A 57,671-nucleotide genomic window follows, 5' to 3' on the forward strand; every position below is an offset into this window, starting at 1 on the left:
TCGCGCATCACTTGCTCCAGGAAGGCTTCATCGTTGCGGTAGCGGTTGTAACGCTCCTGCAGCTCAGAGAGCATGCCGGATACCGCATCCGCCACGGCGCCTTTCAGGTGGCCATACATCTTGCCTTCGAACTCCGCTTCCAGCTCGGCAATAGTTTTGCCGGTCACGCCCGACAAGATATCCAGCAGGTTCGACACCCCGGCCTTCTCCTTGACGTCGTAACGCACCACTGGCGGCTCTTCGGAGTCGGTAACGGCGCGTTTGATCTTCTTCACCACCGACTTCGGATCTTCCAGCAGGCCGATAACGTTATTGCGGTTATCGTCCGATTTGGACATCTTACGGGTCGGCTCAAGCAGCGACATTACGCGCGCGCCAGATTTCGGGATAAACGGCTCAGGCACGCGGAAAATATCGCCGTAGATGGCGTTAAAGCGCTGTGCGATATCGCGGCTCAGCTCAAGGTGTTGTTTCTGGTCTTCGCCTACCGGCACCTGATTGGTCTGATAAAGCAGGATATCCGCCGCCATCAGCACTGGGTAATCAAACAGACCCGCGTTAATGTTCTCTTCGTAGCGAGCCGATTTGTCCTTGAACTGGGTCATGCGGCTCAGCTCGCCGAAATAGGCGTAACAGTTCAGCACCCAGCTCAGCTGAGCGTGTTCCGGTACGTGCGACTGCACGAAAATCGTGCTCTTGCTGGGATCGATGCCGCAGGCGAGATAGAGCGCCAGCGTATCCAGCGTCGCCTTGCGCAGCGCCGTCGGATCCTGGCGAACGGTGATAGCGTGCAGATCGACGATGCAGTAAATGCAGTGGAAATCGTCCTGCATCTGCACCCACTGACGCAGCGCACCCATATAGTTGCCAATGGTAAGTTCGCCGGACGGCTGTGCGCCGCTGAAAACAATGGGTTTGCTCATACTTGTGTCCTGATTAGTGCAGCCCGAGAAGGGGCAAAAGTTCATCAAAAGAGTCGAGAGTCAAGTCAGGGTTGCTGCCGGAAATCGGCTCGCCGTAGTTATAGCCATAGGTCATGGCGACGTTCGGCACCCCAGCGGCCTGAGCCGCCTGAATATCGTTGCGTGAATCGCCGACGAACAAAAGCTGATTCGGCAGCACGCCGAAGCGGCCCAGCACCAGGAAAATAGCGGCAGGGTGCGGTTTCTTTACGATCACATCATCGCCGCCGATGATCAGCGTAAAAGCTTCGGCGATGCCCAGCGACGCCAGCAGCGGCGCGACGAAAGGCGTCGGCTTATTGGTGACGATCGCCATCGGCAAGCCTTTGGCATGCAGCGCCAGCAGCGTCTCTCTTACCTGCGGAAAGAGCGTGCTGCCCGCCTCCACCGTACTGGCGTAATGTTTGTCGAACAGCGCGCGCGCGTCGCGCTGCTCATCGGGCTGCGGCGCGCGGCCCAGCGCCCAGGTCAGCGCGCGCGACATCATCACATCCGCGCCGTTGCCGATCCAGGTAGAGGCGCGCTCTACGCCCGCGGGCGGCAGCTGTAAATCCGCCAGCGCGTGGTCGATAGCCTGCGCCAGCCCTGGCGCGCTGTGCACCAGCGTACCGTCAAGATCGAACGCCAGCGCGCGGATATCAGTGAAATGAGCCATTAACCTTCTCCAGTTCGTGCCGCATTTCATCAATCACTTTCTTGTAGTCGGGATGGCCGAAAATCGCCGAACCGGCAACGAACATATCCGCCCCTGCCGCGGCGATCTGCGCGATGTTGTCAATTTTTACGCCGCCGTCCACTTCCAGGCGAATATTGTAGCCGCCGTGATCGATGCGCCTGCGCGCTTCACGCAGCTTATCCAGCGTACCGGGAATAAAGGACTGGCCGCCGAAGCCAGGATTGACTGACATAATCAGGATCACGTCGAGCTTATCCATCACGTAATCGAGATAGCTCAGCGGCGTCGCGGGGTTAAATACCATGCCCGCTTTGCAGCCGTGTTCTTTAATCAGCTGCAGCGTGCGGTCAACGTGCTCGCTCGCTTCGGGATGAAAAGTGATATAGCTGGCGCCTGCTTTGGCGAACTCCGGGATCAGCGCATCGACCGGCTTAACCATCAGATGCACGTCTATCGGCGCGGTAATGCCGTAGTCGCGCAGCGCTTTCAGCACCATCGGCCCCATCGTCAGATTGGGAACATAGTGGTTGTCCATCACGTCGAAATGCACCACGTCGCCGCCAGCGGCTAACGCTTTTGCGGTATCTTCACCAAGGCGGGCAAAATCCGCCGAGAGGATTGAAGGGGCCAGCAAATATTGTTTCATCCGATTCTCCCAATGTTGTGCGCCAGCCTTGCGGCTGACGTAATGCCTGGTCGCGGACGAAACAGACTAGCAGTAAAGTGCCAGCAGTTCGTCGACCTGTGTGCGACCCGTTATGCTCCGACTGATAGAACGCCGAGCTTTAACCACATGTAAGACTGCATCCTGATACCAGAGACGCGTCAGCGCGGTATCGTGATTAGAGATCAGAACCGGTATGCGGCTCTCCAGCGCCAGCCGCGACGCCAGCTCCGCAAGATGCTGCTGCTCCCGCAGGCTAAAGCTGTTGGTGTGGTAGGCCGTAAAATTGGCCGTTGCCGACAGCGGCGCATAGGGCGGATCGCAATAGACCACCGAACCCGCCTGCGCGTTAGTCAGGGTAACATCGTACGATTCGCAGACAAAGGTCGCCTTTTGCGCCCGCTCAGCAAACCATAGCAGTTCAGCCTCAGGAAAATAGGGCTTGCGGTAGCGGCCGAAGGGCACGTTGAACTCGCCGCGCAGATTATAGCGACATAAGCCGTTGTAACCGTGGCGATTAAGATAAAGAAACAGCAGCGCGCGCTCATAGGCGTCGCGGCTGGCGTTAAAGGCGGTGCGGCGCAGGTAATAGCACTCCGACGTATTGCCTTCCGGCGAGAAGAGCCGACGCGCATCCTCGATAAACGCCGCGCTGCGGTCTTTAACGATGTTATAGAGGTTAATCAGGTCGCTGTTGATATCCGCCAAATGGTAGCGCTCATAGTCGGTGTTGAGAAACACCGAACCCGCGCCGACAAATGGCTCAATCAGGCAGTCGCCTTGCGGCAGATGGCGACGGATATCCTCCATCAGAGGGTATTTGCCTCCTGCCCATTTCAGGAAAGCGCGATTTTTCTTCATGCTGTCGTGGTTATACATCTTATTGTGGAGCTGTGGCGGACCGACAGCAGAACGGCGCTTATCAACGGGGCCGGATTAACCGGCCCCACATGGTTTACTGGCTGGCTTCTTTTTTAACCTGGCTCACGGGCTTCACCCAGGGATTTTGCGCGCGTACTTCAGCGGGCAGCGAGGCGACGGCGCGTCGGGCGTCCGCCGAGGTCGCGTAAGATCCGCTCACCAGCACGTACCACGGCTGGCCGTTGCGGGTGGTTTTGTAGACGTGATAGCCGCTGAGATTTTGTTTCTTCGCCCAGGCGTTCAGGCTTTCTGCGCGCGAGGCACCGCTCAGCTGTAGCGTATAGTTGCCGCCCGGCACCGACTTGCCTGCTGCGCTGCTGCTGGCTGTTGCGCTGCTGCTGGATGCCGCGCCGTTGCCGCTTGTCGTGCCGCTAAGGGCAGGACGCGCTGGCGTGGTATGGGTGCGGCTTTCGCTAACCGCTGGGCGGCTGGCAGCGGCGGATTTATGCGCCGGTTCGCGTGAGACATGCGGCTGCGCTGCAGGGCGCGGCGTGGTCGGACGCGTCGCCGCAGGCGCGCTAATGCTGTTGCCAGCGCTACCGCTGACGGTCGCCGGTGCAGTCGGCAGCGAGCTGCCGCCCTGTACGGCGTTATCAACCTGCTGCTGCTGGTTGCTCAGCGCGCTGTTGAGATCGCCAGGCAAGGTGACGCGCTGCTGACTGGCGGGCGCCTCCACTGGCGCTGCCTGAGTCGGTGTAGAGGAGACCGGCGGCATAGAGATGTCGCGCGGCGCGCTGCTACTGGCTGGCGCGCTGCCATCGGTTGGCGCGTTGCCTGTGGCTGCGCCTTCCGTCGGCGCCGTCTGGCCGCCGCTCATGGTGGTCGAGCCGGAAAGATCGATACTCTTTTCGCCGCCGTTGCTGCCGGAGGACGCCGGTGCGTTATTCGCGCCGTTGCCTGCCGCCGGTTTGCTCTCATCGGGGCCTTTCAGCGCCGATCCAATGCCAAGCACCAGCAGCAGCAACACCAGAATGCCGATGCCCATCATCATATGCTGGCGCGAAACCGGCACTTTAGGTGCAGAAGCCGTCTTACGCGGGCGCGAGGGACGGCGGTCGCTGGCGTCAGGTTTTAACTCGTCTTCCGGTTTAAACTCATCCATTTTGCCTCCTCCGTAAAGCGGCATTCGGCCATACGCACCCCGCGCGCCGCGTCACCACTTAACTGCTTATATTCAGGGTTTCTGACAGTCGTTAATCGCAGCCAGCACCATATCATGCGCCACGCCGCCGCGCACTTCGGAGCGGCCTAACGCCAGCGGCAGCACCAGCCGCAGCTCGCCGCCCAGCACCTTTTTGTCGCGCAGCATATGCGGCAGATAATCTTCCGCCTTCATGCTCTCCGGGCCGTGTACCGGCAGGCCCGCGCGCTGCAACAGCGTGATGATGCGCTGCGTGTCGGCCTCACTGAACTGACCCAGACGCTGCGCCGTACGCGCCGCCATGACCATGCCCGCCGCGACGGCTTCGCCGTGTAGCCAGTTGCCGTAGCCCATGTGCGCCTCGATGGCGTGGCCGAAGGTGTGCCCCAGATTCAGCAGCGCGCGCTGGCCATGTTCATGCTCATCCGCCGCGACGACCTCTGCCTTAAGCTCGCAGCAGCGGCGAATGCACCAGGCTGTCGCCTGTTCATCGAGCGCCAGCAGCGCATCGAGATTTTGCTCCAGCCAGCTAAAGAAATCGCCGTCCAGAATAATGCCGTACTTGATCACTTCCGCCAGGCCTGAAGCCAGCTCGCGCGGCGGCAGCGTACGCAGGCAGTCAGTATCGATCACTACCGATGCGGGCTGGTAGAAGGCGCCGATCATGTTTTTGCCTAACGGGTGGTTAACGGCCGTTTTGCCGCCGACCGATGAATCGACCTGCGACAGCAGCGTGGTGGGCACCTGAATAAAGCGCACGCCGCGCTGATAGCTGGCGGCCGCAAAGCCGGTAAGATCGCCGATCACGCCGCCCCCCAGCGCAATAAGCGTGGTGTCGCGGCCGTGCGGCTTTTGTAGTAACGCGGTAAAGACCTCATCCATCACAGCCAGCGTTTTGTACTGCTCGCCGTCGGGTAGAATCACCTGATCCACTTTGACGCCCGCAGCCGTCAGCAGCACCGAGAGCTTTTCAAGATAGAGCGGCTCCAGCGTCTGGTTGGTGACCAGCATCGCGTTATCACCCGCTTTCAGCGGCCAAAAAGAAGCCGGATCCTTGAACAGTCCGGCGGCAATGGTGATGGGATAGCTACGCTCTCCCAGTGAGACGGTGATCTTCTCCATGATGCTCGATACCTGTTACTGAGCCTTTCGGCATTAGATCAGTTTTTTTCCAACATGTGGATAATCTGGTTGGCCACCACTTTCGCACTTTGATCGTCAGTACGAATGGTGACATCCGCGATCTCTTCATAGAGCGGGTTGCGCTCGCCCGCCAGCGCTTCAAGCACTTCACGCGGCGGCGAATCAACCTGCAGCAGCGGGCGCTTTTTATCGCGCTGCGTGCGTGCCAGCTGTTTCTCAATGGTGGTTTCAAGATACACCACGACACCGCGGGCGGAGAGACGATTGCGTGTTTCCCGAGATTTGACGGAACCGCCGCCGGTCGCCAGGACAATGCCCTGCTTCTCGGTCAGCTCGTTAATGATTTTTTCTTCGCGGTCACGAAATCCAGCTTCGCCCTCGACGTCAAATACCCAGCCCACATCCGCTCCGGTACGTCGCTCAATTTCCTGATCGGAATCGAAAAATTCCATATTGAGTTGCTGAGCTAACTGACGACCAATAGTGCTTTTGCCGGCACCCATCGGCCCAACCAGAAAGATATTGCGTTTCTCTGCCATTTTGTCGGTATTACTAAGAATTCGTTGATGATACCCCGCGTTCAGCGATATCGCTGGCGGGACAGGAACTGAGACCTCATGAGCGTTAGCAAGAGTCAGACGAAAAATTATCTCAACACTCAAGGGCGTTTGGCAACCGAATAAATCGCGCCCGGCATTCCCCTTGCGGGACCGGTGTGCGATATGCGAAACGATGCGCATTAGCGCTGCGCTTTTTACGCGCCGCCTTCAGGAGAGATATCTGACCCTGACGGATACGCGCCGTCGGGACGGTTACAGCGTTCTAAAAATCGCTAAACCTTGTATGCTAATTCCAGTCCTGCGTCAACGCAGTTGGCACTACGGAGCGCATTTTCCGGTTTATCCGGCCGTAAGCGCTGCTTCCCTGACCAATCGAGGCGTAATGAAGATTACCAGCTCGCGTTTTTTATTTTCCGCGGTCTGATGACGAAACAGCGCCCCCAGCAGCGGGATATTGCCCAGCACCGGCACGCGATTTTCGCCATGGCTTCGCTGCTGCTGAAAAATACCGCCCAGCGCCAGGGTTTCACCATCTTTCAGCGTGACCTGCGTTTCGATCTCCTGCTTATCAATGGAGAGTATGCTGCTGTCGCCGTTCTGAATCGCTCGGCCCGGCACGTTCTGGCTGATGCGGACTTTCAGGTGGATGCGCCCGTTGCCCAGCACGTCAGGCGTCACTTCCATACCCAGCACCGCCTCTTTAAATTCAATAGTAGTCGCGCCGCTGTTGCCCGCCGAAACTTCATAGGGAATTTCGCTGCCCTGCTTGATCGTCGCCTTCTGCTGGTGCGAGGTGAACAGACGCGGGCTGGCGATAATTTCGACCTGATTTTCCTGCTCCAGCGCGCTTAGCTCCAGATCGAGCAGCCGACCGCCGACCCGCGCCAGCGTGACGCCCGCCGTTATTCCCGGCGAGCCAGCCGCCAGCGGAATCGCCAGTCGTGGATTACGCAACGCGTCGGTCACCGCGTCCGCGCTGGCAGGGAGATTCCAGTTAACGCCGAGTTCGCGCAGCGTCTCCTCGCTGATGGTGACGATATGCGCCGCCAGCTCAACCTGCTCAAGCGGCACATCAAGCGCCTGCAGCCAGCGTTCGGCATCCCTGAGCGCCGAGGGCGTATCGCGCAGCAGCAAGGCATTAGCGCGCGCATCCAGCGTCACGCTGCCGCGCGGCGTCAGCAGCGTCTGCCGCTCCCCCTGCAGGCTGCGATAGACCTCTGCCGCGTTAGCGTAGTGCAGCGTCACGGCGCGCAGTTCTAGCGGCGGCGGCGTGCTGGCCGCCAGCTCTTGCTCTTGCTGCTGTTGCCAGCTGTCGGGATAGACCAGCAGCACGTTCTCCTCTTCCACTACCGTGAGCGCCGCCAGCCGCGTCACCAGCGAGAGCGCCTGCTTCCAGGGCACGTCATCAAGCCGCAGCGAGAGCTTTCCCTCCACGCCAGGAGCGATTAACAGATTAAGGTGCTGATAATCCGCCAGCGCCTGCAGAATCCGGGCTACCGGCGCGTCATCGAAATTAAGGCTGAGCCGCTGGCCGTTATCGTCGTCATTCGCCAGCGTCGGCGTCAGCCAGAGGCTCGCCAGCAGAAAAAGTGTCATCCTGAGCATAAGCGCTTCCTTTCAGGGAGAGAGTAATCATCTGCGGCGAGCAGCCGCTGCCTGTCGTTAGCGTCAGGCTGCGAGGCGCGATGGCGCTCAGCCGCCAGCCCGACAGTGGAAGGGGGGCCGCCGGGGCGATCTTAACGGTGGTGCCCTGGGGAGAAACCAGCCAGGCACGCAGGGCAGGCGCTCGTCCCAGCACGCCCTGCAGCCGCCAGCCGGTCAGGGCGGTCGGCGCGACGCACAGGCTGCTCGCCAGCGGCTGAAACGGATCGCGCGGCGCGGCATACAGACTGGCTGTGCTCAGCCAGAGGAGCAGGCATTTAGCGCGCATCGTCGCTCTCCAGCCAGAGCCTCGCCCGTACTTTTCCCTGGTGCGCCTCAAGCAAGAAGCGCGCGGGGAAAGGAACCGTCGTGCGCGCCAGATCGCCGAACAGCGGCTGAAACTGCTCCCACGCCATCAGCAGCGTTAAGCTGCGCGGCTCTGACTCAGGCTGCCACGCCTCCAGCTGGCTGCCGCGCGCCGCCAGCAGCGCTTCAAGCGGCGCGGCGTGAAGTGCGGCAGAGTGGTCTGCAATATCCGCCAACTGCGCTCGCAGCAGCGCCTCCGCAGGCAGCGCGTTAAGCTGCGCCAGCTGCTGCTGGTATGACTGTTCAAGCCTGGCGATGTCAACGCGCAGCTCCTGCTGCGCCAGCCGCTGCGGCCGCACAAGCAGCAGCCACAACGCCAGCGTCGCCAGGGCAAAGCACGCCGTCGCCATAGCGATCTGCGCGCGCAGCGGCAGGCGCAGCCAGGGCTCCAGTACCCTATTCATCGCCGGACTCCTCCAGCCGGGCGCGCAGCGCAAAGCGATAGTAACCGTCCGGCTGACGCGCTATATCGCCCTGCTTTACCGCCGCAAACAGCGTCTGTTCGCCGAGCCGTCGACGCAGCTCGCCTATCGCCCCCATATCCAGCGAGCGCCCTTCTACGCTCAGCCGCGCCGGCTCTTTTTCCACGCGCTCCAGCCAGATCTGATCGGGCAGCAGCGCGGGCAGCGCTTGCCAGAACTGATGCCATCGCATCAGCTCATCAGCGTGGCGCTGCGCATGCCGCCACTGCGCCTGCTGCGTAGCCAGCTGCTGCTGCAGATCGCGACGCTGGCTGAGTTGCCCGGCGATGGTCGTCAGCGCGTCGTGCGCGTCGCTCTGCGTGCTCCTTAGCTGCTGGCTGGTGCGGTCGAGATACCACAGCTGTAGGGCTATGCCCAGCATCAGTGCCAGCAACAGCGTCGCGGCAACGCCCAGGGCGGCGCGGCGCTGACGTCGCAGACGCGCATGCCGCCACGGCAGTAAATTCACCGCGATCATCAGCAGTCCTCCGGGCGCAGCGCCAGACCAGCGGCGATACAGAACGCCGCTTCCTGCTGCGGCAGCGGCGGCTGCTGATAAGTAAACAGCCTGAACGGCGAGAAAGGAAAAAATGCGGCGGGCAGAACGACATCGGAGGGCGCGCAGCCGTATAGCGTGCTGGCCTGAGGAAAAGAGCGCTGCGCGATTTCTTCTGCGGTTGTTTCCAGGCTGGCGCTGCCGACGACGCTCTCGCTGGCGCGGCTATACCAGAGCCACTGCGCGTCGTGACAGAGCAGCAGCGCGGTATCGTCGGCCAGCCCAGCGGCCTGCGCCGTCAGGGCCAGAGCATGCGTCGTCAGTTCAAAAACCCTGGGGCGAAGCGCGCTCTGCTGCAGCGGCGCCAGCCACTGCGCGATCACCGCCTGCCGCGCGGCCGTTACGTAAAGCTGGCGATCCACGTCGCTGGCGCGATAATCCAGCGCCAGCGCTTCCGGCTCGACAGGAAAGAGACGCTGCGCCGCCGACGTCACGTAACGTTCCAGCGCAGGCTCCTGCAGACGCTGCGTCGGCAGAGCCAGCGACCGTTGCAGTACCAGCTGCGTCGGTAATCCGACGCGTAGCGAATAGCGCTGCGGCAGCTGCTGTTGCAGCATGCGCAGCGCCGCCTGCAATTCAGGCGAAGATTGCAGCACGCCGTTTCTTAACGTATCTTGCGGCAGCCCTTGCTGCCACCAGCGGCACAGTTGCCAGCCGCCGCGTCGGCGCTGTATAGCGAGAGCGCAGAGCTGCGTATTCTGAATATCCAGTCCGACTTGCCATGTCTGAAAAGCCATGCGCGCGATCTCCTTATCTACAGGGGTAAAAGGACATATCAAAGCGTCTGGCTTGCCTTTATACTACCGCGCGGTTGTTTATAAACTGCCCAAACGACAACAGATGGGAAACTCCAGGTGAAGTTCGTAAAGTATTTATTAATCCTTGCAGTGTGTTGCATCTTGCTGGGAGCTGGCTCGATTTATGGTCTGTACAAATATATAGAGCCGCAGTTACCCGACGTTAACACGCTGAAAGATGTGCGCCTGCAGACGCCCATGCAGGTGTACAGCGCGGATGGCGAACTGATCGCCCAGTACGGCGAAAAACGCCGTATTCCGCTGACGCTGCAGCAGATGCCGCCAGAGCTGATCAAAGCGTTTATCGCGACAGAAGACAGCCGTTTCTATGAACATCACGGCGTAGATCCGGTCGGCATTTTCCGGGCGGCCAGCATCGCGCTGGTGTCCGGCCATGCGTCGCAGGGCGCGAGTACCATTACGCAGCAGCTGGCGCGTAACTTCTTCCTCAGCCCTGAACGCACGCTGATGCGTAAAATCAAGGAAGCGTTTCTCGCCATTCGCATTGAGCAGCTGCTGAATAAAGATGAGATCCTTGAGCTCTATCTGAACAAGATTTATCTCGGATACCGCGCCTATGGCGTCGGCGCTGCAGCGCAGGTCTATTTCGGCAAGCCGGTGGATCAGCTCTCGCTGAGCGAAATGGCGATGATCGCGGGCCTGCCGAAGGCGCCTTCGACCTTTAACCCGCTCTACTCCCACAGCCGCGCGCTGGCGCGTCGCAACGTGGTGCTCTCGCGTATGCTGGATCAGCGCTATATCACCCAGCAGCAGTACGATGAAGCGCGCAATACGCCGCTGGAAGCGAGCTATCACGGACCGGAAATCGCCTTTTCTTCGCCCTACCTGAGCGAAATGGTGCGTCAGGAGATGGTGAAACGCTACGGCGACGGCGCTTACAACGACGGCTATAAGGTCTATACCACCGTGACCCGTCGCCTGCAGCAGGCGGCGCAGGAGGCGGTGCGCAATAACGTGCTGGCCTATGATATGCGCCACGGCTACCGTGGGCCGACCAGCGTATTGTGGAAAGTAGGCGAACCCGCCTGGAGCCAGGAGCAGATCCTGAAAGCGCTGAAGCCGCTGCCGGTTTACGGCCCGCTGTTGCCTGCCGTAGTAACCCAGGCCAGCAGTGACGAAGCGACCGCGATGCTGAAAGATGGCACCAGCGTCTCGCTGGGCCTCGCTGGCGTGCGCTGGGCGCGTGCGTTTAAGTCCGATACCGTACAAGGTCCAACGCCGCGAAGCGTGACCCAGGTCGTACAGACGGGCCAGCAGATTTGGGTGCGTAAAGTGGATAACGACTGGTGGCTGGCGCAGGTGCCGGACGTCAACTCGGCGCTGGTGTCGCTCGATCCGCAAACCGGTGCGGTACGCGCGCTGGTCGGCGGATTCGACTTTAATCAGAGCATGTTTAACCGCGCTACCCAGGCGCTGCGTCAGGTCGGCTCCAACATCAAGCCGTTCCTCTATACCGCAGCGATGGATCGCGGCCTGACGCTCGCTTCCATTCTGAACGACGTACCGATTTCGCGCTGGGATGCCGGCGCGGGCGCCGACTGGCGACCCAAAAACTCGCCGCCTACCTATGATGGCCCGATTCGTCTGCGTCAGGGGTTAGGTCAGTCGAAAAACGTTGTGATGGTACGCGCTATGCGCGCGATGGGCGTCGATTACGCGGCAGAATATCTGCAGCGCTTCGGTTTCCCGGCGCAGAATATCGTTCATACCGAATCGCTGGCGCTGGGCGCGGCTTCCTTTACGCCGATGCAGGTGGCTCGCGGCTACTCGGTGATGGCGAACGGTGGTTTCCTGGTCGACCCTTACTTCATCAATAAGATTGAGAACGAGCAAGGCGAAACGGTTTTCGAAGCGAAACCGCGCATCGCCTGCCCGCAGTGCAATTTACCGGTGATTTACGGCGAAACGCGCAAGGCGCTGGCGCTTAACGAGGAGAGCGTCGAAAACGTCGCGACGTCCGATCAAAACCAGAATCAGACTGCGCCGCAGCCCGCGCTGGAGCAGGTTCCCGCTCAGCCGCAACCGGGCGAGCAGCAGTATGCGCCGCATGTGATCAACACGCCGCTGTCGTTCCTGATCAAAAGCGCGCTTAACTCCAATATCTTTGGCGAACCGGGCTGGATGGGCACCGGCTGGCGCGCGTCGCGCGACCTGAAACGCAACGATATTGGCGGCAAAACCGGTACCACTAATAGCTCGAAGGATGCCTGGTTCTCTGGTTACGGCCCTGGCGTAGTGACTTCGGTATGGATCGGCTTTGACGACGCGCGCCGCGACTTAGGCCGCAGCACGCTCTCAGGCGCGATTCCAAACCAGATTTCCGGTTACGAAGGCGGCGCGAAAAGCGCGCAGCCTGCCTGGGATGACTATATGAAGAGCGCGCTGGACGGCGTGCCGGAGCAGCCTCTGACGCCGCCGGACGGCATCGTTACGGTCACTATCGACCGCAGCACCGGCAAGCTGGCCAACGGCGGCGGCAATACGCGTCAGGAATATTTCATCAACGGCACCCAGCCGACGGAATATTCGGTGCATGACGTCGGCACCACCATTATGGATAACGGTGAGAGCCACGAACTGTTCTAAATACTGATAAACCCAGCAAAAAGGCCGACAGCGATGTCGGCCTTTTTTTACTAGCAATGTGCTAGTGCGGGTGAACGTTATGAGCTGTCTGTAATGCTAAAAGCCGGCCGTCTTATTCAGTCGCTACCATAATCGTTAGTAGCGCAGCCGTTCCTGCTGCACCAGCCATTCGCGCACCAGGAACAGCGCGCTGACGTTGCGCGCCTCGCGGAAATCTGGCTCCTGCAGCAGCGCCAGCAGGTTATCCAGCGGCCAGCGATGTTCAATCAGCGGCTCAGGCTCATCGCCCTCCAGCCGTTCAGGATAGAGCCCTTCCGCCACAACGATATTCATCTTGCTGGAGAAGTAAGAGGGCGCCATCGTCAGCTTGCTGAGAAACTCCAGCTTCTCTGCGCCGAAGCCCACTTCCTCTTTCAGCTCGCGGTTGGCCGCCTCAAACACCGTTTCGCCCGGATCGATCAATCCCTTGGGAAAACCCAGCTCATAGGTTTCCAGCCCAACCGCGTACTCCTGAATCAGTACGACCTGATTATCGATAATCGGAACAATCATTACCGCCTCGCGCTCGGACGGCTTCATTCGCTCATACACGCGTCGCGCGCCGTTGCTAAAAGCGAGATCGACCGACTCAACGGTGAAGAGCCGCGAACGCGCCACGGTTTCCACATTGAGAATGTCGGGTTTTTTTAACGGATTCTTCATATCAGCCTCAGACTTTCAACGCCGTGCGATGCCGGGAAAAAATTAGCTTACCTGACCACAGGCGATTGTGCGACAGCGAGTTTAGCCACTCAGCCCAACGCTACGCCGTATCAGAGGCTTACGGGCGTTGTTGCGCCAGTTAACGCTTTTGCAATAAGTCAACGTCAGAGGGTAAAATTCAGAAAAGACCGATATTTAATTCAGATTCTGACGGTTAACATTCGGACAAGGCATGCTGCATTAACTTCTAATTTAATGATTTTGCGCGTTATTTCCTCTGGCATTTAGCTTGTCAGAATAGTTTATTCCCGCCAAAATTGTCTTAAATAACAGTTCTATCTGGGAGCATTAGTCCAAAGTGAAGGCAGGATTTTGGCTGAATTGAGCAACACATGAGCACAATCCTTATTGTCCTGGTAATAGTGCTGGTCTGCTCAGGTTTGGCAGGTATCGGCTTTTGGTACGCTATGCGGCATCGTCCGCCGTTGGCGAAACCACTGCCATTTATCAGTCCGCCCTGCCGCAAACTCACCGACGATGAACGTCGTGCGGTCGAAAAATACGTCGCCTCGCTTGCGAAGCAGTCGCGCCCCGCCGTACCCGGTGAAAAACATCCTCTCTTCGACAACCTGACGCTCACCGCCCAGAGCAACAATGTCTACCCTGTTACGCGCGCCATCACTCGCTATGGCCTCTCAACCGACGACCCGCACAAGTGGCGCTACTATCTTGATGAAGTGGAAGTGCATCTGCCGCCGCACTGGGAACAATATATTACCGATGAGAACTACGTTGAGCTGATCCGCACCCAGACCATCCCGCTGGTCATCTCGCTTAACGGGCACTCGCTGGTGAATTACGGCAGCGACCAGCCTTCGCTGCCGGCGCTGGTGCGTCCGGGCTCTACCAACGCCTCTATACGCAAAGAAGAGAGCGAAAACGTCGAGCTGCTGCAGGTGCGCAAAGAGACGCTGGAAGAGTATCAGCTGACGCGCCCGGACGGCACGCGCGAAGCGGTGACCATTACCTTCGCCTTTTTACTCTTTTTTATCAGCCTGCTGGTGCCTGCGGCTCTGATGGGCTGGCTGGTGCTGCTGGGATGCGCCATGATCGGTGCCAGCGTCTGGTCGCTGTTCCACATTCCCGCCCAAAAGCGCATGCGCGATATTCACTGCCTGCGCGGCGCGCCCAAGCGCTGGGGGCTGTTCGGCGAGTCGAATCAGGAGCAGAGCAATATCACGCTGGGCATTATCGATCTCGCCTATCCGCCGCACTGGCTGCCCTATGTCGCGCACGATCTGGGCCAGACCACCGATGTCGAAATTTATCTGAATCGCCATGTGGTGCGTCAGGGGCGCTTTTTATCGCTTCAGGATGAAGTGCGTAACTTCCCTATCCAGCGCTGGCGTAAAAACGTGGTGCTGGCCTGCGGTTCGCTGCTGGTAATGGCGATGCTGATCAGCTGGATCCCGCTCAGTATGCCAATCAAACTCAGCCTGGCCTGGATAAAGGGCACTGAGAGTCTGGAAGTAAACAACGTTGATAAGCTGGCGGCGCAGTCGCTGCACGTTGGCGATATTTTAAAAGTTAACGGCACCGGCATGTGTTCCGTCCCCGATAACTATCAGAGCAACCGCAGTTACGCTTATATGCCGTTTGACTGTTCGGCAGTCTACTGGAACAACGCCTCGCCGCTGCCGCAACCCCAGTCCGACATCATCGATAAAGCCTCGGCGCTGCTGGACGCCACCACGCGGCAGCTTCATCCGGAAACCAATACCGATCCCAAACTTAACCCGCAGCTCGCGTCGGCGATTCAAAAGTCGGGCATGATCCTGCTGGACGATTTTGCCGACCTGGTGCTGAAAACGCAGGATCTCTGTAGCCAGCAGCAGGATTGCGTGCGGCTGAAGAACGCGCTGGTGAACCTCGGCAACGCCAAAGACTGGGATACGCTGGTGCGTCGCGCCGACTCCGGGCAGCTGAACGGCATGAACGTGCTGCTGCGCCCGGTGAGCGCCGAAGCGCTGGAAAACCTGGTTAATACCGCCACCTCCAGCTTCTTTTTCCGCGAGACGCGCCGCGCGGCCGAAAACCTCAACAGCCCGCCGCCGGGCGGATTCCTGATCGTCAGCGACGAGGGCCGCCAGCTGGTGAATCAGCCGCAGCCTACGGTGTCGCTGTTCGATCTGGACGCGCCGTCGCAGTGGCGCGAGCTGCAGCGTCTTTCCGGCATGCTGCTGCATACTTCGTTCAGCGCCAGCGGCATTATTACCAGCCTGTCGGTAGACGCCAACGGCACGCGTCATATCGCGCTGCACAACGAACCGGATGCGATGGCGATGTGGCGCTATCTCGGCACGACGCTGCTGCTGGTGGTATTGCTGGCCTGCGCGCTGATTAACGCGCTGCTCTCTCTACGCCGCATCCACCGCAACCGCCAGCGCATGGCGAATATCCAGCAATATTACGACAAGTGCTTTAATCACAATCTCACAACCATGCAGAGCGTGCGCTCAATGTTCTGATGCCCGCGGCGCGGCTGCTGTCCCGCGCGCCGCCCTGCCCTCTCCTGCCCCATTCTGTGCTACCCTGTCGCCCTCTTTTGACCGGAGAACCTGCCTGATGACGCTGAACTGGGCGCAAATCGATACCGTACTGCTCGATATGGACGGCACGCTGCTGGACCTGGCGTTTGACCGTCATTTTTGGCTGGAGCATGTGCCGCTAACGCTGAGCGAAACGCGCGGCATTACACTTGCGGAAGCGGAGGCGCTGATCGCCGGAAAATACCAGGCGGTGGCGCATACGCTAAACTGGTATTGTCTGGACTACTGGGCAGCAGAGCTGGCGCTGGATATTCGCGCCATGACGTTTGCCAAACGTAGCCTGGCGACGATGCGGGAAGATACCGTACCGTTTTTGCAGGCGCTACGTCGGGCAGGAAAACGCACCATCCTGCTGACCAACGCCCATCCGTACAATCTGGATATCAAACTGGCGCAGACCGGCCTTGCGCCGCACCTTGATTTATTACTTTCCACCCATACCTTTGGGTATCCGAAAGAGGACCCGCGCTTGTGGCAGGCGGTGGAGCAGCATACCGGATTTGATCGTCCGCGAACGCTGTTTATTGATGACAACGAGACCATTCTCGACGCGGCGAAAAGCTGGGGCATCGGCTGGTGTTTAGGCGTCAGCAACCCCGACTCCGGGCGTCCCGATCAGGTCTTCCAGCGTCACGCGGCGGTCCGCGATTATCGCACCCTGTGCAGCGCGCTGGCGTAAACGGGAGCAGCAATGAAAGAGAAAAACAGCGAAGGCGTGCGCCTCGACAAATGGCTCTGGGCGGCGCGCTTCTACAAAACGCGCTCGCTGGCGCGCGATATGATCGAAGGCGGCAAAGTTCACTATAACGGTCAGCGCAGCAAGCCGAGCAAGCTGGTCGAGCTGGAAGCGGAGCTGACGCTGCGCCAGGGCAACGACGAGCGCACCGTGATCGTTACCGCGCTGAGCGATAAGCGCGGCCCGGCGGAAGTGGCGCAGCAGCTCTACAGCGAAACCGCAGCCAGCATTGAAAAACGGGAAAAGGTGGCGCTGGCGCGCAAGATGAACGCGCTCACCATGCCGCATCCCGATCGCCGCCCCGATAAAAAAGAGCGCCGCGATTTGATGAAATTTAAATTAACGGGCGACGACCAGGCTTAGCCCCAACGAGAGAAAATTTATGTCTGTACAAGATCAACTGCATCGTTACCTGTTTGAGAATGTGGCCGTACGCGGCGAGCTGGTGAATGTCAGCCACACCTGGCAGGAAATCATCAAAAACCATGACTATCCGGCCCCGGTGCAGACGCTGCTGGGCGAACTGCTGGTGGCGACCAGCCTGCTGACCGCCACGCTGAAATTTGACGGCGACATTACGGTGCAGCTGCAGGGCGATGGTCCGCTGTCGCTGGCGGTCATCAACGGCAATAACCGCCAGGAACTGCGCGGCGTTGCGCGCGTGAAGGGCGATATCCCGGCGGACAGCACCCTGAAAAGCATGGTCGGTACCGGCTATCTGGCAATCACCATTTCGCCTGAGAAAGGCGAGCGTTATCAGGGCGTCGTCGGCCTCGAAGGGGATACGCTGGCGGCCTGTCTGGAAGACTATTTCATGCGTTCTGAACAGCTGCCAACCCGCCTGTTTATTCGCACCAATGAAAAAGGGGCGGCAGGCATTCTGCTGCAGGTTCTGCCAGCGCAGGATACCCAGACCGAAGACTTCAACCACCTGGCGACGCTGACCGAAACCGTGAAGAGCGAAGAGCTGATCGATCTGCCGGCGACCGACGTCCTGTGGCGTCTCTATCATCAGGAAGAAGCGACCGTCTTCGATCCGCAGCCGGTGAGCTTTAAGTGCACCTGTTCGCGCGAACGCTGCGGCGAAGTGCTGAAAACCCTGCCTCAGCATGAAGTTGATGAGATTATCGAAGAGGATGGTCAGGTCGATATGCACTGCGACTACTGCGGCACGCACTACGTCTACGACGCGGTCGATATCGCGGCGATCCGCAAAGGCGGCGCGGAAGGCGAAAACAGCGACAGCATCCACTGATTTATCCCTGGGCGGCTTTGCCGCCCTTTTTCCTCCCCGCTATATCCCCTTAATTTACAAAGTAAAATAAGCTTTTCACGCTAACTTTAGTTTCAAAAGCGGTTGTTTTTGCTGCTTAACGCGCCCTGGTTCGCATTTCTGATGGACAACGCTTTTCCCACAGGCTCAGAAGAGTACACTGCGCGCGATCGTGCATCCGCCCAGCAACACGCGGAGAGGATGGCGCGACACCAATAATTATTCGCCTGTGCAGTACCAAAACGATTTAAGGAGCAGTCACATGCGCGTTACCGGCCTGACCTCGCAAGATCTTGCCGCTTTGGGCATCGAGGGCACCACCGAAGTGGTCCACAACCCCGATTTCGATACGCTGTTTACCGAAGAACTCCGTCCCGAGCTGGAAGGTTATGCGCGCGGCACTCTGACGCAAAGCGGCGCAGTGGCGGTCGATACCGGCATTTTTACCGGCCGCTCGCCAAAGGATAAATATATCGTCCGCGACGACACCACCCGCGACACGCTGTGGTGGAACGATCAAGGAACAGGCAAAAACGACAACCAGCCGCTGTCGCAGGAAACCTGGCAGCAGCTGAAAGCCTGCGTAACCGAACAGCTCTCTGGTAAACGTCTGTTCGTTATCGACGCCTTCTGCGGCGCCAACCCCGATTCGCGCCTCAGCGTGCGCTTCGTGACCGAAGTGGCCTGGCAGGCGCACTTCGTCAAAAACATGTTTATTCAGCCGAGCGAAAGCGAGCTGGCAGACTTTAAACCCGATTTTGTGGTGCTGAACGGGGCGAAGTGCACTAACCCCAACTGGCAGGCGCAGGGACTGCACTCAGAAAACTTCGTGGCGTTCAACCTTACCGAAGGGATGCAGCTGATCGGCGGCACCTGGTACGGCGGCGAGATGAAGAAAGGGCTGTTTGCGGTGATGAACTACCTGCTGCCGCTGCGCGGCATCGCCTCTATGCACTGCTCGGCTAACGTCGGCAAAGCGGGCGACGTGGCGGTGTTCTTCGGCCTCTCCGGCACCGGCAAGACCACCCTTTCCACCGATCCGGAACGTCAGCTGATTGGCGACGACGAGCATGGCTGGGATGACGACGGCGTGTTCAACTTCGAAGGCGGCTGCTACGCCAAGACCATTAAGCTCTCTGAGCAGGCCGAGCCGGAAATCTACCGCGCCATCCGTCGCAATGCGCTGCTGGAGAACGTCGTGGTGCGCGAAGACGGCAGCGTCGATTATGACGACGACAGCAAAACGGAAAATACCCGCGTCTCCTATCCTATCGACCATATCGACAATATCGTGCGTCCGGTCTCGAAAGCGGGCCACGCGAAGAAAGTGATCTTCCTGACCGCCGACGCCTTCGGCGTATTGCCGCCGGTGTCGCGCCTGACCCCTGAGCAGACGCAGTACCACTTCCTGTCTGGCTTCACCGCCAAGCTGGCCGGCACCGAGCGCGGCGTCACTGCGCCGACGCCTACCTTCTCTGCCTGTTTCGGCGCGGCGTTCCTGACGCTCCATCCGACGCAGTATGCGGAAGTGCTGGTGAAGCGTATGCAGGCGGCAGGCGCGCAGGCCTATCTGGTCAATACCGGCTGGAACGGCAGCGGCAAACGTATTTCGCTGAAGGATACGCGCGCCATTATCAACGCGATTCTGGCTGGCGAGCTGGACGATGCCGAAACCGAGACGCTGCCGGTGTTCAATCTCCAGGTGCCGAAAGCGCTGGGTCAGCTTGACGCCGCGACGCTCGATCCGCGTAGCAGCTGGGAGAGCAATGAGAAGTGGCTGGAAGCGGCGCGCGATCTGGCGCAGCGCTTTATCACTAACTTCGAGAAATATACCGATAACGCGGCGGGCGCCGCGCTGGTTAAAGCAGGCCCGGTGCTGTAAAACTTTGGGCGCGGCCATCGCCGCGCCCGCTTACTGCTCAGCTCTGCGTCGCGCTGTTACTGCCCGGCGCAGACTGTTCCGTCAGCGGCAGCCAGGCGCGAATCCGCAGCCCGCCGCGCTCGCTCTCACCAATCTCCAGCGAACCCTGATGCGCATCAATAATGCGCTGCACAATCGCCAGCCCAAGGCCGGTGCCGCTGGTGCTGCGCGCGCTGTCGCCGCGTACAAAGGGCTGTAACAGATGCGACAGCTGCTCCGGCTTGATGCCTGGGCCGTCATCCTCGACCTGAAACCAGGCGCGATGCAGTTCGCGGCCGCTGCTCACCTTGATCCAGCCATTGCCGTAGCGCGCCGCGTTCACCACCAGGTTAGCCACTGCGCGCTTAATCGACAGCGGGTTAATATCCAGCATCAGCTCTTCCGGCATCACGGCGTTCTCAATCTCGCGCTCGTAGCCGCTTTCGGCGGCGACCACTTCGCCCAGCACGCCATTGAGATCGGCGCGTTCGGTCTGGATCTCCTGACCGGTGCGCAGATAATCGATGAACTGCTCAATGATGGCGTTGCACTCTTCGATATCTTTATTGATCGATTCGGCGAGGTAACCATCTTCTTCGCCCATCATTTCGGTGGCGAGACGAATACGCGTCAGCGGTGTGCGCAGGTCATGGCTGACGCCCGCCATCAGCAGCGTACGGTCGTCCGCCAGCTGTTTAACACCGGCAGCCATCTGATTAAAGGCGCGCGTCACCGAACGCACCTCTGACGCGCCATACTCGCGCAGCGGCGGCGGAATAATGCCTTTACCCACCTGTAGCGCCGCGTGCTCCAGATCCACCAGCGGTCGGTTCTGGATGCGGATAAACAGCCATGCGCCGCCAATCGCCAGCAGCATAATCGCCAGCGTGTAGCGGAACAGCGGCGAGAAGTCGCCCTGATGGATCTCCGTCAGCGGCACGCGCACCCAGATGTCAGGCGACAGCCAGGTTTTCAGCCAGACCACCGGCGAATTTTTATTGACCTCGACGCGCACGTCGGTCGGCCCGCCAAGCTGCTGGCCCATCTGCTCACTGAGGAATTCATAATGCTGCGCCCAGCGCAACCCGCTCTCTTCGGCCGCCGCATTGGTATAGAGCGAAATGCCCAGCTCACGGTAGATCTCGCGGCGAAAGGCAGGCGGCACCTCCAGCTGCGTGCCGTCTTCCAGCTGCAGCCGGTCGGTCATCAACATGCGCACTTCATACGCCAGCACCTTGTTGAACTGCTGCAGGCTGGGAAGAATGGCGAAGTTGAGCACCACCAGATAGGTCGTTACCAGGCTGACAAACAGCAAGGTAACGATCAATAACAGGGTGCGGGCAAATGAGCTTCGAGGCGAGAAGCGCAGTCGCCTCATGCTTTAGAACCGTCCGGAACGAAAACGTAGCCCAGGCCCCAGACCGTCTGGATATAGCGCGGGTGCGCCGGATCCTCTTCTACCATGCGGCGCAGACGCGAGATCTGTACGTCGATGGAGCGCTCCATTGCGCTGTATTCGCGTCCGCGCGCCAGGTTCATCAGCTTGTCGCGCGACAGCGGTTCACGCGGATGGCTGACCAGCGCTTTCAATACGGCGAACTCGCCGCTGGTGAGCGGCATCGGCTCATCTTCGCGGAACATTTCGCGCGTGCCGAGATTCAGCTTGAACTTGCCGAAAGCGATAACCGCCTCTTCCTGCGAAGGCGCGCCCGGCAGCTCATTGGCCTGACGACGCAGCACCGCGCGGATACGCGCCAGCAGTTCACGCGGGTTGAACGGTTTTGGAATATAGTCATCCGCGCCGATCTCCAGCCCGACGATGCGATCGACCTCTTCGCCTTTCGCCGTCACCATAATGATCGGCATCGGGTTACTCTGGCTGCGCAGACGACGGCAAATCGACAGGCCATCTTCGCCCGGCAGCATCAGATCCAGCACCATCAGGTGGAAGGATTCACGGGTCAGCAGACGATCCATCTGCTCGGCGTTGGCGACGCTGCGCACCTGAAAGCCCTGCTCGGTGAGATAGCGCTCCAGCAGCGCACGCAAACGCATATCATCATCAACGACCAGAATTTTGTAGTTCTCTTGCATTTCCTACTCCCAAAGGCGCCATTGCCTGAGACGATATTGTTAAAAAAACTTGTCTGCCTGTGACAGCCATTAATGGTTTATATTCTAGTCGAAATTGTTACAAAGCATATTAAACAGGAGCTTATCTTTAATTTTCTCGCTGCGCTAAATGTAAAATCACTTATTTCTGCCGCGATCACAGCCTTTACGGCAATTCTGAAAGTCAGCCGCTTTTTCTCGATATTTGCGGCCGTAAAATTGAGCCGCCGTTTAATCACGCTTGCAGATCAAAGAGTTAATTTTCAATTTGGCTTAGGCGATAATCGTCGTTTCCTTTCCGTACGCCGATGCGGGGCGGCCTCGTCGGGCGACAGCATAAAATATCATCCTTTGCGCGTCTTGCCGCACGCTTCTCTCGGATTAACGCTATTTCCGACAGGGTTCAGGCCATTCAAAAATAAAGCCCGTTAAATCAATTAGTAAAGCTATCTTTCCGCCTGCTGTGAATTGCACCACACTGCTTTCACTCGCTTCACTACAGGGATAGCAATAATGAAAAAAACGTTGTTAGTGCTGGGTGCGCTGGCCACCCTTAGTCTGAATCCTGCTCTGGCGGCGACCGCTACCGGCGAAGCTGCCGGCGCGCAGGCCTCGACCACCGCTCAGGGCAACTCTAACGCCATTGGCGTCGGCGCTGTCGCCGCGCTGCTCGGCGTGGCGCTTGCGACCGCAGGCGGCGGCGATAAGAGCACCTCTTCTTCTACCACCACCTCTACCGTGGCGGGAAAATAACGATTTAAGCCGTTTTAACTTTTTGTACCTGCCCCTTTCGCCACCGGGGAACGACACAAAGGGTTTTCACTGTTGAAAACCTGTTCCCCGACTCTTTTTTGCCGCGCCTGCTTTGCTTTACACTGCCTGCTTTTCCGCTTCCGAGTCGATACGCATGAAAACCCGACTGATCACCCGTGAAGGCTTCAATAAGCTGAAAGCCGAACTCGACTATCTCTGGCGCGAAGAACGCCCCGAAGTCACGAAAAAAGTGACCTGGGCCGCCAGCCTCGGCGATCGCAGCGAGAATGCCGACTACCAGTACAACAAAAAACGCCTGCGCGAAATCGATCGCCGCGTACGTTATCTGACAAAAAGCCTTGAGGCGCTTCGCATTGTTGACTATTCGCCGCAGCAAGATGGCAAAGTCTTTTTTGGCGCCTGGGTAGAAGTAGAAAATGATGACGGCGAGGTAAAACGCTTTCGCATCGTCGGCTACGACGAGATTTTCGGCCGGAAAGACTACATCTCAATCGACTCGCCGATGGCGCGCGCGCTGCTGAAAAAAGAGCCGGGCGACGCCGTGACGGTAGAGACGCCGCTGGGCCCGGCGCTCTGGTATGTCAACGAAATTACCTACCCGGACGCCTGATTCAGAATATCGCTGAAAGCCGCCCTCATCGCTGGCAATTTCACTTTTCAGTCCGTATAACTGTCCCCTGTTTTTCAACCCTGTAAGCAAGACAGAATCGATGATGAAAGATCTCAGCCACATTATTGCCAGTGAGCTGCAGGCGCGTGCGGAGCAAGTTGAAGCCGCCGTACGTCTGCTGGACGAAGGGAACACTGTGCCGTTTATCGCACGCTATCGTAAAGAGGTGACCGGCGGTCTGGACGACACCCAACTGCGCCAGCTGGAGACGCGCCTCGGCTACCTGCGCGAGCTGGAAGAGCGCCGCCAGTCGATTCTGAAGTCTATTGACGAGCAGGGCAAATTGACTGACGAACTCGCCGGCGCCATTAACGGCACGCTCAGTAAAACCGAACTCGAAGACCTTTACCTGCCTTATAAGCCTAAACGCCGCACCCGTGGTCAGATCGCCATTGAAGCGGGTCTGCAACCGCTGGCCGAAACGCTGTGGCAGGATGCGTCGCAGGATCCCGAACAGCTGGCGGCACAATATGTCGATGCCGACAAAGGCGTTGCCGATGTGCGCGCCGCGCTGGACGGCGCGCGCTATATCCTGATGGAGCGCTTCGCCGAAGACGCCACGCTGCTGGCAAAGGTGCGCGACTACCTGTGGAAAAACGCGCATCTGGTGTCGCGCGTAGTCGAAGGCAAAGAGCAGGAAGGAGCCAAATTCCGCGACTATTTCGATCACCACGAAGCGCTGAACAGCGTGCCGTCGCACCGCGCGCTGGCGATGCTGCGCGGTCGTAACGAGGGCGTGCTGCAGCTGTCGCTGAACGCCGATCCGCAGTTCGACGAGCCGCCGCGCGAAAGCTACGGCGAAACGCTGATCGCCGATCATCTCAACCTGCGCCTTAACGGCGCGCCGGCCGACAGCTGGCGCAAGGCGGTGGTGAGCTGGACCTGGCGTATCAAAGTGATGCTGCACCTGGAGACGGAGCTGATGGGCACTGTGCGCGAACGCGCCGAAGACGAAGCGATTAATGTCTTCGCCCGCAACCTGCACGATCTGCTGATGGCGGCACCGGCGGGCATGCGCGCCACCATGGGCCTCGATCCCGGCCTGCGCACCGGCGTAAAAGTTGCCGTGGTGGACGCCACCGGCAAGCTGGTCGCTACCGATACCATTTATCCGCATACCGGCCAGGCAGCCAAAGCCGCGACCGTGGTGGCCGCGCTCTGCGCGAAACATCAGGTTGAGCTGGTAGCGATCGGCAACGGCACCGCCTCGCGCGAGACGGAGCGTTTCTTCCTCGACGTGCAGAAACAGTATCCGCATATCACCGCGCAAAAAGTGATCGTCAGCGAAGCGGGCGCCTCCGTCTATTCCGCTTCTGAACTGGCGGCGCTGGAGTTCCCGAATCTTGACGTCTCGCTGCGCGGCGCGGTCTCTATCGCGCGACGCCTGCAGGATCCGCTGGCGGAGCTGGTGAAAATCGATCCGAAATCGATCGGCGTCGGCCAGTATCAGCATGACGTCAGCCAGAGTCTGCTGGCGAAGAAGCTGGACGCGGTGGTGGAAGACTGCGTGAACGCGGTCGGCGTCGATCTCAATACCGCCTCCGTCCCGCTGCTGACTCGCGTCGCCGGACTGACGCGCATGATGGCGCAGAACATTGTCAGCTGGCGCGACGAGAACGGCCGTTTCCAGAACCGTCAGCAGCTGCTTAAGGTCAGCCGCCTCGGCCCCAAAGCCTTTGAACAGTGCGCGGGCTTCCTGCGTATCAACCATGGCGACAACCCGCTCGACGCCTCAACGGTGCACCCGGAAGCCTATCCGGTTGTGGAGCGCATCCTGGCGGCGACCGAGCAGGCGCTCAACGACCTGATGGGCAACCCCTCCAGCCTGCGCAACGTTAAGGCGGTCGATTTTACCGACGAGCGCTTCGGCCTGCCGACCGTTACCGACATTATTAAAGAGCTGGAAAAACCGGGCCGCGACCCGCGTCCTGAGTTTAAAACCGCGCAGTTCGCCGAAGGGGTCGAAACCCTTAACGATCTGCTGCCGGGCATGGTGCTGGAAGGCGCGGTGACCAACGTCACTAACTTTGGCGCTTTTGTCGATATCGGCGTACATCAGGATGGCCTGGTGCATATTTCTTCGCTGTCGGACAAGTTTGTGGAAGATCCGCATCAGGTGGTGAAAGCGGGCGATATCGTGAAGGTGAAAGTGCTGGACGTCGACCTGCCACGCAAGCGCATCGCGCTGACGATGCGGCTGGATGAACAGCCTGGCGACAGCAACGCGCGCAGCAGCGGCAACGGTCGCAGCGCGCCACGCGACAATGCACGTCCGGCTGGCGGCGCGAAGCCGCGGCCGCGCCAGAACAGCCAGCCCGCAGGCAACAGCGCGATGGGTGATGCGCTGGCGGCGGCCTTCGGCAAAAAGCGTTAAACCCTGCGCGCGCCCGACTTATTCTGCATCGGGCGCGCGTAACCTCCTCTGTAAAGTTGAAAATCCCTCTCTTAACGCTACGCTGAAAGCACGCCTGCATAAAAAACAACCCGGGACGTGGCACCCAATTCGCGATGGAAACGATCACAGCGCTGCTCGATAAAATTTATGCCGACACCTTTCCTCAGGCGGCGCGAGAGCGCCTGCTGCGGCAGATCGCCGCCGCGCGCGATGCGATTAAGCTGCCGCGCAAAGCGCACTGGGACGAGCAGGATGTCGTGCTGATTACCTATGCGGATCAGTTTCGCGAGGCGGATGTCCCCACGCTGCAAACTTTTTCCCGCTTCTATCAGCAGCATTTGCAGTCCACCTTTCCTCTGGTTCATCTGCTGCCCTTTTTTCCCTATTCGTCCGACGACGGCTTTTCCGTCATTGATTACCATCAGGTCAATCCGCTGTGCGGCGACTGGCCCGATGTCGCCCGGCTGCATCAGGAAACGCGCCTGATGTTCGACTTCGTCTGCAACCATATGTCCGCGCATAGCGCCTGGTTCAAACACTACCTGGCGCTCGACCCCGGCTGGGACGATTTCTTTATCAGTATGCCACCCGCCACCGATCTCAGCGGCGTAACGCGGCCGCGCACCTCGCCGCTGCTGACGCCCTTCGAGATGGCGAACGGCGAGATGCGCTTTATCTGGACGACTTTCAGCGCCGATCAGATCGATCTTAACTTCGGCAATCCAGAGGTGCTGATCCGCATGGTGGGGGTGCTGCTCGACTACCTGCAAAAAGGCGCGGACTATGTGCGTCTCGACGCCGTCGGCTATATGTGGAAAACCCCCGGCACGCGCTGCATCCATCTGGAAAAAACCCATCTGCTGGTTAAGCTGTTCCGCGCTATTGCCGATACGGTCGCGCCCGGTACGGTGATCATCACCGAAACCAACGTGCCGCATAAAGATAACGTCAGCTACTTCGGCGACGGCCATGACGAAGCGCAGATGGTTTACCAGTTTTCCCTGCCGCCGCTGGTGCTGCACGCTATCCATTCGGGTTCAGGGCGCGCGCTGCGTCAGTGGGCCGGCGCGCTTGAGCCAGGCAAGGGCGGCACGACTTTCTTTAATTTTCTCGCCTCGCACGACGGCATCGGGCTTAACCCGGCGCGCGGCATTCTCTCTGAGGCGGAAATTGTGGCGCTGGTGCGCGATCTGGCGCTGGAAGGGGCGCTGGTCTCCTATAAAAACAACCCGGACGGCACCACCAGCCCTTATGAGATTAACGTTACCTATCTCGACGCGCTCAATCATCAGAACGACGACGACGATACGCGCCTGCGACGCTTTCTGCTGGCGCACGCTATTCTGCTGTCATTCCCCGGCGTGCCCGCCATCTATGTCCAGAGTATTCTGGGTTCGCGCAACGACTATGAAGGCGTCAAAGCCGCAGGCCACAACCGCGCCATTAACCGGCAAAAATTTGACTTAAAAACGATCGAGGCGGCGCTGGCGGACGGAGACGGGCTGCGTCACGCCATTTATACCCGCCTCAGTCAGCTGATTCAGCTGCGCACGCGCCAGGCCGCCTTTCATCCCGATAACCCGATGACGCTCTACGACAGCGACAATGCGCTACTGGTGCTGCGCCGTCATGGGCCGCAGCAGACGGATAACGGCCTGCTGTGCGTATTTAATCTGAGCGGGAAAACAGTTAAGGCAACGCTGCCGGAGGCGCGGCTTTTTCAGGACGTGATAACAGGGGAGAGAGTTGATGGCACCCAGCAAATTACGCTGGATGCCTGGCAGTTTGTCTGGTTACGTAGCTAATTATTTGTAAACATCCGCGGTGGCGCTGAATTTGCCGTGTTCACGGCCCGCGATCACCCGGTAGTATTTGCCGCCTTTTTCATCAGCCATTTTGGAGAGTTCGCGTTTGGCGTCCATTGGCGAAGTGGTTTCCGCCGTGGTATTCACCGTACCGATTTTCTCCAGCTTCATTTTTTTCACTTCTTCTTTGGTTACTTCCTTAGCCGCAAGCGCCGAAAACGACACTGCGCCCATTACCACTGAAGCCACAACCCATTTCATCACCTTCATTACAATACCCCTCATTCATTTCCGTTATGCGAGATGTAAGCAGACGCCGGATGCGTCAGGCGAGATGGAACGGCATTATCCTCTCCCTGGACAATTCACATCATAAAAGCGACCATGCCTACTTACAAAGTATTACAGCTGGTGAGGAAATTTCCAGCTCTGGCTCTGTTTTAACCGCCAAACTTCTGACTGAAATCAAGAATATGCTGGCAGAAGGCCTCAGGGTGCGAAATAAAGGGCGCGTGCGCGGCTTTCTCCATCACCACGGAAGGCGAAGCGGGCAGCGCGGCGTCGAGCAGCGCTGCGATACGACGCGGCACCAGTCCATCCAGCGCGCCATACAGGCGTAAAAACGGCATCCCGATGCGCGGCAGCTGGTCGCGTAAATCGACATCGCGCAGGATCGCCAGCCCGCCATCCAGCACCGCCACCGACGGCATCGGCTGCGCCAGCACCACCTCTTTTAACCGCCTTGCGTCCTGCCGGGCGCTGTCAGTACCCAGAGTTTGTAACGCCAGGAAGCGCTCGACGGTGCGCTGAAAGTCGCTGTTAAGCTGCGAACGGAAGGTCGCTAACGTTTCCGGCTTAATGCCCGGCCACTCCTCACCTGCGGTAAAACAGGGCGAGGAGGCGACGCTGATCAATCCCGCTACCTGCTGCGGCGCGCGCAGCGCCAGCTCGGTCGCCACCAGCCCGCCCAGCGACCAGCCCAGCAGCAGCGCGCGCGGCGGCAAGTGCGGCAGCAGCTGTTGCGCCATCTCCGTCAGCGAAAGCGCGACGTCGGATGCGCTGCGGCCATAGCCCGGCAGATCGACCAGGTGCAGACGAAAATGCGGGCTGAGCCGCGGCACGATGCTCTGCCACACCTCTGCGTTCAGTCCCCATCCGTGCAGCAGCACAAGATCGCTATTCCCTTCTCCGCAGGTGTGCCAGTAAAGCGAAGTCATCAGTTACTATCCCGTAAAACATTAAGGAGGCCGCTATGCTACCAATGCCAGCCCTCTGTTGGCTATGCCGACTGCCGCTGCGCGTCACCGCCCACGGGCTTTGCAGCGTCTGCCTGAGCACTTTGCCGCCATTGCCGCTTCTCTGCCCGCGCTGCGGGTTGCCCGCCGGCTCCTCCCGCGTCGTTTGCGGGCGCTGCCTGCGCTCACCGCCACCCTGGCAGGCACTGGTCTGCGTCAGCGACTATCAGCCACCGCTAAGTCGCTGGGTGCGTCAGCTGAAGTTTTACCGCATAACCGCACTCAGGGTGATGCTGGCGCGTCTGCTTTTGCTAAGCTGGCTGGAGGCTCACCGCACGCGCGGGCTAAGGCGACCGGATTTGCTGCTGTGCGTGCCGCTGCATAAGATGCGCGCCTGCCGACGCGGCTACAATCAGGCGGCGCTGCTGGCGCAACCGCTGGCGCGCTGGCTAGGCTGCGAGTTTCAGGATGGCGTGCGTCGCAGGCGGCGCGGCGCGCTGCAGCACCGGCTCAGCGCATCGCAGCGCCGTCGCAACGTACGCGGCGCTTTCCAGCTTGAAATCGCCGTCCGCGGACGCCATATCGCTCTGATAGACGATGTGGTGACAACGGGTAATACCGTAGGAGAGATCAGCCGCATTTTGCTGGCGCAGGGCGCGGCCAGCGTACAAATCTGGTGCCTGTGCCGTACCTTGTAGAGCGTCGGTGATGGGCGTATTATAACCAACTAAATTAGTCAACTATTGAGCAATTGCCATGATCCGAATTACAGACTCTGCCCAGGAGCACTTCGCTAAACTGCTGTCAAAACAGGAAGATGGCACCCAGATTCGCGTATTCGTCATTAACCCGGGTACGCCAACCGCCGAGTGCGGCGTCTCTTACTGCCCGCCTGATGCGGTAGAAGCGACCGACACGGAACTGAAGTTCGAGAAGCTCTCAGCCTACGTTGACGAGCTGAGCGCGCCTTATCTGGAAGACGCCGAAATCGACTTCGTTACTGATAATCTCGGTTCGCAGCTGACGCTGAAAGCGCCAAACGCCAAAATGCGCAAGGTCTCTGATGACGCGCCGCTGACGGAGCGCGTTGAGTATCTGCTGCAGGCACAGATCAACCCGCAGCTGGCTGGTCACGGCGGCCGCGTGTCGCTGATGGAAATCACCGAAGATGGCTTCGCCATTCTGCAATTCGGCGGCGGCTGTAACGGCTGCTCTATGATCGACGTCACCCTGAAAGATGGCATCGAAAAAGAGCTGCTGGCCGCTTTCCCGGAGCTGAAAGGCGTCCGCGATCTCACTGAGCACCAGCGCGGCGAACACTCCTACTATTAATATCTGCGCGCGACGGTCGTTGACTGTCGCGCGCTCTCCGCTACTCGCCTTTTCGCGTCTGACTTACCGCCTTCAACAGCTTTGTTACCCCTTTATCCGTAAAGATTGTCTCCAGCGGCTGCGCCAGCTTACGTCGCCAGTTGGGGTATTGATCAACGGTGCCTGGCACGTTGACCGGCGTGGTCATGCCTATCCAGTCCTCTGGCTGCAGGCCCAGCAGCGCGCTGCCGGTTGCCGCCAGAAATTTATGCATCGCCAGGTTAAGCGCAGGCGTCATCTCCAGCTTATCGGCCTGACGCGCGCTGCGTGCCGGCATCGCGCCCGCTTTATGCAGCGCATCCAGCAGCGCCTGCTTCTGCTTCGCCCGTTGCTCGTGCAGCGACTGCAACACCTCTTTGCCGGGATAAAGCTTCAGCTTTTCCCCCAGCGCGAAATCGCCTGCGCTCCAGAAGCCGCTCAGGGTCGGCAGATCGTGGGTGCTGGCGCTGGCAATTGACTGACGTGGATAGTCGCCGGGCAGACGATAGCTGCCGTCGCGCTGCTGTTCAAACCACATCACCTTCCAGGAAAAAACGCCGCTGGCGCGCAGCAGGCCGACGATTTCCGGCGGAACCGTACCGAGATCCTCGCCAATCACCATGCAGCGGTGGCGCTGGCTCTCCAGCGCCAGAATGCCCAGCAGATCCTGCACCGGATAGCTGACGTAGGCGCCTTTATCGGCGTTTTCCCCTTTAGGTACCCACCACAGCCGCAGCAGCGCCATAACGTGATCGATGCGCAGCGCGCCGCAGTCGCGCATATTGGCGCGCAGCATGTCGATAAAGGGCTGATAGCCGCGCGCACGCATTACATGCGGGTCCATCGGCGGCAATCCCCAGTTTTGCCCCAGCGGCCCGAGGCGATCCGGCGGCGCGCCGACCGAGGCCTCAAGCCGGTAGAGCTCGGGATCGTGCCAGGTTTCCGCGCTGCCTTCCGCCACGCCCACCGCCAGGTCGCGATACAGCCCCACCGTCATCTTCAGCGCCTGGCTGCGCGCCCAGCACTGAGCAAACTGGGTTTGCGCCAGCCACTGCAGCCACTGCCAGAAAGCGATCTCATCTTCATGCGCCTCGCACCAGCGCTGCACGTCGGGGGACTGGCTGTTGCGCCAGCTTTCCGGCCAGGCGGGCCAGCCCCAGGCCTGCGCATCTTCGCTGCGCCGTTCCGCCTGCAGGCCGTCGTAGGCCGCCTGATAACGCAGGCTGTCGCCGCCGTCGCGCACGAAATCTGCAAACGCCTGCCGCTGCGCGTCATCATCGGCGCGCAGGCTGAACTGCGCCCAGGCGTGACGCAGCGCGGCGAGCTTCAGCGCCATCACCGCCGCGTAGTCGACGAACTCGCTATCGCGCGCTTTCGCCAGCGCGCGCTGGGTTTTTGCCGCCTTCCACCACTTCTGCGCCGCCGCGCTCTGCTGGAAGTCCTCCAGCTGCGCCACGCTGATATAGATAATATTGAGCCAGCGTCGGGAAGAGGGGCTGTAGGGACTGGCGAAATCTGGCGTGGCGGGATAGAGCGCGTGCAGCGGATTGAGCCCGACGAAATCGCCGCCCTGACGCGCAACCTGCTCCAGAAGCTGCTGCAAATCGCCAAAATCGCCGATGCCCCAGTTATCGGCGGAGCGTACGGTATAAAGCTGCACCAGCGCGCCCCAGCGTTTCTCGCCGTTGCGCAGCGGTTCCGGCAGCCAGCAGCGGCGCGGCGTCAGGATAATGCGCGTCTGCCACTGCTGCTTGCCTTTGCTCAGCGTCAGCTGGTGGTAGCCGTGACCGAGCGGTGACGGCAGCATAAAAGGCGCGCCCGCCTGAAGTTCGCCGCTAAACTCGCGGCCCTTCTCGCTGCGCAGCCGCCACTGATAGAGGCCGCGCCCTTCCGGGTTAAGCTGCCGCGCGGCCCCGCCGCTAAACACCTGTACCGGCGGCAGCGGCGCGCCCTTCTCTTTTCTGGCATCGCCCATCACCGCCAGCAGCGCCGTTTTGGTTTCGTCGCTGATGGCTTCCGGCTCGCCTTTGGCGTTGGTATAGGTCAGAGAAATTCCGGCGGCTACTGCCGCGCGATCCAGTGCGCTCTCTTTCATGCTTTCCCCTTAGCGTTTCGATCCAAAGCCATTGAGTTGCGATGTAATGAATATCTGCGGCATACCTTTTCGGCGCGCAGGCAAACAGAGCATTAAGTAAAGACGGCGCTGGGGAAAAAATCGACAGGAAACAAAGAAAAACGCCAGCCTGAGCGGCGGAGGAGTAAAAAAGCAACGGACGCACCTCAGGGATGAGGTGCATCTTTTATGCGGCAGCGCGCGCTTTTGCGCTTTGCAAGGGCGCTGCCGCTCGCGACCGCGGAATTAGCAGAGTTCGAGCTGCACCTCGTGCTGCTCAATCACCTTCATGATGCTGGCAGGCGGCTGCTTGTCAGTGTAAAGCTGATCGATTAGCCCCATATTGCCCAGGTTCACCATGGCGTTGCGGCCAAATTTCGAATGGTCGACCACCAGCATCACACAGCGGGAATTCTCGATAATGGCGCGTTTGGTGCGCACCTCATGGTAGTCAAACTCCAGCAGCGAGCCATCCATATCGATGCCGCTAATGCCGAGGATGCCGTAATCGAGGCGGAACTGAGAGATAAAGTCGAGCGTCGCCTCTCCCATAATGCCACCGTCGCGCGTACGCACTTCGCCGCCTGCGATAATCAGCCGAAAATCGGGCTTACACATCAGCAGCGTCGCCACGTTGATATTGTTGGTTACCACGCGCAGGTTTTTATGGTTAAGCAGCGCATAGGCCACCGCTTCCGGCGTGGTGCCGATATCAATAAACAGCGTCGCGCCGTCGGGAATTTCGCTGGCGACGCGCTCGGCGATACGCGCTTTCTCCGCCGACCACATCATCTTACGCTCCTGCCAGGCGGTATTTTCAGAGCTGGAAGGCAGTGCCGCGCCGCCGTGGTGGCGCTGAATTTTATTTTGATCGGCGAGGTCGTTAAGGTCGCGACGGATGGTCTGCGGGCTTACTTCAAAATGTTCTACCAGCTCTTCGGTACTGACATATCCCTGACGCCGGACCAGATCGATAATGGCGTCATGACGTTGCGTCTGCTTCACATTACTCTCCTGTTTTCTTCTTTTATCCGGCGCTAACGACGCCGTACTGCCCGGGTATCGACAAACGCCATCGCCAGCCCGACCAGCAGACCAGCGACATGGGCGCCGTTGGCAATGGCGAGCCCGAACGCGCCATACCAGCCGATCACCAGCCATACAATAGCGAAACCAATCAGTCCGCGTTCCAGATAGACGCCGCTTTCGGGGTCGCGCTCGCCGCGCAACCAGCAATAGCCCATCAGCGCGTAAACCACGCCCGACAAACCGCCGAACCAGATACCGCTAAATTTCGCCTGCACAAAGCCGCTCAGCAGCGCCGAGATCAGCATAATGACAAACAGCTTGCCGCTGCCGAGCCGTTTCTCCACCGCGCCGCCGAGATACCACCACCACATCAGGTTAAAAAGGATATGCAGCAGCGAGAAGTGCAGCAGCGCATGGCTGAACCAGCGCCACACCTGAATATATTGCCCCGGCCCATCTGGCCAGCTCAGCCACAGCAGCACCGTCTGATCGCCAAAAATCTGCATCAGAATAAACACCGCGACGCAGGCAAAAAGAATAGTCATGGTGAGCGGCCCGGCACGATCGCGAATATTCGCCCATAAGTTGCTGCGCTCATAGCGCAGGCCGCTTTTCGTATTGCCGGTATGCCAGCTTGCGGCCTGATAGCGCGGATGGTCAGGCTGACGAACGAACTGCTGAAGTTCGTTTTCGACCATTTCAAGCTGGCTCTCATCATCAAGCAGGATGACGTAATGGCCGTCATGTTCGATTCGCAGCTTGACGCCGCGCGTCGCCATATAGTCGACAAACGCCTGCGCCATGCGCGGGTTATTAAACTGCGTAATGCGCACCATTAATCACTCTCCTTGTACTTCGGGCGCGGCTCACAGGCCGCCGTCGACAACCTGATCCGGGAACGCGGCGCGCCAGGCGTCGAAACCGCCATCAATGCTGTAGGCTGCGCTGAAACCCTGACTCAGCAGATACTGCGCGGCCCCTTTGCTGCTGTTGCCGTGGTAGCACATCACCAGTACCGGCAGCTCGCGGCTGGCGCTGGAGAGGAACTCATTTAGGTTGCCGTTGCTCAGGTGCTGCGCGTTTTCCGCATGGCCGAGCGCAAAGCTCTGCGGATCGCGAATATCGACCAGCAGCGCGCCTTGCGCCAGATGCTCGCTGGCCTGCTGAACGTTAATACATTCGAAGGTTTCCATAATTCTCTCGTTAGGACGACACAATTACCGCCTAGTGTAACCTGATAAGTAGCCTCAATAACCTGACAAAGCGTCCGGGTATGTATTTATTTCTCAGCAAGAATGTTAGCTATATCACGCTAAAATGTTTTTACCGCGTTAAACACTGGCATCAATGTTGGTTTGCGATTATGATTATGCTCGAAAACGAACATTAATGAACTATTCCGAACATCGGAGGAGATGACGTGGAAACCAAAGACCTGATCGTGATCGGCGGCGGCATCAACGGTGCCGGTATTGCAGCGGACGCTGCAGGACGCGGCCTGTCAGTGCTGATGCTGGAGGCGCGGGACCTGGCTTGCGCGACCTCTTCCGCCAGTTCCAAGCTGATTCACGGCGGCCTGCGCTACCTTGAGCACTATGAATTCCGTCTGGTCAGCGAAGCGCTGGCTGAACGCGAAGTCCTGTTGAAAATGGCACCGCATATCGCCTTCCCGATGCGCTTCCGTCTGCCGCACCGTCCGCATCTGCGTCCGGCGTGGATGATCCGCACCGGCCTGTTTTTATACGACCACCTTGGCAAACGCACCAGCCTGCCAGGCAGTAAGAGCCTGCGTTTTGGCGCGGATTCGGCCCTCAAGCCAGAAATCACGCGCGGTTTCGAATATTCCGACTGCTGGGTAGACGATGCGCGCCTGGTAGTGCTGAACGCGCAGGAAGTGGTTAAGCGCGGCGGTGAAGTACGTACCCGCACCCGCGTTACGCGCGCCTGGCGTGAAAACGGCCTGTGGACGGTGGAAGCTGAAGATGTCGACAGCGGCAAAACCTATAGCTGGCGTTCAAAAGCGCTGGTCAATGCGGCTGGCCCGTGGGTTAAGCAGTTCTTTGATGACGGCCTGAAGCTGAAATCGCCTTACGGCATCCGTTTGATCAAAGGCAGCCACATCGTGGTGCCGCGCGTTCACAACGAGAAGCAGTCTTACATTCTGCAGAACGAAGATAACCGTATCGTGTTTGTGATCCCGTGGATGGATGATTTCTCCATCATCGGCACCACCGACGTGGAGTACAAAGGCGATCCGAAAAACGTCAAAATCGAAGAGAGCGAGATCGACTACCTGCTCAAGATTTACAACAGCCACTTTAAGAAACAGCTGGCGCGTAACGACGTGGTCTGGACCTACTCCGGCGTGCGTCCGCTGTGCGACGACGAATCTGATTCGCCGCAGGCAATTACCCGCGACTATACGCTGGACGTGCGCGACGATAATGGCCAGGCGCCGCTGCTGTCGGTATTTGGCGGCAAGCTGACCACCTATCGTAAGCTGGCGGAGCATGCGCTGGAAAAACTGACGAAGTATTTCCCGAACGCCGGCCCGGCATGGACGAAAAACTGCGTGCTGCCAGGCGGCGATATCGCCGGTAGCCGCGAAGATTACGCCGCCAGCCTGCGTCGTCGTTATCCGTTTATCACCGAAGGCATGGCGCGTCACTACGCCCGTACCTACGGCAGCAACACCGAAACGCTGCTCGAAGGCGCGACGCGTCTTGAGGATCTGGGCGAGAACTTCGGCCATGATTTCTATGAAGCCGAGCTGCGCTATCTGGTGCAGAACGAATGGGTGCGCGAACTGGATGACGCTATCTGGCGTCGTACCAAGCAAGGAATGTGGCTGACTGAAGCCCAGCAGGCGCGCGTGGCGGAATGGCTGGCGATGCATAGCCAGAAACCCAGCCTGTCGCTGGCAAGCTAAAGAAAAAACGGGGCTTCGGCCCCGTTTTTATTTCAAAATATCTTCGACTCGACATTCCACTAAACTATAAATAAGTCAGTAAATATCAATCTATCAATAGATTAATCGGGTTAAGCATATATTGATGCTTGCCAGAATCCACCCCAGCCTTTACTTGCGCGCCTCCCGTAAAACTTCCGGAAACCAGGATGTACAGGATATCGTTATAGAAAAATCAGACTCACCGGACCAACAGTCGATGTGGCAAAGCTCTGGCGCAGACCGTCGGGCTTAGCGATATCATAGTGCTCGGCTTTCTATGCAACCCCCCGACTGGCTGCCACGTGCTTATGCTCCAGCACCGTACCCAAACCAGTAAGCGTCACAAACCCACGTTGAAGCAATACGGGGCCTGACCGCCGGCTCGTGCCCCTCATCATGCCGTTCCGGCTGCTACCGTGGCAAAGAGTGTTTGACCAGTAACCAGGGCGATAAGTTACCGGGACGGTGCACCGCGGCAGGCAGAATCTTTCGGGAAACTTTTTGAAAGCGCAGCTGATCATATAGTTGAAAAAAGGAAACCATATTGATAATTTATCCTGATAAAGGGCAAATTAAAGTTGCATAAGGGAAACCTTTTTTTGAAACCCGCATCCATTATTCAAGCCGACGACGAACCCAGCGCTCTGGAAAATGCGCTCTCGCACCTGCAATGTACGCTCATTGCGCGGCGCGCCCGCTATACGCCCGAAAGTGTGAGCTGGCCCCAATACGACATCCTGGAGTTTTTGCGGTTGCAAGGACCTGCGACGCCCTCACAGCTAGGCGAAAAACTGAGTGCCACACGTACTGGCATGTCTAAGTCTCTTCGTGTGCTCAAAGAGCTCGGGCTGGTGGAGCAAATGCAGGGAGAAGAGGATCGCCGCGAGCAGATCACTGCGCTGACAAGGTCAGGTCGTGATTTTCTCATGCGTGCCGCAACAGGTAGACGCGACGCGGCACAATGTGTCATGGCCATATTGACGCCTGGTGAACAGGCTTTGTTTTCAGAGCTATGCGAGAAAGTCAGCGCTGTATTGACTCATGATGGTACTGAGGAACAAGGAGGCCGATAAATTCCGTGACTGCTCCGTACCGAGATATCGAGATCATTGGCGCACGCAATAACAATCTGTGCAGCGTTACCCTATACATTCCTAAACACTGCATCACAGTATTCACCGGCGTGTCCGGTTCAGGCAAATCTTCGCTAGTGTTCGACACGATCGCAGCTGAATCCCAACGCCAGCTCAACGAGAGCCACAGCGCTTTCGTCCGTCACCGACTGCCGCATTATGGTCAACCACTGGCCGATGCCATACACAATCTACCAGCATCCATCGTAGTCGATCAAAAGCCGCTGGGCGGCAATGCGCGTTCAACAATAGGCACAGCTACCGACATTCAGCCATTGCTGAGGCTGCTGTTCTCACGCCTTGGCCAGCCATTCGTGGGCTATGCAAATGTATTCTCGTCCAATCATCCGCAAGGAATGTGCCCTACCTGCCAAGGACTGGGTACGGTGAACGAGCTTGACCTTGACCTCCTGCTCGATCGCAGCAAGTCTTTGAATCAAGGAGCAATCAAGTTCCCCACGTTTGCCCCCGGCACGTTCCGCTGGAAGCGATATGCCTGCTCCGGCATGTTCGACTGTGATAAGCCGCTGGCCGATTACACCCCAGCGGAACAACAAACACTCCTGTACGCTGACGATCTTGTCGTGAGCAATCCGTTGCCTGGATGGCCGTCGTCAGCGCGATATCAGGGCATAGTTCCGCGCTTTCGGCGCGCCTATCTGGAACATGAACCCAGCCGGCTGACTCAGGCCGAGCGAGAAGGACTCGCCCGCGTCATCACACGCCAGCAGTGCCCGGCGTGTAGTGGTGCGCGGCTTAATCCGACCATTCTGTCCTGCAAAATCAACGGTAATTCCATCGCGGATTGCGCCAGCCTGCAAATTTCCGACCTGTTAGCTTTTATTCGCACAATCAATGCCAAACCTGTCGCCCCGGTAGTGTCCGCCATCATCGAAAGGCTGGAACAGATGTGTGCCATTGGCCTGGACTACCTGGACCTGAGCCGGGAAACTGCCAGCTTGTCAGGTGGGGAATCCCAGCGGGTGAAGATGGTTCGCCATCTTGGTAGCAGTCTCACTGACATAGCTTACATCTTTGATGAGCCCAGCGCAGGGCTGCATCCGCGCGACGTCCATCAACTTAGCGTTTTGCTACGCAGCCTGCGTGACAAGGGCAATACTGTCCTGGTGGTGGAACACAACCCAGACATCATAGCTATTGCCGATCATGTAATAGACATGGGGCCTGGCGCCGGGAAAAACGGCGGCCATATTGTGTACCAGGGCAATGTCACAGGTTTGCGGCAGGCCAACACATTGACAGGACGTTACATGCGGCAGGGCGCCGCACTTATGAAACATAAACCGCGCGCTGCGACGGGACAGATCGCACTGCATGGTCTTTCGTTGCATAATCTGCACGATGTTAACGTTTCTATACCTACAGGCGTACTGACCGTGGTGACCGGCGTCGCCGGTTCCGGCAAAAGCACGCTCGTCAACCGCCTTTTGCCCCGTTATTACCCCCATGCCGTCCTGATTGACCAGAAAAGTTTAGGGGGAACGCGGCGCTCGTCGGTTGCAACCTACATTGGCGTACTTGACGAGATTCGCGCGTGTTTCGCGAAGTCCAGTGGTCAGCCCGCAAGCCTGTTCAGTAGCAATGCTCAAGGTGCATGTCCGATCTGTAAGGGCCTGGGATCAGTTCTGACCGATCTGGCTTTTATGGACAGCGTGGAAACACCTTGTGATGCCTGCGGCGCTACGGGGTTCAACCATACGGCACGCGCCATCACATGGATGGGCTGTAATATTGCTCATGTTTTGGCCTTATCCGTGGAACAAGCACTGAAATATTTTCATTCCTGCCAGCTCGTTATTGAACCATTGCTTCGACTCGCCAAAGTTGGATTAGGTTACTTATCACTGGGACAACGCTTGAATACGCTTTCTGGCGGCGAGCGCCAGCGTTTAAAACTGGCCTCCAGCCTGGCCGCAGAAGGTAGCCTTTATGTCTTTGACGAGCCGACTTCTGGTCTGCATATGTCTGATGTGGAGCGGCTGCTTGCAATTTTTGATGACCTTACTCAGCGAGGTTGTACCGTCATCGTGGTTGAACACAACCTAAACGTCATAGCTTATGCAGACTGGTTGATAGAAATGGGACCCGGGGCGGGCAAACAAGGAGGAAGGATCATTTTCCAGGGCTTACCTGCAACCATGCTCGACGCCCCGGAATCAGTGACCGGACCGTTCCTTCGGCAACACTTCATCGGGGCTACGGCAAAGTAAAATATGGAATGCAGAGTGGTATTGCATCCACAGCGTCGCCGAAAAATATCTACTTCATCCGGTATTGTCGGTAAGGCGCAATTGAGCAATCAACGCTGTCGAGCACGATGAAAAACTGAAAAAAGACCAGCGCGACAGAAGATAAGCGAGCGGGCTTTCGCCCGCTCGATAACTACAGCCTCACCGGCTTGATATGCCAGATCTCATCCGCATACTCCTGGATGGTGCGGTCAGAGGAGAAATACCCCATATTGGCGATATTCAGCGCGGCGCGGCGCTGCCACTCTTCCGGTTTGCGATAAAGCTCATCCACCTTATCCTGCGTATCCACATAGCTACGGTAATCCGCCAGCAGCTGATAGTGATCGCCGAAGTTCACCAGCGAATCAAACAGGTTGCGGTAGCGGCCTGGCTCCTGCGGGCTGAATACGCCAGAAGCGATCTGCGTCAATACCTGATGCAGCTCGGCATCCTCTTCATAATATTTACGCGGGTTATAGCCGCCAGTGCGCAATGCTTCGACCTGCGGCGTGGTGTTGCCGAAAATAAAGATATTCTCCTCGCCGATGTGCTCAAGCATCTCGACATTCGCGCCGTCCAGCGTCCCTATGGTCAGCGCGCCGTTAAGCGCGAATTTCATATTGCTGGTGCCCGATGCCTCGGTGCCTGCCGTCGAAATCTGCTCGGAGAGATCCGCCGCCGGAATAATGATCTGCGCCAGGCTAACGCTGTAGTTGGGAATAAACACCACCTTCAGCTTGTTCTTCACCTGCGGATCGTTGTTGATCACGCTCGCCACATCATTGATCAGATGAATGATATGTTTGGCCGTGTAGTAGGCCGAAGCCGCCTTGCCTGCAAAGATATTAACGCGCGGCACCCAGTCGGCGGTGGGATCGGCCTTGATGCGGTTATAGCGAGTAATAACGTGCAGCACGTTCAACAGCTGACGTTTATATTCGTGGATACGCTTGATCTGCACGTCAAACAGCGCGTTAGGATCGAGCACCACGTCCATGTTTTTTGCCACCCAGTCCGCCAGGCGACGCTTGTTATCGAACTTGGCGTCGGCCACTTTTTCGATAAACGCCGGATAGTCGATTTTCTGGTTCAGCTCGGCGAGCTGGCTGAGATCGGTACGCCAGGTGCGGCCAATCTCTTCGTCCAGCAGTTCTGACAGTGCGGGGTTAGCCAGCGCCAGCCAGCGGCGCGGCGTAACGCCGTTGGTTTTGTTGCAGAAGCGGCCCGGGAACAGACGAGCGAAGTCAGCGAACAGCGACTGCACCATCAGGTTAGAGTGCAGCTCGGAAACGCCGTTGACCTTGTGGCTCACTACTACCGCCAGCCACGCCATACGAATACGACGGCCATTGTTTTCATCAATGATCGAGATGCGCGACAGCAGATCCCAGTCATCCGGGTAGTACTCCTGAATCGTCTTCAGGAAGTAGTCGTTAATCTCGAAGATAATGCCGAGATGGCGCGGCAGGATCTTGCCGATCATTTCCACCGGCCAGGTTTCCAGCGCCTCGCTCATCAGCGTGTGGTTGGTGTAGGAGAAGACCTGACAGGTCACTTCAAACGCATCGTCCCAGGTAAACTTATGATCGTCGATCAACAGACGCATCAGTTCCGGGATCGCCAGCACCGGGTGGGTATCGTTAAGGTGGATGGCGATCTTATCCGCCAGGTTGTCCCAGGTTTTATGCATCTGCCAGTGGCGGTTAAGAATATCCTGCACCGTGGCGGAAACCAGGAAATATTCCTGACGCAGACGCAGCTCCCGGCCTGAATAGGTGGAATCGTCGGGATAGAGCACGCGCGAGACGTTTTCAGAGTGGTTTTTATCTTCAACCGCCGCAAAGTAATCGCCCTCGTTAAACTTGCCGAGATTGATTTCATTGCTCGCCTGCGCGCCCCACAGGCGCAGCGTATTGGTGGCGTCGGTATCGAAGCCGGGGATGATTTGATCGTACGCCATGGCGACAATCTCCTCGGTCTCCAGCCAGCGGACTTTCGCCCCTTCATGCTGGATGCGGCCGCCGAAACGCACTTTGTAGCGCGTGTTATAGCGCTGGAATTCCCACGGATTGCCATATTCCAGCCAGTAATCGGGCGACTCTTTTTGCTCGCCGTCGATAATGTTCTGTCTGAACATGCCGTAATCGTAACGAATGCCGTAGCCGCGTCCCGGCAGGCCCAGCGTGGCGAGCGAGTCGAGAAAACAGGCGGCTAACCGTCCGAGGCCGCCGTTGCCGAGGCCGGGATCGTTCTCTTCTTCCATCAGATCGGCAAGGTTCAGGCCCATCTCATCCAGTGCCTGATTGAGATCGTCATAAATGCCCATTGCCATCAACGCGTTGCCTAACGTCCGGCCCAGCAGAAACTCCATCGACAGGTAGTAAACCTGACGTACATCCTGCGAAAGCTGCGCGCGGCTGGAGCGCAGCCAGCGCTCCACCATACGGTCGCGCACCGCCAGCAGCGAGGCGTTGAGCCAGTCATGCTGGTTCGCCACAGAAGGATCTTTACCGATGGTGAACATCAGCTTATAGGCAATCGAGTGTTTCAACGCTTCGACCGTCAGTGTCGGCGACGTATAGTTGAAAGGAGCATTCATATCAGTTATCCCAGTCTCTCGTTACAGCAAACGTTGGTAAAGATCGCGGTAAGCCTGCGCGGCCACTTGCCAACTAAAATCCATCCCCATCGCCTGTCGCTGAACGTAACGCCACAGAGAAGGGCGGGACCACAATACAAAAGCACGTCGAATCGCCCGTAACAGCGACCAGGCGTTGCTGTCTTCAAAGCTGAACCCGCTGGCGATGCCGTCGGCAAGGTTTTCCAGCGAACTGTCGTTAACCGTATCGGCAAGGCCGCCCGTACGCCGCACCAGCGGCAGAGTGCCATATTTCAGGCCGTAGAGCTGCGTCAGACCGCAGGGTTCGAAGCGGCTCGGCACCATAATGACGTCCGCGCCACCGACAATGCGGTGCGAGAAAGCCTCATGGTAGCCAATCTGCACGCCAACGCTGCCGGGATGCTCTGCCGCCGCGGCCAGGAAGCCCTGTTGCAGCTCGGCGTCCCCCTGCCCCAGCAGTACCAGCTGGCCGCCCTGCGCCAGCAGGCCAGGCAGCGCTTCCAGCACCAGATCCAGCCCTTTCTGCCGCGTCAGACGACTGATCACCGCAAACACCGGCACGCTGTCATCGACCTTCAGCCCCATCGCGATCTGTAGCTGACGTTTATTCTCAGCCTTCGCTTCCAGCGTGTCGCGGTTGTAGCGCGCGCTGAGCAGCAAATCGTGCGCCGGATCCCAGATACCGGGATCGACACCGTTCAGGATGCCGCTCAGACGCCCTTCACGCAGCCGCTGCTCCAGCAGCGCCTCCATACCGTAGCCAAACTCTGGACGCGTGATTTCATGCGCATAAGTCGGGCTGACGGCCGTGACGTGATCGGCGTAGAAAAGGCCCGCCTTCAGGTAGGAGATCTGACCGTAGAACTCCAGCCCGTGCATATCGAAGAATTCTACAGGCAGCTCGATTTCATCCAGATGACGGGCGTTGAAGAGTCCCTGGTACGCCAGGTTGTGTACGGTAAACACGGATTTTGCCGGTCGTCCGCGCGCTTCCAGATAGGCGCAGGTGAGACCCGCATGCCAGTCGTGCGCATGCACGATATCGGGCTGCCAGTACGTATCTAGCCCGCAAGCGATTTCACAGCCCATCCAGCCAAGCAGAGCAAAGCGCAGATAGTTATCCACGTAGGCGAACTGCGACGTATCGTGATACGGGCTGCCGGGTCGATCGTAAAGCTCCGGCACGTCGATCAGATAGATACCCACGCCGTTGAAATGGCCAAACAGCAGCCGTGTCGGACCGGCGAAGGTTTGCAATTCGGCCACGACCTCCGTTTCAGGAATCCCCTTGCGCAGGTCGGGAAAAGCGGGCAACAGCACCCGCGTATCCGTTCCGTCCGCAATTTGCGCCTGTGGCAATGCCCCAACAACATCAGCCAACCCGCCGGTTTTTAGCAGCGGAAAAAGTTCTGAACAGACATGTAAAACCTGCATCCTCGGCCTCTTAATTAGTGATCGGGCGCGATCCTCGCGTCGATTATATGGTGCTTTTTATCGTTGGCGGCTACGCGCTGGCCAGCCTGGCAAGCATGGCGCGTGTGACCAGAACGATACCCTCTTCTGAACGGTAAAACCGACGACTGTCCTCGTCAGGATTCTCTCCTATCACCATGCCTTCCGGCAGCACGCAGGCGCGGTCGATGACGCAACGACGCAGGCGGCAGGATCGTCCTACCACCACGTCAGGCAGCAGTACGGCGGAATCGATATTGCAAAAAGAGTTAATACGCACGCGTGGGAACAGAACGGAATTCACCACGACGGAGCCAGAGATGATGGTGCCGCCGGAGATCAGCGAATTCATCGTCATTCCATGGCTGCCCGAGCGGTCCTGCACAAACTTGGCGGGCGGCAACGGCTCCATATGCGTCCGGATCGGCCAGGTATGGTCATACATATCCAGTTCCGGCGTCACCGATGCGAGATCGAGATTCGCTCGCCAGTAAGCCTCCAGCGTCCCCACGTCGCGCCAGTAGGGCGGCGAGTTTTCATCCTGCTGTACGCAGGAGAGCGTAAACGAATGGGCATACCCTTCGCCGCTCGCCACTACCTTCGGCAGAATATCTTTGCCGAAGTCGTGATTAGATTCAGGCTCCTGCAGATCTTCCTCCAGCAACTGATAGAGATAATCGGCGTTAAACACGTAGATCCCCATACTGGCGAGCGCCTGCGTATCGTCGCCTGGCATAGCGGGCGGCTGCGGCGGCTTCTCTACAAAGTCGATCACTTTATTGTTTTCATCCACGGCCATCACGCCAAAGGCGGTCGCTTCGTGAAGCGGCACAGGCAGGCAGGCGATGGTGCACTTCGCGTTGGCGTCGACGTGGTCGAGCAGCATGCGCGAATAGTCCATTTTATAAATATGATCGCCAGCCAGAATCACGATGTACTGCGCCTGATAGCGGCGAATAATATCGAGATTCTGCGTTACGGCGTCTGCGGTGCCGCGATACCAGTGTTCCGTTAAGGTACGCTGCTGCGCCGGCAGCAGATCCACAAACTCATTCATCTCTTCGTTGAAGATAGACCAGCCGCGCTGAACGTGCTGCGTTAGCGTGTGCGACTGATACTGGGTAATGACGCCGATACGGCGGATCCCCGAGTTAATGCAGTTTGAGAGCGCAAAATCGATAATGCGAAACTTACCGCCGAAGTGTACGGCCGGCTTGGCGCGTTTGGCGGTCAGGTCTTTCAGGCGCGTGCCTCTTCCCCCGGCGAGGATTAGCGCAACAGTCTGTGTAGGGAGCTGGCGGGCCAGCATCAGGTGATCAGTTCTGTCTAATTTAACCATGTCTGACTCCTTATGATTGCTTTTGGAACACGCACACACCGTGTGCGGGACCATGCCAGACAGTCGACAAAATGGGATTGTCATCCCCGGCGAAAGGAGGAACGGCACGCCATTCTCCGTCTGGTAAGGCGATGTCACTCACCGAATCCGTGGCGTTTATTGTTATTAACCAGCGGCCGGAGAGCAGAATCTGCATTCTGTGCGCCTTCTGTTCCCACTCCTCTCGCTGCAGTGGCCTGCCGCTGGAATTTAGCCACTGCACATTGCCGTCGCCCTCTTGCCACCAGCGATCGGCGGTTAACGCCGGGATCTGCTGACGCAAACGGATCAGGGCGGCGGTAAAATCTACCAGACTGCTCTCTTCTTCCTGCCAGTCGAGCCAGGTCAGGAGGTTATCCTGACAGTAGGCATTATTGTTGCCGCGCTGGCTGTGGCCGCGCTCGTCGCCCGCGAGCAGCATCGGGGTACCCTGCGCCAGCAGCAGCGAGGTCAGCAGCGCATGGGCGCTAAGGCGGCGACGCTCAATCACGTCAAAGTTGGCGCGCAGCCCCTCCACGCCGTGGTTGTGACTGAAATTGCCGTTGCTGCCGTCGCGGTTGTCCTCGCCGTTGGCCTGATTGTGCTTATGGTTAAAGCTCACCAGGTCGCGCAGCGTAAAGCCGTCGTGCGCGGTAATCAGGTTAACGGCGGCGTGCGGCAGTCGGCCGTCACGCTGAAACAGGTCGCTGGAAGCGGCGAAGCGCCGGGCGAACGCGCCGTTGCTGACGTCGCGATGCAGCCAGAAGCGCCGCATATCGTCGCGGAAATGGTCATTCCACTCGGCGAACAGGGGCGGAAAATTGCCGACCTGATAGCCGCCAGGGCCGATATCCCAGGGTTCAGCGATCAGCTTGACCGTTGAGAGCAGCGGGCAGGCTTTGATCGCCTCAAACAGCGGCGCATGCGCTGAAAAATCGGGCGTGCGTCCCAGCACCGACGCCAGGTCGAAGCGAAAGCCATCGACATGGCAGACGCGCACCCAGTAGCGCAGCGCCTCTAGCGCCCAGTTCATCACCTGGGGATCGCTGAGGTTCAGGGTATTGCCGCATCCGGTCCAGTTTTCATATTCGCCCTGCGGGTTAAGCCAGTAATAGCTGGCGTTATCGACGCCGCGCAGCGACAGCGTCGGGCCGATCTCCTCCAGCTCGGCGGTGTGGTTGAACACCACGTCCAGCACCACTTCAATGCCCGCCGCGTGCAGATTTTTTACCGCCTGCTGAAACTCCTGCAGAGGCGTTGCGCTTTCCTGCGAGGCGTAGCGCGGATCGACGGCCCAGAGGGCGAAAGGGTTATAGCCCCAGTAGTTGCTTAGCCCAAGGCGCTGCAGGCGCGGCTCGCTGGCGAAATGGGCCACCGGCAGCAGCTCCAGCGTGGTAATGCCAAGATGGCGCAGGTAGTTCACCATAACAGGATGGCCGAGCGCGGCGTAAGTCCCGCGCAGCGATTCCGGAATTTCCGGATGTCGCTGCGTTAATCCGCGGACGTGCGCCTCGTAAATCACCGTGTTGCCCCAGGGCGTGCGCGGGGCGATATCCCCTTCCCAGTCGAAATCCTCCGCTACCACCAGCGATTTAGGCGCTACCGCGGCGTTGTCCTGCTCATCAGGCCGATCGATGCCGCCATACATGCGCGCGTCGTCCGTCACTTCGCCCTCTACTGCGCGGGCGCAGGGATCGACCAGCAGCTTTGCCGGATTAAAGCGGTGCCCACGCTCCGGCGCCCAGGGGCCGTAGACGCGGAAGCCGTAGCGCTGGCCCGGTTTCAGCGCGGATACATAGCCGTGCCAGATATCGCCGGTACGCGCCGTAAGTTCGAAACGCCGCTCTTGCCCCTCGTTAAACAGGCAGAGTTCGACGCGCTCGGCATGCCGGGAAAAGAGCGTAAAGTTTACGCCCTTGCCGTCGTAACTGGCGCCAGGCGGCTCAGCACGTCCCGGAAGCAGCGTCATTCCGCCTCCTTCACCAGCCAGATGGTAGCGAGCGGCGGCAGCGTCAGCGACAGCGACAGCGGTCGGTTATGGCTGTAGATCTCATCGGTATGCACCACCGGGTTGCGCGTATCGCTGCCGTGATAGCTGTGCTGGTCGGTGTTGAGCACTTCGCGCCAGTTGCCTGCCTGATTAACGCCGAAGCGATAGTTATGGCGCGGCACCGGCGTAAAGTTGCTGGCGACGATAATCTCGTTGCCTTCGCGATCGCGACGCACAAAGACGAACACCGAATTTTCACGATCGTCGACAACCAGCCACTCGAAGCCAGCGGGATCGAAATCGAGCTGATGGAGCGGCGTATAGTGGCGATAGGTATGGTTCAGGTCGCGCACCAGCCGCTGTACGCCGTGGTGCCAGTTATCGGCCCCCTCCAGCAGATGCCAGTCAAGGCTGACGTCGTGATTCCACTCTTTGCCCTGAGCGAATTCGCCGCCCATAAACAGCAGTTTTTTGCCGGGGAAGGCCCACATCCAGCCGTAGTAGGCGCGCAGGTTGGCGAACTTCTGCCAGGCGTCGCCAGGCATACGGTCAAGCAGCGATTTCTTGCCGTGTACCACTTCGTCATGAGAGAGCGGCAACATAAAGTTTTCGGTGTAGTTGTACATCATGCCGAAGCTCATCAGATCGTGATGATGGCTGCGGTACACCGGGTCGAGCTTCATGTAGTCGAGCGTGTCGTGCATCCAGCCCAGGTTCCACTTGTACCAGAAGCCGAGGCCGCCCGCTTCCGGCGGACGCGACACGCCGTCGAAGTCGGTAGACTCTTCGGCGATGGTGACGCTGCCTGGCGCTGTGCGCCCCAGCGTGCGGTTGGTGTAGCGCAGAAAGGCAATGGCTTCGAGGTTTTCACGGCCGCCATAATGGTTCGGCACCCATTCGCCTTCGGCGCGGCTGTAGTCGCGGTAAATCATCGAGGCCACCGCATCGACACGCAGTCCGTCGATGCCGCAGCGCTCTATCCAGTAAAGCGCGTTGCCCGCCAGATAGTTGCTCACTTCGCGGCGGCCAAAGTTGTAGATCAGGGTGTTCCAGTCCTGGTGATAGCCTTCGCGCGGATCGCTGTGCTCATAAAGTTCGGTGCCGTCAAACTTCGCCAGGCCAAAATCGTCGCTCGGGAAATGTCCCGGCACCCAGTCCAGCAGCACGTTAAGGCCCGCCTCGTGCGCGGCGTTGATAAAGTAAAGGAATTCGTCGCGCGTGCCGAAGCGCCGCGTCGGCGCATACATGCCGAGCGGCTGATAACCCCAGCTGCCGTCGAAAGGATGCTCATTGACCGGCAGTAGTTCGATATGGGTAAAGCCCATCTCTTTGACGTAGGGCACCAGCTGCTCCGCCAGCTCTTTGTAGCTGAGCCAGAAATTATTCTCGGTATGACGCCGCCACGAGCCGAGATGCACCTCATAGACAGAAATCGGCGCGTCAAAGTTGTTGCGCGCCTTACGCTCCTCAGGCATCTCGACCTTCGGCGGCAGGCCGCAAATCATCGACGCCGTTTGCGGACGCATTTGCGCCTCAAACGCGTAGGGATCCGCTTTAATGCGCAGATGACCTGTATGATCGACGATTTCGAACTTGTAGAGCTGCCCGTTGAACGCGCCAGGCACGAACAGCTCCCAGATGCCCATTTCACGGCGGAAGCGCATTGGATGGCGACGGCCATCCCAGAAGTTGAAATCGCCTACCACTGAAACGCGCTGCGCGTTGGGCGCCCAGACGCTAAAGCGCGTGCCGTGTACGTCGTCAATCACCGCAGCGTGCGCGCCCAGGGTTTCGTATGGACGCAGATGAGTCCCTTCCGCCAGCAGCCAGGCATCCATCTCCTGCAACAGCGGGCCGAAGCGATAGGCGTCGTCGATCAGGTTTTGCTGACCGTGCCAGTCCACCGCCAGCTGGTAGCGAAACATATTCTTGCGGCGCGGCACCACCGCGCTGAAAAAGCCGCGCGGATCGAGGCATTTCAGCTGGGCGACTTTACGCCCCGTGTTGGTTTCGATAACCCATACTTCCGAAGCGTCGGGCAGCAGCGCCCTGACTTCCAGCCCGTTGGCTGTCTGGTGCATCCCCAGTAAGGCGAAGGGATCGGAATAATTACCCGCAAACAGGGCATTGATCGCCAGGCGATCGGGAAGCTCTGACATGACTTTCTTCCTGTGATTATGTGGCAGGCGAAATGAGCGCGGCTTTTGCCACGCATCAGGTGCGCTGCTCTTCATTGAGCCATGCGTACAACGGCAGAGAAAGGAAACCGCTCCGTGGGAAAATAACTTTGCCGTGTACAACAACTATTCAGTGCGAAATGCAAAACAGTCAACAACCGGCACATCATTGTTAAATCATAGCTTGGGCTTGCAAGTTGCCAGCCCGGAAAGCAAAAAATTATTGGCGGGGACGTAAAAAAGGGAAGCCGATCACTTACAGACGGTAAGCGGTTTGACTTATTTCAGAATAATCAGGTAAGAGGCCGGGAAAATCCCGGCCTCGCTTAGTTTTTTATTTTAATCCACCAGCAGACGCAACATGCGGCGCAGCGGCTCAGCTGCGCCCCACAGCAGCTGATCGCCGACGGTAAAGGCGGAAAGATACTCCGGCCCCATATTGAGCTTGCGCAGACGGCCGACCGGCGTAGTCAGCGTGCCGGTCACCGCCGCAGGCGTCAGTTCGCGCATGGTCAGCTCGCGGTCATTAGGCACGACTTTCACCCACTCGTTATGCGACGCCAGCAGCTGTTCGATCTCCGTCAGCGGCACATCTTTTTTCAGCTTCAGGGTAAATGCCTGGCTGTGGCAGCGCAGCGCGCCAACGCGCACGCACAGGCCATCGACTGGAATCGTCTGCTGCGTGCCGAGGATTTTGTTGGTTTCCGCCTGGCCTTTCCACTCTTCGCGGCTCTGGCCGTTGTCGAGCTGCTTATCGATCCAGGGAATCAGACTGCCAGCCAGCGGCACGCCGAAGTTATCGGTAGGCAAGGTGCCGGAGCGGGTCAGCTCGGTGACGCTGCGCTCGATGTCGAGAATGGCCGAAGCGGGATCCTGCAGCGAGGTGGCGACGTGGTTATGCAGCATGCCCATCTGCGTCAGCAGCTCACGCATATGGCGCGCGCCACCGCCGGAAGCGGCCTGGTAAGTGGCGACCGAAGCCCACTCCACCAGATTCTGGGCAAACAGACCGCCCAGCGACATCAGCATCAGGCTGACGGTGCAGTTGCCGCCGACGAAGGTCTTAATGCCTTTGTCGAGGCCCTGGCGAATCACCTGATGGTTTACCGGATCGAGAATAATGATGGCGTCATCTTTCATGCGCAGCGTTGAAGCCGCGTCAATCCAGTAGCCCTGCCAGCCGCTTTCACGCAGCTTTGGATAGACTTCACTGGTATAATCGCCGCCCTGACAGGTGATAATGATATCCAGCGCCTTGAGCGCCTCAATATCAAACGCATCCTGCAGCGCACCTGTGGACTTGCCGCCAAACGTCGGCGCAGACTGTCCCAGCTGCGAAGTGGAGAAGAAGACCGGATTAATAACGTCAAAATCACGCTCTTCGCTCATGCGCGACATCAGCACGGAGCCGACCATACCGCGCCAACCAACAAAACCTACATTCTTCATTTTCTGTCCGTCTCAGTCAGCGATAACAGCCGACCTGCTTACCGAAGGGAAGAACGGAATGGTGTTTTCACTCCGCTCTGCGTCATAAATGGATTTACCTGTGAACAACAACTCTACAAAATGCAGCTTTTCTGGCAAGTGAATTAATTCGATTAAGCCAACTTTTTCAGCAGCGCGGCTAATAACCTCGCGCCGGGATGTAAGGGATAACGTAAAACAAATGACTGAAATGATTTCTGCGACCATTTTACTGCTGCTTATTATGGATCCGCTGGGCAACCTGCCGATTTTTATGTCGGTATTAAAGCACCTGGAGCCGAAGCGGCGGCGTGCGGTATTGATCCGCGAGCTGCTGATTGCGCTGGTGCTGATGCTGCTGTTTCTGTTCGCGGGCGAACGCATTCTGACCTTTCTTAATCTGCGCACCGAAACGGTCTCGATTTCTGGCGGCGTGATCCTGTTTCTTATCGCTATTCGCATGATTTTCCCGTCGGGCGAAAGCAGCACCAGCGGCCTGCCCGCCGGCGAGGAGCCGTTCCTGGTGCCGCTGGCGATCCCGCTGGTTGCCGGCCCCTCGCTGCTCGCCACGCTGATGCTGCTGTCACATCAGTACCCTAATCAGATGGGGCACCTTGTCGGCGCGCTGCTGATCGCCTGGGGCGTGACGGTAACGATTCTGCTGCTGTCGGGCCTGTTTTTACGGCTGCTGGGCGACAAAGGCGTCAATGCGCTGGAGCGCCTGATGGGGTTGATTTTGATTATGCTGGCGACGCAGATGTTCCTCGACGGTATTCGGGTCTATCTGAAGCTATAGCGATGTTGCGCACTGCAACAGGGCCATAACCTCTAACATTGTGTGGTTTTGGATTGATTAAGGTTTCGCTGCGTACTATTGCGCCGTTTACATCTTAATCTCACCCCAGGACCCCATAATGAAAACCGCTCAACCCGCTCAGCCAGGCCGCCGATCGCTTCTGAAAAAAACGCTGACCCTTTCTGCTCTCTCCGTAACAGGCGTCGGCGTGCTGAGTTTGCCGACTCTCTCCTTTGCCGCTTCGCTGAGTAAAGCGGAACGCGACGCCATGACACCGGATGCGGTGATTGAACATTTTAAACAAGGCAATCTGCGCTTTCGGGAAAATCGCCCGCTGAAGCACGACTATCTGGCGCAAAAGCGCAGCAGCCTTGCCGGGCAGTATCCGGCGGCCGTTATCCTGAGCTGTATTGATTCGCGCGCGCCGGCGGAAATTGTGCTGGACGCCGGAATCGGCGAGACCTTTAACGCGCGCGTCGCGGGCAATATCAGCAATCGCGACATGCTGGGCAGCATGGAATTCGCCTGCGCCGTTGCTGGCGCAAAAGTGGTGCTGGTAATGGGGCATACGCGCTGCGGCGCGGTGCGCGGCGCTATTGATAATGCGGAGCTGGGCAACCTGACCGGCCTGCTGGATGAAATTAAGCCAGCTATCGCACAAACCCTTTACAGCGGCGAGCGTACCGGCAGCAATTACGATTTCGTCGATGCGGTAGCGCGTAAAAATGTTGAGCTGACTATAGAGAACATCCGTAAAAACAGCGCGGTGCTGAAGGCGCTGGAAGATCAGAAAAAAATCAAAATCGTCGGCGGCATGTACCATCTCTCCGGCGGCAAGGTTGAGTTTTTCGAGGCGTAGCAGAGGAGCCGCCGCACGCTGGCGCGGCGGCTCAGGATTTACGACAGCAGTTGAAAGGCAATCATGCCGACAATCGCGCCGACGGTGCCGAGAATGGTTTCCATCAGCGTCCAGGTCTTCAGCGTTTCTCCTTCGGTCGCGCCGGTAAAGCGGCCGAACAGCCAGAAACCCGCGTCGTTAACGTGGCTGATAATAATGGAGCCGCCGCCAATGCAGATAGAGAGCGCCGCCAGCTGCGCGCCGCTGTAGTGCAGCGGTTCGATAACCGGCATCACCAGCCCGACCGTCGTGAGGCAGGCAACCGTCGCTGAGCCCTGAATCACGCGCACCGCGCCGGACAGGATAAAGCAGGCCAGCGCAACGGGCAGTCCCGCGCCGGTCAGCGCGTGGCCCAGCACCGGGCCGACGCCGGAATCCACCAGCACCTGCTTGAACACGCCGCCTGCGCCGATGACCAGCAAAATAATGCCCGCGGGTTGCAGCGCGCTGCCGCACACCTGCATCACTTTCTCTTTATCCATACCCTGACGGTAAGCCAGACCGTAAATTGCCACCAGGCAGGCGAGCAGAATCGCCGTAAAAGGATGGCCGATAAACTCCAGCCATTCATACAGCGTAGAGCCTTGCTCGGTGAAGCGCGCGCCGATGGTCTTTAGCCCTACCAGCATGAGCGGGAACAGGATCAATGCCAGGCTGAAGCCGAACGACGGCAGCTTCGCCGCGTCCACGTCCGGCTGATGATCTTCCGGCGGCGCGCTAAAGGTTACGCGGCGCGCAATCAGCGAGCCAAACAGCGGACCGGCGATCAGCATGCCGGGAATCGCAGCGCAGAGCCCCAGTAAAATCATCCAGCCGAAATCGGCGTGCATCTGCGAAGCCAGCAGCATCGGCGCGGGGCCAGGCAGCAGAAAGGCCGCCGACGCCGCCACGCCGGCGAACAGCGGGATCACCAGCTTCACCAGGTTGTCATGGGTGCGGCGCGCCACCGCGAAGGCGATGCTGATCAACAGCACCACCGCCACTTCAAAAAAGAGCGGCAGCGCGCAGATAAGACCCGCGATGCCCATCGCATAATGCGCGCGGCTTTCGCCGAAGGTTTTCAGCATGCGGATAGCGATTTGATCGACCGCGCCCGTCTCATGCAGGATTTTGCCGAACATCGCGCCCAGCGCGACAACAATAGCCAGAAAGCCCAGCGTGCCACCCATGCCCTTCTGCATGGTGTCCGCGATCTTGTCCAGCGGCATGCCGGAGCAGAGACCCGCGCCAATCGAAACCAGCATCAGGGCGACAAAGGCGTGCATACGCGCTTTCATCACTAAAAAAAGCAGCAGCAGGACAGAGCCTGCTGCGGTTAACACCAGCGTTGCGGTACTCATGACTAACCCTTGTTGATGGCTTTCTCGATAGCCGCAACCGTAGCCGCAACAACTTCGTCAACGGAGTGATTGATATCCACCGTCAGTACGTCCGGTTCATCAGCGCCCGGCTCTTCCAGCGTGGCGAACTGCGTCACCAGCATTTGGGGTTTAAAGAAGTGGCCTTTACGCGCCTTCAGGCGTGACTCGATGGTGTCGAAATCGCCCTTGAGGTAGATAAAGCGCAGATTGTCATTGCCCTGACGCAGGATGTCGCGGTAACGCTTTTTCAGCGCGGAGCAGACGATAATGGAGATTGCCTGCGTACGCTGCATGGCGAACGCAGCGTCATTGAGCGCCTGCAGCCACGGCTGACGATCGTTGTCGTCCAGCGGATGGCCTTCGGCCATTTTTAAGATATTGGTGCGCGGATGGAGAAAGTCGCCGTCGAGAAAAGCGGTATTGAGCTGGTGAGAAACCTGATTAGCGACAACGGATTTACCGCTGCCTGAAACGCCCATCAAAATAAAGACGTGATGCGACGAGGATTGAGTGGTCATTTTTCTGCTCCGGCAGGTAAATTCGCCAATGTTACCGATAACAATAGTGGTTGCCATTGTGTTAAGCACATTACGGACTGGCAACCCTGTTTAGCCGGAAAAGCATGAAAGTGTGAGCTGACTCATAAAAACGCCAGATTCAGATGCTGCCGCCTTCGCTAATAGCAAAACCGATATCCAGCGGCGCGGAGACGCTAAAATCACCGCTGATGCGCGCCAGCAGCATGGCGGCCGCTTCACGTCCCATGCGTTCGCGCGGCGTCAGGACGGTGGCGAGCTTCGGCGTCACCACCTGACTAATATCATGGCCGTGAAATCCGGCGATCGCCATTTGCGACGGCACTTTTAATCCCTGACGCTGGCATTCGAACATGGCGCCGACGGCCAGGTCGTCGTTGGTGCAGAACAGGCTGTCGGTTTGCGGATAGCGACGCTGCGCCTCGCGCAGCAGCATGCCGCCCGCGCTGAAAGAGGAGGCCTCTTCCATCATCACGCTACGCGGCTCCAGCCCCGCTTCGCGCATCGCTTTCTCATAGCCCTGCTGTTTCTGCAGGGTGCGCTCATCGAGACGCGCCCCCAGGTAGACCGTATGGCGATGTCCTTTGCTCAATATGGCATGGGTCATCTGGCGCGCCGCTTCGACGTTATTGAATCCCACCGCCATATCCAGGCAGGGCGATACGCTGTCCATCATCTCAATTACCGGGATGCCCGCCACTTCCAGCATGCGCAGCGTGGCAGGCGTATGGGTGCGCTCGGTCAGGATCACGCCGTCGATGTTCCAGCCCAGCAGCGAACGCAGCTGCAGCTCCTCTTTTTGCGGACTATAGCCAAAATGGGCGACCAGCGTCTGGTAGCCCGCTTCATCCGTCACCGTTTCGATGCCGCGCAGAACGTCGGAGAAAACCTGATTGGTCAACGAAGGCAGCAGCACGCCGATGGCGCGGCTGGTGGCGTTAGAGAGCATATCCGGCGCGCGGTTGGGTATGTAGCCCAGCTCATCAAGCGCGACGGCGATCTTGTCGCGCAGCGGCGCGGAAACCTGCTCCGGATTGCGCAGGTAGCGGCTGACGGTCATTTTCGTTACGCCGACACGATCGGCAACGTCCTGTAATACCGGTCTTTTTTTCTTCATCGTAAGCGCCCAGGGTCACAATTACGACGAGTCTATCACTATTCGGCCGCAGATTTGTAAGCAGGGCGCGACAGTGCGCGCCCCGTCACCGCTTAGACCGGCGGCAGATCGAACAGCAGCACTTCCGCGTCGCTGCTGGCCTCAATCGTCAGGCTGGCTTCATCCCAGATAGCAAAAGCGTCACTAACCCCGGCGGTTTCGCCGTTAACGCGGATATCGCCTTTGACGACCTGAATCCAGACGCGGCGTCCCGTTTCAATCTCGACGGCATCTTTTTCGCCCGCGCTGAATACCCAGCGCGACAGTGTCATATCCTGATAGACCTTCAGCGAGCCTTCGCGCGCGTCGGGCGTCAGCACAAACTGGCGGCCTTTTACGTCGGGAAAACGGCGCTGAGCGTAACGCGGCTCAATGCCAGTACGCTCTGGAATAATCCAGATCTGATAAAGGTGCAGCGGGTCGCTGCTGCTGGCGTTGTACTCAGAGTGACGCACGCCGGTGCCCGCGCTCATGATCTGAAATTCCCCTGCCGGGATCTGCTCTTTATTCCCCATGCTGTCCTGATGCTCTACGGTGCCGGAAAGCACGTAGGTCAGGATCTCCATATCTTTATGCGGGTGAGTGCCGAAGCCCTGCCCGGCAGCAACCACATCTTCGTTAATGACGCGCAGCGCCGAGAAGCCCATAAAATTCGCATCGTGATAGCTGGCGAAAGAGAAAGTGTGCCAGCTATCAAGCCAGCCGTGGTTAGCGTGACCGCGTTCTTCTGCTTTGCGTAAGTAGATCATGTTCAGTTCTCCTCAATGTTTTAAAACAGTCTGAACCTGAGCCGAACCTATTGATAGCTGAAAAACTTCACGCCTCTGTTCAAAAATAGTGAACAAGCATGGAGAGGATGGTGAGCGCTGCTGAATGAGCTAACGGGGAAAGCGGGATAAAAAAAAGCCAGCACCCGGCTGGCTAAAAAATACTGGAAGCAATGTGAGCAATGTCGTGCTTTCCGGTTTGTCTGGCGACTCCCCGAGAACGCATCGCAATAATAATCATTATCATTCGCGTCTGTAAAGCCTTTTATGATCTTTTCTGTTGATTATTAATAAGATTTCCTTGATGTTTGAAGGGTTTTTCCGCCCACACAAGGAGAAAGAAAATGAGCGAGATTGTTGTTCGACACGTAACGCCTGATGATGCCGCCGCCCTGCTGCATATCTACAGTCAGCCGGACACCATGGCGAATACGCTACATCTCCCGCTACCTTCGCTGCAAAAGTGGCAGGAGCGGCTAAACAATCTTTCTCCGACGGGACATTCGCTGGTGGCCTGCATTGAAGGAAAAGTTGTCGGACAGCTGACGCTGGAGGTCATTGCCACCGCGCGTCGCCGCCACTGCGCCACCCTGGGCATGGGGGTCGATCAGGATTATCGCAACCGCGGCGTCGGCAAAGCGCTGCTCGGCGCGGCGGTGGATCTCTGTGATAACTGGCTACAGGTCACGCGCATGGAGCTGACGGTGTTTGCCGACAACCCTGCCGCCATCGCTTTGTATCGCCATTTCGGTTTTGAAATCGAGGGGACAGCGAAGGGATATGCTATGCGGCAGGGCGAAATGATCGATACGCACTATATGGCGCGGCTGAAATAGAAAACGGGGCCAGACCGCTGGCCCCGTCTGTTTCTCTGGCTTAATATCCGGCGCTCAGGTCCCCTGGGGTACGCGGGTCCGATGCGCCGTACAGCGTACCGTCCGGCCCAATCATAATGCTCTGCGTACTGCCCATCGCAGGCAGCACCTTCACATGCTGACCCTTGCTCTCCAGCAAACGCAGCGTATCGGGGCTAAACCCTTTCTCAACGCGCAGCTGATCCGGCAGCCACTGATGGTGGAAACGCGGCGCACTGGTCGCTTCCGCGACGTTCATCCCGAAATCGACGCTGTTTACCACCATTTGCAGCACCGTGGTAATAATGCGGCTGCCTCCAGGACTGCCGGTGACCAGCCAGGTTTTGCCCCCTTTCGCCACAATGGTCGGCGACATCGAAGAGAGCGGGCGCTTGGCGGGCTGCACCGCGTTCGCTTCGCCGCCGACTAAGCCGTAAACGTTCGGCGTACCCGGCTTCGCGGAGAAGTCATCCATCTCATTATTCAGCAGAATGCCGCTGTTACCCGCCACGATGCCGCTGCCGAAATTGGTGTTAAGGGTGTAAGTTACCGCTACCGCTGTGCCCTGCTTGTCTACCACCGAGAAGTGCGTGGTCTGGTTGCTCTCATAAGGCTCCAGCTTGCCGGGCTTGATCTCGCTCGACGGACGCGCTTTCGCCACGTCAATCTGCTGCGCGATCGACTTCGCGTAGGCTTTGCTGGTCAGC

51 protein-coding genes (1 of these 51 running past the window's edge) are annotated in these 57,671 nt (G+C 58.6%); 19 read left to right on the forward strand and 32 right to left on the reverse strand.

Annotation, left to right across the window (positions count from 1 at the left end; translation table 11 throughout):
• The 12 genes from trpS to pilM all read right to left on the reverse strand — a co-directional run.
• Window positions 1-923 (reverse strand): tryptophan--tRNA ligase (gene trpS / locus B3797_RS06190; protein ID WP_311790648.1); only part of this gene is annotated, 923 nt, incomplete at its 3' end.
• A 13-nt stretch (window positions 924-936) separates the two neighbouring features.
• Window positions 937-1,617 (reverse strand): phosphoglycolate phosphatase, encoded by a 681-nt coding sequence (locus B3797_RS06195; RefSeq protein ID WP_120457298.1) that lies wholly within the window; start codon window positions 1,615-1,617, stop codon window positions 937-939.
• Complete coding sequence (gene rpe, locus B3797_RS06200; RefSeq protein ID WP_126689796.1) at window positions 1,601-2,284, reverse strand: ribulose-phosphate 3-epimerase; 684 nt, start codon at window positions 2,282-2,284, stop codon at window positions 1,601-1,603. The genes B3797_RS06195 and rpe overlap by 17 nt, the downstream gene beginning before the upstream one ends.
• 66 nt (window positions 2,285-2,350) lie before the next feature.
• Complete coding sequence (gene dam / locus B3797_RS06205; protein WP_311784102.1) at window positions 2,351-3,163, reverse strand: adenine-specific DNA-methyltransferase; 813 nt, start codon at window positions 3,161-3,163, stop codon at window positions 2,351-2,353.
• A gap of 94 nt (window positions 3,164-3,257) precedes the next feature.
• Window positions 3,258-4,325 carry an SPOR domain-containing protein gene (locus B3797_RS06210; RefSeq protein ID WP_311790649.1) on the reverse strand — a complete coding sequence of 356 codons (1,068 nt, stop codon included), beginning with the start codon at window positions 4,323-4,325 and terminating at the stop codon, window positions 3,258-3,260.
• Window positions 4,326-4,397: 72 nt separating this feature from the next.
• Window positions 4,398-5,486, reverse strand: a complete 1,089-nt coding sequence (aroB, locus tag B3797_RS06215) for a 3-dehydroquinate synthase (RefSeq protein ID WP_311790650.1) — start codon at window positions 5,484-5,486, stop codon at window positions 4,398-4,400.
• Between the two features lie 38 nt (window positions 5,487-5,524).
• Window positions 5,525-6,046, reverse strand: a complete 522-nt coding sequence (aroK, locus tag B3797_RS06220) for a shikimate kinase AroK (protein ID WP_033753090.1) — start codon at window positions 6,044-6,046, stop codon at window positions 5,525-5,527.
• A 360-nt stretch (window positions 6,047-6,406) separates the two neighbouring features.
• Window positions 6,407-7,672, reverse strand: a complete 1,266-nt coding sequence (gene hofQ, locus B3797_RS06225; protein ID WP_311790651.1) for a DNA uptake porin HofQ — start codon at window positions 7,670-7,672, stop codon at window positions 6,407-6,409.
• A complete protein-coding gene (locus tag B3797_RS06230; RefSeq protein ID WP_311790652.1) occupies window positions 7,611-7,997 on the reverse strand; it encodes a HofP DNA utilization family protein in 387 nt (128 codons plus the stop codon). The genes hofQ and B3797_RS06230 overlap by 62 nt, the downstream gene beginning before the upstream one ends.
• Complete coding sequence (locus B3797_RS06235; RefSeq protein WP_311790653.1) at window positions 7,987-8,478, reverse strand: hypothetical protein; 492 nt, start codon at window positions 8,476-8,478, stop codon at window positions 7,987-7,989. The genes B3797_RS06230 and B3797_RS06235 overlap by 11 nt, the downstream gene beginning before the upstream one ends.
• Complete coding sequence (locus B3797_RS06240) at window positions 8,471-9,013, reverse strand: PilN domain-containing protein (protein WP_311790654.1); 543 nt, start codon at window positions 9,011-9,013, stop codon at window positions 8,471-8,473. The genes B3797_RS06235 and B3797_RS06240 overlap by 8 nt, the downstream gene beginning before the upstream one ends.
• A complete protein-coding gene (pilM, locus tag B3797_RS06245; RefSeq protein ID WP_311790655.1) occupies window positions 9,013-9,828 on the reverse strand; it encodes a type IV pilus biogenesis protein PilM in 816 nt (271 codons plus the stop codon). The genes B3797_RS06240 and pilM overlap by 1 nt, the downstream gene beginning before the upstream one ends.
• 117 nt (window positions 9,829-9,945) lie before the next feature.
• Here pilM and mrcA point away from each other — a divergent pair, with 117 nt between their 5' ends.
• On the forward strand, window positions 9,946-12,495 hold the full coding sequence (gene mrcA, locus B3797_RS06250; protein ID WP_311790656.1) for a peptidoglycan glycosyltransferase/peptidoglycan DD-transpeptidase MrcA: 2,550 nt from the start codon (window positions 9,946-9,948) through the stop codon (window positions 12,493-12,495).
• 135 nt (window positions 12,496-12,630) lie between these two features.
• On the opposite strand, the gene nudE is transcribed toward mrcA, so the two are convergent.
• On the reverse strand, window positions 12,631-13,197 hold the full coding sequence (gene nudE / locus B3797_RS06255) for an ADP compounds hydrolase NudE (RefSeq protein ID WP_311790657.1): 567 nt from the start codon (window positions 13,195-13,197) through the stop codon (window positions 12,631-12,633).
• Between the two features lie 392 nt (window positions 13,198-13,589).
• Here nudE and B3797_RS06260 point away from each other — a divergent pair, with 392 nt between their 5' ends.
• The 5 genes from B3797_RS06260 (at window position 13,590) to pckA (ending at window position 19,697) form a co-directional block, all read left to right on the forward strand.
• Window positions 13,590-15,725, forward strand: a complete 2,136-nt coding sequence (locus B3797_RS06260; protein ID WP_311790658.1) for an intracellular growth attenuator family protein — start codon at window positions 13,590-13,592, stop codon at window positions 15,723-15,725.
• A 97-nt stretch (window positions 15,726-15,822) separates the two neighbouring features.
• On the forward strand, window positions 15,823-16,485 hold the full coding sequence (gene yrfG, locus B3797_RS06265) for a GMP/IMP nucleotidase (protein WP_311784092.1): 663 nt from the start codon (window positions 15,823-15,825) through the stop codon (window positions 16,483-16,485).
• Window positions 16,486-16,497: 12 nt separating this feature from the next.
• Window positions 16,498-16,905, forward strand: coding sequence for a ribosome-associated heat shock protein Hsp15 (hslR, locus tag B3797_RS06270; RefSeq protein ID WP_311784091.1), 408 nt, complete (start codon window positions 16,498-16,500; stop codon window positions 16,903-16,905).
• A 19-nt stretch (window positions 16,906-16,924) separates the two neighbouring features.
• A complete protein-coding gene (gene hslO, locus B3797_RS06275; RefSeq protein WP_120457268.1) occupies window positions 16,925-17,797 on the forward strand; it encodes an Hsp33 family molecular chaperone HslO in 873 nt (290 codons plus the stop codon).
• 280 nt (window positions 17,798-18,077) lie between these two features.
• Complete coding sequence (pckA, locus tag B3797_RS06280) at window positions 18,078-19,697, forward strand: phosphoenolpyruvate carboxykinase (ATP) (protein ID WP_311790659.1); 1,620 nt, start codon at window positions 18,078-18,080, stop codon at window positions 19,695-19,697.
• Window positions 19,698-19,734: 37 nt separating this feature from the next.
• Here the strand turns inward: pckA and envZ are convergent, their stop codons facing one another.
• Both envZ and ompR read right to left on the reverse strand, forming a co-directional pair.
• Window positions 19,735-21,093 carry a two-component system sensor histidine kinase EnvZ gene (gene envZ, locus B3797_RS06285; protein ID WP_311784088.1) on the reverse strand — a complete coding sequence of 453 codons (1,359 nt, stop codon included), beginning with the start codon at window positions 21,091-21,093 and terminating at the stop codon, window positions 19,735-19,737.
• Window positions 21,090-21,809: a two-component system response regulator OmpR gene (ompR, locus tag B3797_RS06290; RefSeq protein WP_001157751.1), complete on the reverse strand. Its 720-nt coding sequence runs from the start codon at window positions 21,807-21,809 to the stop codon at window positions 21,090-21,092. Before ompR ends, envZ begins: the two co-directional genes overlap by 4 nt.
• 72 nt (window positions 21,810-21,881) lie before the next feature.
• Here ompR and B3797_RS06295 point away from each other — a divergent pair, with 72 nt between their 5' ends.
• From B3797_RS06295 to B3797_RS06315, 5 genes are all read left to right on the forward strand, one after another.
• Window positions 21,882-22,259 (forward strand): hypothetical protein, encoded by a 378-nt coding sequence (locus B3797_RS06295; RefSeq protein WP_311790660.1) that lies wholly within the window; start codon window positions 21,882-21,884, stop codon window positions 22,257-22,259.
• An 81-nt stretch (window positions 22,260-22,340) separates the two neighbouring features.
• Complete coding sequence (gene yjbE, locus B3797_RS06300) at window positions 22,341-22,580, forward strand: exopolysaccharide production protein YjbE (protein WP_311784086.1); 240 nt, start codon at window positions 22,341-22,343, stop codon at window positions 22,578-22,580.
• A gap of 154 nt (window positions 22,581-22,734) precedes the next feature.
• A complete protein-coding gene (gene greB, locus B3797_RS06305) occupies window positions 22,735-23,211 on the forward strand; it encodes a transcription elongation factor GreB (protein ID WP_120457261.1) in 477 nt (158 codons plus the stop codon).
• A 100-nt stretch (window positions 23,212-23,311) separates the two neighbouring features.
• Entirely contained in the window at window positions 23,312-25,645 is a 2,334-nt protein-coding gene (locus tag B3797_RS06310) for a Tex family protein (RefSeq protein WP_311784085.1), read from the forward strand.
• 134 nt (window positions 25,646-25,779) lie between these two features.
• Window positions 25,780-27,471, forward strand: a complete 1,692-nt coding sequence (locus B3797_RS06315; protein WP_311790661.1) for an alpha-amylase family glycosyl hydrolase — start codon at window positions 25,780-25,782, stop codon at window positions 27,469-27,471.
• On the opposite strand, the gene B3797_RS06320 is transcribed toward B3797_RS06315, so the two are convergent.
• Both B3797_RS06320 and bioH read right to left on the reverse strand, forming a co-directional pair.
• Window positions 27,472-27,741 carry a YdgH/BhsA/McbA-like domain containing protein gene (locus B3797_RS06320; protein ID WP_311784083.1) on the reverse strand — a complete coding sequence of 90 codons (270 nt, stop codon included), beginning with the start codon at window positions 27,739-27,741 and terminating at the stop codon, window positions 27,472-27,474. It lies immediately after the preceding gene.
• A gap of 170 nt (window positions 27,742-27,911) precedes the next feature.
• A complete protein-coding gene (gene bioH / locus B3797_RS06325) occupies window positions 27,912-28,688 on the reverse strand; it encodes a pimeloyl-ACP methyl ester esterase BioH (protein ID WP_311784082.1) in 777 nt (258 codons plus the stop codon).
• Between the two features lie 35 nt (window positions 28,689-28,723).
• Between bioH and gntX the strand changes: the two genes are divergently transcribed.
• Window positions 28,724-29,404 carry a DNA utilization protein GntX gene (gntX, locus tag B3797_RS06330; protein ID WP_311790662.1) on the forward strand — a complete coding sequence of 227 codons (681 nt, stop codon included), beginning with the start codon at window positions 28,724-28,726 and terminating at the stop codon, window positions 29,402-29,404.
• A 58-nt stretch (window positions 29,405-29,462) separates the two neighbouring features.
• On the forward strand, window positions 29,463-30,038 hold the full coding sequence (gene nfuA / locus B3797_RS06335) for a Fe-S biogenesis protein NfuA (protein ID WP_120457249.1): 576 nt from the start codon (window positions 29,463-29,465) through the stop codon (window positions 30,036-30,038).
• A gap of 40 nt (window positions 30,039-30,078) precedes the next feature.
• Here nfuA and malQ read toward each other — a convergent pair whose 3' ends face one another.
• The 4 genes from malQ to glpE all read right to left on the reverse strand — a co-directional run bounded on the left by malQ (window position 30,079) and on the right by glpE (window position 34,391).
• Window positions 30,079-32,151, reverse strand: a complete 2,073-nt coding sequence (gene malQ / locus B3797_RS06340) for a 4-alpha-glucanotransferase (RefSeq protein ID WP_311790663.1) — start codon at window positions 32,149-32,151, stop codon at window positions 30,079-30,081.
• Window positions 32,152-32,415: 264 nt separating this feature from the next.
• On the reverse strand, window positions 32,416-33,174 hold the full coding sequence (locus B3797_RS06345) for a DeoR/GlpR family transcriptional regulator (RefSeq protein WP_033753150.1): 759 nt from the start codon (window positions 33,172-33,174) through the stop codon (window positions 32,416-32,418).
• A gap of 32 nt (window positions 33,175-33,206) precedes the next feature.
• Entirely contained in the window at window positions 33,207-34,031 is an 825-nt protein-coding gene (gene glpG, locus B3797_RS06350) for a rhomboid family intramembrane serine protease GlpG (RefSeq protein ID WP_311790731.1), read from the reverse strand.
• 33 nt (window positions 34,032-34,064) lie between these two features.
• The gene (gene glpE, locus B3797_RS06355) at window positions 34,065-34,391 is read right to left on the reverse strand and encodes a thiosulfate sulfurtransferase GlpE (RefSeq protein ID WP_311784079.1); all 327 of its coding nucleotides are present in this window, start codon (window positions 34,389-34,391) and stop codon (window positions 34,065-34,067) included.
• A 227-nt stretch (window positions 34,392-34,618) separates the two neighbouring features.
• On the opposite strand from glpE, the gene glpD reads away from it, so the two are divergent.
• The 3 genes from glpD (at window position 34,619) to B3797_RS06370 (ending at window position 39,512) form a co-directional block, all read left to right on the forward strand.
• Window positions 34,619-36,127: a glycerol-3-phosphate dehydrogenase gene (gene glpD / locus B3797_RS06360; protein ID WP_311784078.1), complete on the forward strand. Its 1,509-nt coding sequence runs from the start codon at window positions 34,619-34,621 to the stop codon at window positions 36,125-36,127.
• A 620-nt stretch (window positions 36,128-36,747) separates the two neighbouring features.
• A complete protein-coding gene (locus tag B3797_RS06365; protein WP_311790664.1) occupies window positions 36,748-37,221 on the forward strand; it encodes a MarR family winged helix-turn-helix transcriptional regulator in 474 nt (157 codons plus the stop codon).
• 5 nt (window positions 37,222-37,226) lie between these two features.
• A complete protein-coding gene (locus tag B3797_RS06370) occupies window positions 37,227-39,512 on the forward strand; it encodes an excinuclease ABC subunit UvrA (RefSeq protein WP_311790665.1) in 2,286 nt (761 codons plus the stop codon).
• 172 nt (window positions 39,513-39,684) lie between these two features.
• On the opposite strand, the gene glgP is transcribed toward B3797_RS06370, so the two are convergent.
• The 6 genes from glgP to asd all read right to left on the reverse strand — a co-directional run bounded on the left by glgP (window position 39,685) and on the right by asd (window position 50,578).
• Entirely contained in the window at window positions 39,685-42,132 is a 2,448-nt protein-coding gene (glgP, locus tag B3797_RS06375; protein WP_311784074.1) for a glycogen phosphorylase, read from the reverse strand.
• 21 nt (window positions 42,133-42,153) lie between these two features.
• The gene (glgA, locus tag B3797_RS06380; protein ID WP_311790666.1) at window positions 42,154-43,587 is read right to left on the reverse strand and encodes a glycogen synthase GlgA; all 1,434 of its coding nucleotides are present in this window, start codon (window positions 43,585-43,587) and stop codon (window positions 42,154-42,156) included.
• Between the two features lie 70 nt (window positions 43,588-43,657).
• Window positions 43,658-44,944, reverse strand: a complete 1,287-nt coding sequence (glgC, locus tag B3797_RS06385; RefSeq protein WP_120457236.1) for a glucose-1-phosphate adenylyltransferase — start codon at window positions 44,942-44,944, stop codon at window positions 43,658-43,660.
• A gap of 10 nt (window positions 44,945-44,954) precedes the next feature.
• On the reverse strand, window positions 44,955-46,931 hold the full coding sequence (gene glgX / locus B3797_RS06390) for a glycogen debranching protein GlgX (RefSeq protein WP_311790667.1): 1,977 nt from the start codon (window positions 46,929-46,931) through the stop codon (window positions 44,955-44,957).
• Entirely contained in the window at window positions 46,928-49,111 is a 2,184-nt protein-coding gene (gene glgB / locus B3797_RS06395; RefSeq protein ID WP_311790668.1) for a 1,4-alpha-glucan branching enzyme, read from the reverse strand. The genes glgX and glgB overlap by 4 nt, the downstream gene beginning before the upstream one ends.
• Before the next feature lie 357 nt (window positions 49,112-49,468).
• Entirely contained in the window at window positions 49,469-50,578 is a 1,110-nt protein-coding gene (gene asd, locus B3797_RS06400) for an aspartate-semialdehyde dehydrogenase (protein ID WP_311784070.1), read from the reverse strand.
• A 220-nt stretch (window positions 50,579-50,798) separates the two neighbouring features.
• On the opposite strand from asd, the gene B3797_RS06405 reads away from it, so the two are divergent.
• Together B3797_RS06405 and B3797_RS06410 are read left to right on the forward strand one after the other, a co-directional pair.
• The gene (locus B3797_RS06405; RefSeq protein WP_033792630.1) at window positions 50,799-51,392 is read left to right on the forward strand and encodes a YhgN family NAAT transporter; all 594 of its coding nucleotides are present in this window, start codon (window positions 50,799-50,801) and stop codon (window positions 51,390-51,392) included.
• A 118-nt stretch (window positions 51,393-51,510) separates the two neighbouring features.
• Window positions 51,511-52,251, forward strand: coding sequence for a carbonic anhydrase family protein (locus B3797_RS06410; RefSeq protein WP_311790669.1), 741 nt, complete (start codon window positions 51,511-51,513; stop codon window positions 52,249-52,251).
• A 38-nt stretch (window positions 52,252-52,289) separates the two neighbouring features.
• Here B3797_RS06410 and gntU read toward each other — a convergent pair whose 3' ends face one another.
• From gntU to B3797_RS06430, 4 genes are all read right to left on the reverse strand, one after another.
• Complete coding sequence (gene gntU / locus B3797_RS06415; RefSeq protein WP_120457226.1) at window positions 52,290-53,630, reverse strand: gluconate transporter; 1,341 nt, start codon at window positions 53,628-53,630, stop codon at window positions 52,290-52,292.
• 2 nt (window positions 53,631-53,632) lie between these two features.
• Entirely contained in the window at window positions 53,633-54,169 is a 537-nt protein-coding gene (gene gntK / locus B3797_RS06420) for a gluconokinase (RefSeq protein WP_311784066.1), read from the reverse strand.
• A 139-nt stretch (window positions 54,170-54,308) separates the two neighbouring features.
• Window positions 54,309-55,304 (reverse strand): gluconate operon transcriptional repressor GntR, encoded by a 996-nt coding sequence (gntR, locus tag B3797_RS06425; protein WP_311784065.1) that lies wholly within the window; start codon window positions 55,302-55,304, stop codon window positions 54,309-54,311.
• A 92-nt stretch (window positions 55,305-55,396) separates the two neighbouring features.
• Window positions 55,397-56,092: a pirin family protein gene (locus B3797_RS06430; protein WP_126689814.1), complete on the reverse strand. Its 696-nt coding sequence runs from the start codon at window positions 56,090-56,092 to the stop codon at window positions 55,397-55,399.
• A gap of 362 nt (window positions 56,093-56,454) precedes the next feature.
• On the opposite strand from B3797_RS06430, the gene B3797_RS06435 reads away from it, so the two are divergent.
• A complete protein-coding gene (locus tag B3797_RS06435) occupies window positions 56,455-56,946 on the forward strand; it encodes a GNAT family N-acetyltransferase (RefSeq protein ID WP_311790670.1) in 492 nt (163 codons plus the stop codon).
• 40 nt (window positions 56,947-56,986) lie between these two features.
• Here B3797_RS06435 and ggt read toward each other — a convergent pair whose 3' ends face one another.
• Window positions 56,987-57,671: the 3' end of a gamma-glutamyltransferase gene (gene ggt / locus B3797_RS06440; protein WP_311784140.1), read on the reverse strand. 1,067 nt of this gene lie beyond the right edge of the window; the window shows 685 of its 1,752 coding nt (coding positions 1,068-1,752); the start codon falls outside the window, past its right edge; it ends in the stop codon at window positions 56,987-56,989.

This window comes from Pantoea sp. UBA5923 (assembly GCF_002431095.1).
Classification (GTDB): Bacteria; Pseudomonadota; Gammaproteobacteria; order Enterobacterales; family Enterobacteriaceae; genus Pantoea; species Pantoea piersonii.

Bases quoted from the DNA above. Each gene is read 5' to 3' on its own strand.
- B3797_RS06195 (WP_120457298.1), bottom strand. From the start codon at position 1,617: ATGGCTCATTTCACTGATATCCGCGCGCTGGCGTTCGATCTTGACGGT.
- rpe (WP_126689796.1), bottom strand. From the start codon at position 2,284: ATGAAACAATATTTGCTGGCCCCTTCAATCCTCTCGGCGGATTTTGCC.
- dam (WP_311784102.1), bottom strand. From the start codon at position 3,163: ATGAAGAAAAATCGCGCTTTCCTGAAATGGGCAGGAGGCAAATACCCT.
- B3797_RS06210 (WP_311790649.1), bottom strand. From the start codon at position 4,325: ATGGATGAGTTTAAACCGGAAGACGAGTTAAAACCTGACGCCAGCGAC.
- aroB (WP_311790650.1), bottom strand. From the start codon at position 5,486: ATGGAGAAGATCACCGTCTCACTGGGAGAGCGTAGCTATCCCATCACC.
- aroK (WP_033753090.1), bottom strand. From the start codon at position 6,046: ATGGCAGAGAAACGCAATATCTTTCTGGTTGGGCCGATGGGTGCCGGC.
- hofQ (WP_311790651.1), bottom strand. From the start codon at position 7,672: ATGCTCAGGATGACACTTTTTCTGCTGGCGAGCCTCTGGCTGACGCCG.
- B3797_RS06230 (WP_311790652.1), bottom strand. From the start codon at position 7,997: ATGCGCGCTAAATGCCTGCTCCTCTGGCTGAGCACAGCCAGTCTGTAT.
- B3797_RS06235 (WP_311790653.1), bottom strand. From the start codon at position 8,478: ATGAATAGGGTACTGGAGCCCTGGCTGCGCCTGCCGCTGCGCGCGCAG.
- B3797_RS06240 (WP_311790654.1), bottom strand. From the start codon at position 9,013: ATGATCGCGGTGAATTTACTGCCGTGGCGGCATGCGCGTCTGCGACGT.
- pilM (WP_311790655.1), bottom strand. From the start codon at position 9,828: ATGGCTTTTCAGACATGGCAAGTCGGACTGGATATTCAGAATACGCAG.
- nudE (WP_311790657.1), bottom strand. From the start codon at position 13,197: ATGAAGAATCCGTTAAAAAAACCCGACATTCTCAATGTGGAAACCGTG.
- B3797_RS06260 (WP_311790658.1), top strand. From the start codon at position 13,590: ATGAGCACAATCCTTATTGTCCTGGTAATAGTGCTGGTCTGCTCAGGT.
- yrfG (WP_311784092.1), top strand. From the start codon at position 15,823: ATGACGCTGAACTGGGCGCAAATCGATACCGTACTGCTCGATATGGAC.
- hslR (WP_311784091.1), top strand. From the start codon at position 16,498: ATGAAAGAGAAAAACAGCGAAGGCGTGCGCCTCGACAAATGGCTCTGG.
- hslO (WP_120457268.1), top strand. From the start codon at position 16,925: ATGTCTGTACAAGATCAACTGCATCGTTACCTGTTTGAGAATGTGGCC.
- pckA (WP_311790659.1), top strand. From the start codon at position 18,078: ATGCGCGTTACCGGCCTGACCTCGCAAGATCTTGCCGCTTTGGGCATC.
- envZ (WP_311784088.1), bottom strand. From the start codon at position 21,093: ATGAGGCGACTGCGCTTCTCGCCTCGAAGCTCATTTGCCCGCACCCTG.
- ompR (WP_001157751.1), bottom strand. From the start codon at position 21,809: ATGCAAGAGAACTACAAAATTCTGGTCGTTGATGATGATATGCGTTTG.
- B3797_RS06295 (WP_311790660.1), top strand. From the start codon at position 21,882: ATGGTTTATATTCTAGTCGAAATTGTTACAAAGCATATTAAACAGGAG.
- yjbE (WP_311784086.1), top strand. From the start codon at position 22,341: ATGAAAAAAACGTTGTTAGTGCTGGGTGCGCTGGCCACCCTTAGTCTG.
- greB (WP_120457261.1), top strand. From the start codon at position 22,735: ATGAAAACCCGACTGATCACCCGTGAAGGCTTCAATAAGCTGAAAGCC.
- B3797_RS06310 (WP_311784085.1), top strand. From the start codon at position 23,312: ATGATGAAAGATCTCAGCCACATTATTGCCAGTGAGCTGCAGGCGCGT.
- B3797_RS06315 (WP_311790661.1), top strand. From the start codon at position 25,780: ATGGAAACGATCACAGCGCTGCTCGATAAAATTTATGCCGACACCTTT.
- B3797_RS06320 (WP_311784083.1), bottom strand. From the start codon at position 27,741: ATGAAGGTGATGAAATGGGTTGTGGCTTCAGTGGTAATGGGCGCAGTG.
- bioH (WP_311784082.1), bottom strand. From the start codon at position 28,688: ATGACTTCGCTTTACTGGCACACCTGCGGAGAAGGGAATAGCGATCTT.
- gntX (WP_311790662.1), top strand. From the start codon at position 28,724: ATGCTACCAATGCCAGCCCTCTGTTGGCTATGCCGACTGCCGCTGCGC.
- nfuA (WP_120457249.1), top strand. From the start codon at position 29,463: ATGATCCGAATTACAGACTCTGCCCAGGAGCACTTCGCTAAACTGCTG.
- malQ (WP_311790663.1), bottom strand. From the start codon at position 32,151: ATGAAAGAGAGCGCACTGGATCGCGCGGCAGTAGCCGCCGGAATTTCT.
- glpE (WP_311784079.1), bottom strand. From the start codon at position 34,391: ATGGAAACCTTCGAATGTATTAACGTTCAGCAGGCCAGCGAGCATCTG.
- glgP (WP_311784074.1), bottom strand. From the start codon at position 42,132: ATGAATGCTCCTTTCAACTATACGTCGCCGACACTGACGGTCGAAGCG.
- glgA (WP_311790666.1), bottom strand. From the start codon at position 43,587: ATGCAGGTTTTACATGTCTGTTCAGAACTTTTTCCGCTGCTAAAAACC.
- glgC (WP_120457236.1), bottom strand. From the start codon at position 44,944: ATGGTTAAATTAGACAGAACTGATCACCTGATGCTGGCCCGCCAGCTC.
- glgX (WP_311790667.1), bottom strand. From the start codon at position 46,931: ATGACGCTGCTTCCGGGACGTGCTGAGCCGCCTGGCGCCAGTTACGAC.
- glgB (WP_311790668.1), bottom strand. From the start codon at position 49,111: ATGTCAGAGCTTCCCGATCGCCTGGCGATCAATGCCCTGTTTGCGGGT.
- asd (WP_311784070.1), bottom strand. From the start codon at position 50,578: ATGAAGAATGTAGGTTTTGTTGGTTGGCGCGGTATGGTCGGCTCCGTG.
- B3797_RS06405 (WP_033792630.1), top strand. From the start codon at position 50,799: ATGACTGAAATGATTTCTGCGACCATTTTACTGCTGCTTATTATGGAT.
- B3797_RS06410 (WP_311790669.1), top strand. From the start codon at position 51,511: ATGAAAACCGCTCAACCCGCTCAGCCAGGCCGCCGATCGCTTCTGAAA.
- gntU (WP_120457226.1), bottom strand. From the start codon at position 53,630: ATGAGTACCGCAACGCTGGTGTTAACCGCAGCAGGCTCTGTCCTGCTG.
- gntK (WP_311784066.1), bottom strand. From the start codon at position 54,169: ATGACCACTCAATCCTCGTCGCATCACGTCTTTATTTTGATGGGCGTT.
- gntR (WP_311784065.1), bottom strand. From the start codon at position 55,304: ATGAAGAAAAAAAGACCGGTATTACAGGACGTTGCCGATCGTGTCGGC.
- B3797_RS06430 (WP_126689814.1), bottom strand. From the start codon at position 56,092: ATGATCTACTTACGCAAAGCAGAAGAACGCGGTCACGCTAACCACGGC.
- B3797_RS06435 (WP_311790670.1), top strand. From the start codon at position 56,455: ATGAGCGAGATTGTTGTTCGACACGTAACGCCTGATGATGCCGCCGCC.